The organism is Exiguobacterium aurantiacum (assembly GCF_001766415.1).
Classification (GTDB): domain Bacteria; phylum Bacillota; class Bacilli; order Exiguobacteriales; family Exiguobacteriaceae; genus Exiguobacterium; species Exiguobacterium aurantiacum_A.
Genome location: NZ_MKXO01000001.1, coordinates 745,845 through 803,209, shown reverse-complemented (window position 1 = coordinate 803,209; position 57,365 = coordinate 745,845). Strand labels below are relative to the sequence as shown.

Sequence of the window (57,365 nt, the reverse complement as noted above, 5' to 3'; positions counted from 1 at the left end):
TGTTTACATGATTATTCGATAGGAGGAAAAACCAGTGGCAGTATTTGAATTTAAATTACCAGACATCGGTGAAGGAATTCACGAAGGTGAGATCGTCAAGTGGTTCGTCAAAGCAGGGGATACAGTGAAAGAGGATGACATCCTCCTCGAAGTTCAAAACGACAAAGCCGTCGTTGAGATTCCTGCTCCGGTCGACGGAACAGTCAAGGAAGTTAAAGTCTCTGAAGGAACAGTTGCCATCGTCGGCGACGTCCTCATCACGTTCGATATCGAAGGTGACGCACCAGCCGGTGAAGAAGAGGCAGCTCCTGAACAGCCAAAAGCTGAAGAGAAGACAGAAGAGATTCAAGAAGACGTGAAAGAAGACGGTCCACGTGAAGTTCAACTTCACAAGTCTGAGCGTGTCATCGCCATGCCTTCGATTCGCAAGTACGCTCGTGAAAAAGGCGTCGACATCCGTGAAGTCAAAGGAACTGGCGACAACGGTCGCGTTCTTAAAGAAGACATCGACGCGTTCGCAAACGGTGAAGCACCGACAGCGGAAGCTACAACAGAGAAAACAGAATCTGTAGCGACGGCCTCGGCTGCGAAGACGGAAATCAAGCCTTACGAGTCAGCTACACCTGAACTCGAAACGCGCGAGAAAATCCGTGGTATCCGTAAAGCGATCTCGAAAGCGATGGTCAACTCGAAACATACGGCTCCGCACGTAACACTCATGGACGAAGTCGATGTCACGAAACTTGTCGCACTCCGTAAAGAGTTCAAACAAGTCGCGGCTGACCAAGGCGTGAAACTCACGTACTTGCCATTCGTCGTCAAAGCATTGACAGCGGCAGCGAAAGCTTACCCAACAATCAACGCGTCAATCGACGATGTAAACGAAGAAATCGTCTACAAAAACTACTACAACATCGGTATCGCAGCTGACACGGATAACGGCCTCGTCGTTCCTGTCGTCAAAGATGCGGACCGTAAATCAGTCTACGCACTTGCAAACAACATCAATGAGCTTGCTGGCAAAGCCCGTGAAGGCAAACTTGCTGGGGACGACATGAAAGGCGGATCGATCACAATCACGAACATCGGTTCAGCTGGTGGACAATGGTTCACACCTGTCATCAACCACCCGGAAGTTGCAATTCTCGGTATCGGCCGCATTGCTGAAAAAGCTGTCGTCAAAGACGGAGAGATTGTCGCAGCACCAGTGCTCGCACTTTCATTCAGCTTTGACCACCGTCTCATCGATGGTGCGACTGCTCAAAACGCGCTCAACATGGTCAAACGCTTGCTTCAAGATCCAGCACTTCTAATGATGGAGGGATAATAACATGGTAGTAGGAGAATTCGCACAAGAAACTGATTTACTTGTCATCGGCGCAGGTCCTGGTGGATACGTCGCAGCAATCCGCGGCGCACAACTCGGACTCAAAGTTACAATCGTTGAAAAAGGCAACTTTGGCGGTGTCTGCTTGAACGTCGGTTGTATCCCATCAAAAGCGTTGATCACGGCTGGGCACAACTTCCAGCACGCTAAAGGTCACTCGTCAATGGGAATCACATCTGACAACGTGTCAGTTGACTTCACGAAAGTCCAAGACTGGAAACAGTCGGTCGTCAACAAATTGACTGGCGGCGTCAAAGGTCTTTTGAAAGGCAACAAGATCGAGATCGTTCAAGGTGAAGCGTTCTTCGCAGCTGAAGACACAGTTCGTGTCATCACAGAAGATAGCTCAACTCCTTACAAGTTCAAGAAAGCGATCATCGCGACTGGTTCGACACCAATCGAGATCCCATCGTTCAAATGGTCAAAACGCGTTCTTTCTTCAACTGGCGCATTGGCTCTTCCAGAAGTTCCGAAAAAGCTCGTCGTCATCGGTGGCGGCTACATCGGAATGGAACTTGGGACAGCGTATGCGAACTTCGATACTGAAGTCGTAGTCGTTGAAGGCGCAAGCGACATCTTGTCTGGCTTCGAGCCACAAATGACGCAAATCGTCAAAAAGAAACTCAAACAAAAAGGCAACGTCACGATCCACACGAACGCTCTTGCAAAAGGCGTCGAGGAAACGGAAGACGGCGTTATCGTGAAGTTTGAAGTGAACGGCGAAGAACAGACTGTTGAAGCGGACTACGTCCTCGTCACAGTCGGACGCCGTCCGAACACTGGCGACATCGGCCTCGAGAATGCTGAAGTTAAAATCAGCGACCGCGGCATCATCGAGATCGACGACCAGTGCAAGACGTCGAACGAAAACATTTTTGCAATCGGCGACATCGTACCAGGACCACCGCTCGCACACAAAGCTTCTTACGAAGCAAAAGTTGCAGCGGAGGCAGCTGCAGGTAAGCCGGCTTACCTCGACTACTCAGCAATCCCAGCGGTCGTCTTCACTGACCCTGAACTTGCGACAGTTGGTTACACAGAACCGCTCGCTAAAGAAGAAGGACTCGATTTCACAGTATCGAAATTCCCATTCGCAGCGAACGGTCGTGCCCTCGCCCTCGACGAGCCAGACGGCTTCATGAAGCTCATCACGCGTAAAGAGGACGGTCTTTTGATCGGTGCTCAAATCGCGGGTACAGGCGCTTCTGATATGATTGCCGAGCTTGGTCTCGCCATCGAAGCAGGCATGACAGCTGAAGATATCGCGCTCACAATCCACGCTCACCCATCACTCGGTGAGATGGCAATGGAAGCGGCAGAAATCGCAATGGGTATGCCAATCCACGTCGTTAAGTAATACAAAAACTCTCTCGCTACTCGCGGGAGAGTTTTTTGATGTAGTGGACGGTTCGTTCGACTTCATCGAAACCGATTCGAGCATGAAAACGTTGGCTCCCCTCATTGTCAAGCTCCGTATCTGAAGCGAGTTCGTCACAGCCTTTCGACCGAGCGTATGATGCGGCAGCTTCGACGAGCCGGGTCGCCACATCCTGCCCGCGTACGGATTCGTCAACGTATATCCCTTCTAAGAACGCAGTTGGAGAAGAGACGGCGCCGGGAACATAGTCATGTCTGAAACTGAGCTGGCAAAACCCGACTGCCGTGTTGTCGGTCGCCAAAAAATAATGCATCTTGCCGGAACGCAATCCGAGACGAAGCTCGGCCGTCAACTCGATCAACGGGGCGTCGGGCCAGAGCGCTTGCATGAGCGTCAATAGTGCGGCTTCGTCGCGCGCGCTTGCTTTTCGAATGTTCATGAGTCATCCTCCCTAGGTTTCACAAGTTCAGTATAAAGGAAAATAACATATGAAGTCAGAAAGGAGGGAATGATCATGGCGTTTGATGAGGAGCTATTATATACCGTTTCCGAGACGAGCCGCGTTCGGTTTACCGGCATCGAAACCGAGACGTCTCGTTATGATTTCGGATTTGTCTATACGCACCAGTTCATGGGGAAAGTACTCGTCGTCTGCATGCAGACCGGACAGTCAGCCCTTCTCGATATGCATGCGCTCGAAGAACCGAGACAGCTTTATCCGATGCTCGGAATCAATCTGTATGACACCGATCATGTTGCTGAATTTTTGCGTCTTTGTCTCGAGGAAGGGACGAAAGATGAAAAAACTTCAGAATCACCTCTTGAAAAAATGTAAGCGTTTTCTTATAATGGGTAGTAGGGGAAGCAATTCGATCATCATAAGCATCTTTTCTTCTGATGACACAAAGCGAGCCGGTCAATTTGACCGGCTCGCTTTCGTTTAGCGGATTGCTTTCGTTTGTTGGATGACTTTAATCATTTGAAGCGACTCGTCTTCAAGACCTTGAACCGGTAAACCAGCTTCGATATTGGCCGTGATGTATTCGAGTGTCGATGCCGTGATCAATTCTCCAGGAATGATGATAGGAATCCCTGGTGGATACACCATGATGAACTCAGCCGAAATTCGTCCGACAGCGTTCTCGAGGGGAATCGTTTCCGTCTCTTCGTAGAACGCGTCTCGTGGGCTGAGCGCGAGTGGTGGGATCTCCGGGAGCATGATCGATAAAGAATCGTTCCCAGACTGCTTATACACCGATACGACATCGTGCATCGCATCGATAAGTGCTTGAATCGTCGACTCATCGTCGGCACTCGTCACGATGAAGAGGACGTTCAACAAATCGGACATCTCGACTTCGATGCGGTGATGTTCGCGCAAATATTTCTCGATTTCAAATCCGGTAATTCCAAGCTCACGAACCGATACGAGTACTTTCGTCTCATCTAAGGCGTACGTCGACTCAGAATGGAGCTCAGAGTGGCCGTAGACCGATAAATGCGGCATGTTGTTGATGGCGACGCGTGCCATTCGTGAGAGCGTGAGGGCGCGTTCGTTCATGGCCTCACCTTTTGTCGCCAATTGGCGCCGGGCTGCGTCGAGCGAGGCGAGAAGTAGGTAGGACGTCGACGTCGTCGTAATCATCGAGAGCATCGCGTGGATCCGCTCTGGAGAGACAAGACCGCGGCGTACGTTCAAAATCGAGCTACCTGTCATCGAGCCACCGAGCTTATGCACGCTCGTCGCAGCGACGTCTGCGCCCGCTTGCATCGCCGACAGAGGGAGCTCGTCGTGGAATGGCAAGTGGACACCGTGCGCTTCGTCAACGAGTACAGGGACGTCCTGAGCGTGAGCAACGGCGACGATGCGTTCGAGGTCACCAGCGACACCGAAGTACGTCGGGTTGATGACGAGGACGGCTTTCGTGTCAGGATGCAGCTCGAGCGCGCGCTCGACAGCGCTTGCCGTGATGCCGTGGGCGATCCCGTACGTCTCATCATATTCAGGATGAATGAATACAGGATGGGCTCCGGTCAAGACGAGCGCTGACATGACGGATTTATGCACGTTACGCGGGACGATAATTTTTTCGTTCGGCCCGACGACGCCCATGATCATTGCCATGATGGCGCTCGATGTACCTTGGACCGAGAAAAATGTCTCATCAGCACGGAACGCTTCAGCAGCGAGACGCTCGGCTTCAGCAATCGAAGCTTTCGGATGATGCAAGTCATCAAGTGGAGCGATGTTGATCAAATCGATTTTTAAAGCATTTTCGCCGATGAAGTCACGAAATTCGGGATCCATTCCTTTTCCGCCTTTATGACCGGGAATATGGAACGCAATCGGATTTGTATTGACGTGTTTGAGTAACGTCTCAAATAGCGGCGTGTCGAGCTGTGTAGACCCTTTAATTTTCAATAGTAAGCCCTCCTTGAAATCAGCGTTTGTATGGGATCGGTCGTTTACGTATACTAAGTTTCTTTACCCGGTGAATGATTGGTCTGCTATGCAGAAAAACGATGCAACAAAAAAACTATAGAGATTTCCAAGTCAACTTGCAATAGTTTTTTTTGTTGATACAATGGTTGTCGAGGTGAAGAATATGCAAATCAACTATCCAATCAATCCGGACTGGACGACGGAAGAACTGATCGAAGTCGTCGAGTTCTATAATCAAGTCGCACTCGCCAACGAAGGCGGCGTCGATCGGGAAGAATTTTTAGCAACGTATCGGTCGTTCAAACAAATCGTGACATCAAAATCAGAAGAAAAGCAACTGAGCGCTGTCCACGATGAGCAGACCGGATACTCTACCTATCGTACGGTCCAAGCGGCCTTGAAATCAAATACTAAGATTATCAGGTTGTAACAAATGAATTGCAGGAACCGACGAATCTGTCGGTTGCTGCTTTTTTTAGTTAATACCTTAAGAAATAGGGTACATATCACTAACGGTTATTTAAGGTTTAGGACCGGTTGAAGTGGGAATATATCCACTAAGATAAAAAATTCAAAATAGTCAGACAATTCTCTTTCTTTTTTGAATCTCATCTGATATACTCAATTCAACTTACTAAACCGTAACTTGTAGCCCAACAAAAGGAGTGTGGCATCTCATGAAACAAGTGATTGAGGCATTCAAAAGAAAAGACGCAGAAAAACGGATTCCGGTGCTGCGCCTAGAGATTGATTATGAATTGGCAACACTCTTCGATGCAATGGCGTCACAAGACGATGCCACTGTCCAGGCTAGCAAGCATCGGTTAGAGAAATACCGCCAAGAACTTTTGCGTCTCGAAGCCTGACCCACAACCGCTCATTCAACCAGTATTCCACGCGAATACTGGTTTTTGTTTGCTATAATACATAGAGAGGTGATAAATATGTTGGAATGGTTTGCGATTGATCTAATCAAACAAGCAGGGGAATATATCCGCCTTCAAATTGATGAAAGTTATCGGATCGAGCGGAAGACGGGCAAAGGGGACTTGGTCACTGAAATCGATCGAGCGGTCGAACAACTGATCGTCGACCGCATCCGAGCGGCGTATCCGGAGCATCAGATTGTCGGAGAAGAAGGCATCTCGACACAGCCTGACAAGTTGACAGGGACGGTTTGGTTTGTCGATCCGATCGACGGGACGCTCAATTTTATTCATCAAAAGCGGATGTTCGCCATCTCGATCGCGATTATGGTCGATGAGGTCGTCGAGTATGGATTTGTCTATGATGTGATGGCTGACGAGCTGTTCGTGGCACGACGTGGTTATGGGGCGACGCTCAACGGACGGAAGTTGCCGCAGCTTCATGAACATCACGTCCGTGACGCATTTTTGAGTATGAATGCGACGTGGGTGACCCCGAACCAACAGATTGCGCCGGAAGTGTTGGCACCGATCGTCCGCGACTCTGTCGGGACACGAGCGCACGGGGCCGCCTCACTCGAACTGGCTTGGGTTGCGGCCGGACGGGTCGACGGCTATATCACGATGCGCAATATGCCGTGGGATTACGCGGCCGGAAAACTTCTCGTCGAAGAAGTCGGGGGACGCGTCGTCTCCTTATACGGTGAACCCGTCAGCTATAAAGGGAAGACATCGGTCCTCGGCGGGAGCGAGACGTTCGTCAAGGACGTCATCAAGCATTACGTCATCGCCAAAAACGTGGCGCCTGAAGTGAGGCCAGACCTTGTGATTGAACCGAACAAAACGTACGATCGCGTGCGCGATTTGCTCGTCTTGGCGAATCCGAACGAGGCGATGGTGCAAGCGCAATATGAGACGGGATCGACGTTTGAGGCTTTACTCGGCGGTGAACTCGTCGGGGCGTATATGCTTGTCCGTCGCAGTGCGGAATCGGTCGAACTCGTCAACATCGCTGTCAAACCGGACCGTCAAAACCAGACGATCGGGCAACGGATGCTCCAAGACGCCATCCGTCGGGCGGCTAGCGGAAGTGCGAGCGAACTGCTCGTCTGCACGGGCAACTCAAGCATCGTCCAGTTGCGCTTCTATCAACAAGCCGGATTCCGTTTTGCTTCGGTCGAACGCGATTATTTTCCGAACCATGGCTACGAGGCGATCGAAGAAGATGGACTCGTGTTGCGAGACCGCATCTGCTTGACGCGAGAATTATAAAACAAGGCCCAAGGCGCTCGCCTTGGGCCTGTTCGTTATGGGCGTCGGTCTGCTAGGACACGGCGGCGCAAGTTGATGCCGAAGAATGTAGCGACCGCGCTCAACGCGAGACTGCCAACGATGATGGCGGTACTCGCTTCGGCGACACCGATGCCGATACCGACAAAACCGGCGACGACGGCGATTGCGATCAAGACGAACATGAGTTGCATCGAAATTCCCCCTTTTTTTCTTGGCTCTATCTCATTGTAAGCAAAATCAGCGCAATTGGAAACGGTAACAGACTATATAACGTGACAAAGGTGGTAGCACCTGTGCTATACTCTTTAAGTTGAATACAAAGTTGAAACTTTTCAAATAAGAGAGGAATAACTACATGAATTTAAGAACTAACCTCCGTAACGTAGCCATCATCGCCCACGTTGACCATGGTAAAACAACGTTAGTCGATGAACTATTGAAACAGTCTGGTACTTTCCGGACAAACGAAATGGTAGCAGAGCGCGCCATGGACTCGAACGATATCGAACGTGAGCGCGGGATCACAATCCTCGCTAAAAACACGGCAATCGATTATAAAGATACTCGCATCAACATCGTAGATACGCCAGGACACGCCGACTTCGGTGGTGAAGTTGAGCGGATCATGCGTATGGTTGACGGCGTTATTCTTGTTGTCGATGCACGTGAAGGCTGTATGCCACAAACACGCTTCGTATTGAAGAAAGCACTTGACCAAGGACTTCGCCCGATCGTTGTCGTCAACAAAATCGACAAAGCGATGGTCCGTCCGCTCGACGTCGTCGATGAAGTCGTAGACTTATTGATCGATCTCGGAGCAGATGAAGATCAACTTGAATTCCCTGTCGTCTATACGTCTGCAGTCAGCGGTTCAAGTTCGTTCGATCCTGATCCTGAGAAGCAAGAAGATACAATCACGCACGTACTCGATACGATTCTTGAGAACACACCGGCACCAATCGACAACTCGGATGAGCCGCTTCAGTTCCAAGTCACGATGCTCGACTATGATAACTACCTCGGTCGTATCGGAGTCGGTCGCGTCTTCCGTGGGAAAATCAAAGTCGGAGACCAAGTCTCACTTTGCAAAACGGACGGATCGATCAAACAACTTCGCGTCACGAAGCTATTCGGTTACTTCGGACTCAAACGTGTTGAAATCGAAGAAGCTAAAGCTGGTGACTTGATCGCCATCGCCGGGATGGAAGACATCAACGTCGGTGAAACGGTCACACCGGTCGGTAAAGAAGAGCCGCTTACGCTTCTTCGCATCGATGAGCCAACGCTTCAAATGCGTTTCATGACGAACAACTCTCCATTTGCAGGACGCGAAGGCGATTTCGTGACAGCACGTAAAATCGAAGAGCGTTTGATGAAACAACTTGAGACGGACGTTTCGCTCCGTGTCGAAAACACAGACTCGCCTGACCAATGGGTCGTATCAGGACGCGGTGAACTTCACCTCGGTATCTTGATCGAGAACATGCGTCGCGAAGGGTACGAGATCCAAGTTTCGAAACCACAAGTTATCATCCGTACAGCTGAAGACGGTACGAAAATTGAGCCTTTCGAGCGCGTCATCATCGACGTACCGGAAGAGTACACAGGTTCAGTCATGGAATCGATCGGTCTCCGTAAAGGTGAACTCGCGAACATGAACACGAACGATAACGGTCAAACTCGTATGGAATTTATCGTTCCTTCACGTGGTCTCATCGGATATCGTAACGAGTTCTTGTCGGCGACACGCGGATACGGAATCTTGAACCATACGTTCGAAGAGTATCGTCCGTTCATTCCTGCTGATATCGGCGGTCGCCGTAGCGGTGTCATGGTTTGTATCGAAGCTGGTAAGTCAACGGCTTACTCAATCGGTGCACTCGAAGACCGTGGGACGATCTTCATCGAACCAGGTACAGATGTATACGAAGGTATGATCATCGGTGAATGTAACCGTGACGTCGATCTCGCGATCAACGCCGTCAAAGGGAAACAGTTGACGAACATGCGTGCATCATCGAAAGACTCGACACAAGTCTTGAAACGTCCGCGCGTCTTCTCGCTTGAAGAGTCGCTTACGTTCTTGAACGATGACGAGTACTGCGAAATCACACCGCTCTCGATTCGACTCCGTAAAAAGGTCTTGAACAAGAACGAACGTGAAAAAGCTGACAAGCGTCGTAAACTTGGTAAAGAATAAGTAGAAAAGGGAGCGCCGAGGCGTTCCCTTTTATTTTGATTCGTGTAGAATAGACGTGTAGGAAACAAAGGGGGATTATTTGCCTTGAAAGCTTCTCAAACGATGGATATTACCCAAATCGACGTTCCGTGGATCGCCTCGCTATTAGGTGTCGGCAGTGACGCGAACGACTTTTCGGTCGGCTTTAACGCCTTGATCATCACGGTCATCTTATTGACGTTGCTCGTCTTTAAATTAGGTTTTGCCAAACAACTCGCGTGGTGGAAGGCGCTCATCGTCTACATCATTCTCGCGCTCGGAGCGGGGACGATGGCGCTCGTCTTCTTCACGTGGCCAATCCCGGAAGTATTGCTCGTCATGGCGGTCGTCCTAGCCATTTATCGGGGCCGGCTCTGGTGGAACCGCCGTCAAGACCAAGTCAATGAACCAACCTAAAAAATGGACGTCCCGTTAAAGGGACGTCCATTTTTGTTACCATCTTCGCTTTTGGCGAAACGATGGATATAGGTGGAATTGGCCTGTTGCCGCACGCTCAGCCGTTCGTTCCGTAATGCGTGCATGACATTCTTGGCACATGTACGTTTTAGCAGGTTTATTGCGAAGTCGTTTCGCTTCGAACGACCACGAATCAATCGTATCGACTTTATCACAAAGAGAGCACTTTACGCGCATGGTCTCACCTTCCTCTTCGTTGATTATAGCATGATTTCCAGATAGAAAAGCAGGGAAAGAAGTCATTAAGGGCGAATCCATTTCATATACCCGTTTAAGAAGGAGGGGAGTGCATGGCGAGTAAAGCAACGTTCGAACTTTCCCGGGCGCAACAAGAAACGTTAAACGAGATGCCGTTGACGTTTCTCGTCGCGTTTGATGAAGCGAAGCGGTGGCCGATCACCCACGCCATCAGTTGGGTGCAGGCGACCGATCAACAGACAGTCCGATTTGCCCTGACAAAAAACTCGCATCTCATCACGCTTTTGACAAGCGAAAAGACGGCGGGGCTCATCTTTTTAGAGGACGGTCTCGCTTACAGTGTGACGCTCTCGCACGTCCATGAATTTGAACCGGCTGTAAAACCGGGACTGCACCTGCGTTTTTTTAAAGGTTCGGTCGAAGAAGTCCGCAACATCTCCTTTTACGGGGCGACGTTCGGGCAACCGGACATCGTCAAGACGTACGATATCGAAGCAGCGGAAAAATTGGACCGAGAAGTGAAGGAAAGCTTGAACTCTTGATCACCAACAATTTTCGAGGGGCGGCAAAGCTTATGAAAAAAACGTATGTGCTCGATACGAACGTACTTCTACACGACCCACTCTCACTCTTTCAATTCGATGAGCATGACGTCGTCATCCCGGCCATCGTCCTAGAAGAACTCGATGGAAAAAAACGAAACATGGACGAGCTTGGCCGTAACGCCCGAGAAACGGCGCGTGTGCTTGACCAGCTCCGATCGACCGGCAAACTTCATGACGGGGTGCCGCTCGAGAATGGCGGCCATCTCTTCGTTGAGATCGGTCATGAACATACAGTCGACTTCCCGTTCGACGTCATGACGAATGACAACCGGATTTTGACGGTCGCACTCGGTTTGATGAAACAGTATGAGCATGATCACAACCGGAAAGTCGTGGTCGTCTCAAAAGATATACTGGTCCGTGTCAAAGCGGATGCGATCGGCATCGAAGCCGAAGATTATTTGACAGACCATATCGTCGACACGACGAATTTGTACGCCGGCTATCGCGAGATTGAGGTCGATCAGGCGATAATTGATGAATTCTATCAAGTTCGCCAGCTACCGACGTCGGCTTTTTCAAAAAACCAACTGTACCCGAACTCATTTGTCATCTTAAAGAGTAACGTTTCGAAAGCGAGCGCACTCGCGGTCGTCGATCCGTTACAACCGATCGTTCGACCGTTATCGCTCGACGCCGAGCACGTCTGGGGCATTCATCCGCGGAACGTCCAACAACGAATGGCGCTCGATTTACTGCTTCGCGACGATATTCCGTTCGTGACGCTCCTCGGGAAAGCCGGGACCGGGAAGACGCTCCTCGCTCTCGCGGCGGGACTTGCCCTCGTCGAGGACGAACGTCGCTTTAACAAGCTCGTCGTGGCGCGTCCGGTCGTGCCGATGGGCAACGACATCGGATACTTGCCGGGTGAGATGGAAGATAAGCTTCGTCCGTGGATGCAGCCGATCTATGACAATCTTGAATTCTTGTTTAATGCCAACTCGAAAGACGAGCTCGGAAATATCCTCGCCGGCATCAAATCGATTCAGCTCGAGGCGCTCACATATATTCGGGGTCGAAGTATGCCGGATCAGTTCATCATCATCGATGAAGCGCAGAACTTGACGAAGCACGAGATCAAGACGATTTTGACCCGGGTCGGGGAGAATTCGAAGATTGTTCTCGTCGGCGATCCGTATCAGATCGATCATCCGTATTTAGATGAATATTCGAACGGGCTCTCGTACGCCGTCGAGCGGTTCAAAGGGCAAAACGTATTCGGTCACGTCCAACTCATCAAAGGCGAACGCTCGTCGCTCGCCCGGTTGGCGGCCGATTTGCTATAGAAATAGACGCTGAGCGTACGCTCGACGTCTCAGCTTGTTGACCAACATGAACAATATTGCTCGTCTTCCGGCGCCCACGCTTACTGCAGGCAATCCCGGAGCTGCATCGCGACTTGCGTCGCTGCTGGGTCTCCGTCGGATTGCTGTCCTGCAAGAGTCGGGGCGCCATCGGACGAGCAACGCAAACGGTCGCCATCTGGCGACCATTTGTCTTTTTCTGAGGCCCCGACAGTCGAAAGAAAAAGCCCGATTTATATCGCGCAGTTCACTTCGAGGTCTTCGGACATAAAAAAGACGAACCAGATCGCTATTAGCGACCTGGTTCGTCAACAGCCTGAGACGCCGAGCGTAAGCTCGACGTCTATTTTGTGTTTGGGTGGAGCAAAACTTGCACGTTCGCTTTCTCAAGAAACGCGTTCGTCAACATGATCAAACCGGTCACGATGAAGAGCGCAGAGAATCCGAAGTGGGCGACGATTTGGGATCCGAACAACGGTCCGAGCAGGTTGCCCATGAACTGGGCCGACTGATTGTAAGAAAAAATGCGTCCGGTCGCGTGACTCGGTGTATGTTTCCTTAGCAGTGACTGCACAGACGGCATGAGTGCCGCGGTCGCGAAACCAAGGCCGAAGCGCAACATGACGAGCTGTGTCGTCGACGTCACGAACGCCTGAGGAATCAAGAACGCGGTATAAATGATGAGCGCCCAAAACAAAATCCGTTCCGGCCCGTGGCGGTCTGACAGCCGTCCGAGATGTTGTGCGGACAGGAGGGCGGCCACCCCCGGCGCTGAAGCGACGATTCCCGCGATGAACGCGAGGGAAGTCGTGTACGGATTCAGTTCACGGACGTACAGTGTCAACAGTGGCCCGATTGACTGCGTTGAAAACTGAATTAAAAACGTCGTCAAAAACAAGCTGAAGATGAGTTGGGGATGACGGAGCGAGGCGATGATCGACTTTGTCGAATCAAGTCGCTCGCGCGCCACCGGGACGAAATCTTCTTTCACGAACAGGAGTGTGATTAAAAACGTGACGAAGAGTGCGCTACCGGTAAAGAGAAAAACGGGTCGAAGCCCAATCCAGTCTGCGAGCAGTCCGCCGATCAATGGACCGAGGAGTCCGCCGGTGATACCACCGGTCGACAACGTGCCGAGCGCCCAGCCGCTTTTCTCTTTTGGTGTCTGTGAGATGACGAGAGTGATGCCGGCCGAGATGAATCCCGAGACGGCACCCATGATGAGTCGTAAACCGACGAGTTGATAAACGTCTTGCACGAAGCCGATCAAGAACATGACGACGGCCATTCCGAGGCTCGCCCGAATCAACATGAGCTTGCGCCCTTTCTGGTCAGCGAGTCGGCCCCAAAGCGGGGAGACAATGGCGGCCACGAGGAAAGTGGCGCCGAAAGCGACGGCGGACCAGGTGACGACGTGGTCAGGGTTGGTCACGCCGAGCTCTTCGATAAATAAGGGCAGGAACGGCAAGACGAGGCTCATCGAGGCGGCCGTCAAGAAGCTGCCGATCCAAACGATGATCAAGTTCTTTTTCCATAAAGGTATCGTAAGCGTCACGACCTTTCTGCATAGAGTATATTTCGATATCACACATGTTACACTTTGTGAAGTAAAAAGTCCAAAAAAAAGACGAACGAGATCGCTTATAGCGACCTCGTTCGTCAACAGCCTGAGACGGCGAGCGCCTTCCCATCAGCCATCCGTTCGGACGACGATATGGTCGACCTGACGGATGATTTGGTTGTTGTAGAGTGCATAGACCGGTCCGTCAGCCAACACTTTTCCATCTTGTGAAAACTGAAGATAAATCGAACCGACTTCGGCGAGCGGGATCGTCAATACCGTCTCCCCATAAAAGCTGACGTGCGTCGCCGTATTGAGCGGCTCGGCGTTTTGGAGAAATGGTGCGAACGGCATCGCGAACGAGTCACGAAGCGCAGCGTCTTTGTCGGCCCGTGACATCGGCTTATTGTGGTCGACGCGCGTCCCTAGTGTCAATCCGTCGTCCCATGCCTTCCCCATTTTGGCATAGTAGGCGTCTGAGTCATTCTCGACGGCTTGGTCGAGTTCGTCGACTTTGCGTTTACGTTCGTCAAAAATCCATACGGTCGGGTCAATCGTCAGCGCGTGACGGACCGCTCCATCTAACGGAAAAATCATTGATACTCCCCCTTAACTAGCGATACAATGTATATTATACAGCTCTTCCGTGCAAAAAGGAAAACTGCGAGAAACACGCTTTGAATCTAGACTGTTCATTGAATTATGATGAAATATAATGTACAGTTGAGTTATGACAAACAGTCTGTCATTGTACGGAGGAGGGGTCGTAGTGGCGACAAATTTGGCTGCAGTCCAACGGGAACAGGCGCTTCACTTGCTTGAAGCAGATGCTGAAAAAATCCGTTGCTTGATTGAGGTACAATTAGAAAACTTGAAAATGCCGAAGTGCCCGCTTTATGAAGAGGTACTTGATACACATATGTTCGGTCTGTCGCGCCAAATCGATTTTGCGGTCCGGCTTGGACTTATTTCAGATGTCGAAGGCAAGCAACTGATCGATTCATTGGAACAAAAGTTATCCGCGCTCGCGGAAGCTTCAGAATTATGAACCTTATACTCAAACTGTGCAGGCGGCGCTGTTTGAGTATTTTTTTATAACGGGTTGCGGATTGCTGTACATAAGGAAGTGAAAACATGAAAACTCGGTTTCGGTACTTTGATTTCTCACTGTTCATTGCGGTGCTCTTGCTCGTTGGGATCAGCTCGATCATGATTTACAGCGCCAGTGTTTGGAATCGTGGGGATTACGCGAACAGCGGCTTGTTTTATCGGCAACTGTTCTATGCAGGGTTCGGGATTGTCGTCTATTTGATCGCGACGATGTTCCGGTATGAAAACTTCCGCAAAAAGAACGTGTTGCGAAGCCTGTATGCGCTCTCGGTCATTCTACTGTTTGTCACTTGGGCGATGCCTCCGCTGAACGGTGCCCGGGCTTGGCTCATCATCGGCGGTCTCACGATCCAACCAATCGAGATCGCCAAGTTTGTGTTAATTTTATTGCTCGCTAACTACTACCATCAATTATGGAATCGTGAACTGACAGGATGGCCGGGCCGAATCGGCCGTGCGGCGATCGAACGGAAAAAGCTACGCGCCCAAATCGGGGCTTTCTTCATCATCCCGGGTTTGTTCTACTTTTTCCCGTATGCCTTCGTCATAAATGGACAGCCTGACCATGGCGGATTGTTCGTCTTAGGGGTAATTATGTTCATGATGTGGTTAGCTGCCGGGGCCCCGCTTCGCATCATCATCCCGGTGATTATTGCTGGAATTGGTTTTGTTTATACTATGTATACGTTTGTTTTCACAGATAACCAAGTTAGTCGGATTAACGTCGTCTTCAATCCATTCATGGACCCAGAAGGCTACGGGCACCAACTTCTCATGTCGATCATCTCGATCGTGCATGGGGGATTGACCGGCGTCGGACTTGGGAATAGTTATCAAAAGTATGGCTATTTGCCGGAGCCGGAGACGGACTATATCATGTCGATCATCGCCGAAGAACTTGGCTTTATCGGCGTCCTCGTCGTCTTGGTGTTGCTCTTTTTCATCGCGTTCCGGGCAGTAAATATCGCCAACCATACCGACAGCCATTTTGCGATGTTCGTCTCGTTCGGGATTGCCGCGCAAATCATGGTCCAAACCGGAATCAATATCGGGGCAATGTCGGGCTGGTTCCCGGGTACGGGTGTGACGCTTCCACTCGTCAGTTACGGCGGCACGTCGCTGATCATGACGATGGGAATTCTCGGTGTGCTCAGCAGTATCTCGATGCGTAACCGTCACCGAGAGGCGACACGCCGCGCGGAAATTCGCGAAAAATCAGAAGAAAACGTTCAAAATGCATCACTACATGTAGTAAGGTAAAGATGTATATGTAAACGATTTCCAAAATGGGGGGATTTAGGTTGAAATCAATTAGCAAATTGCTTGTAGCCAACCGTGGAGAGATTGCCATTCGTGTATTTAGGGCAGCCTCAGAATTAGGAATGCGTACTGTCGCCATCTATTCGCAAGAGGATAGTGGATCGTTACATCGTTTTAAAGCCGATGAAGCGTATTTGATCGGTCTCAACAAGAAACCGATCGACGCCTATCTCGACATCGAAGACGTCATTCGAATCGCGAAGCAATCGGGGAGTGACGCGATTCACCCGGGTTACGGTTTCTTATCGGAAAACATTGAACTAGCTCGTCGTTGCCGCGAAGAAGGTATCATCTTCGTCGGACCGGACGAATCGCACCTGCACGCGTTCGGAGATAAAGTTCGGGCTCGTCAAAACGCGATCGCAGCCGGGCTACCGGTCATTCCAGGCTCGAACGGTCCATTGACTTCGTACGAAGACGCGCTCGACTTTGCGAACGTGCATGGTTTCCCGCTCATGGTCAAAGCCTCAATGGGCGGCGGCGGACGAGGTATGCGCGTCATCCGGACCGAGGCCGAGATGAAAGATTTGATTGAACGTGCCAAGTCAGAGGCGAAGCAAGCGTTCGGCTCAGACGAAGTGTACATAGAAAAATTAGTTGAACGTCCGAAGCATATCGAGGTGCAAATTCTCGGGGATGATCACGGGAACATCATCCATTTGTTTGAGCGTGACTGCTCGGTTCAACGTCGTCACCAGAAAGTCGTCGAAGTCGCACCGTGTGTGACGTTGTCGGAGGCGTCTCGTCAAGCAATCTGTGACGCGGCGGTTCAAGTGATGCGTCACGTCGGCTATGTGAACGCAGGGACGGTCGAGTTCCTCGTCACTGAGGATGAGTCGTTCTACTTCATCGAGGTCAACCCACGGATCCAAGTCGAACATACGATCACTGAGATGGTTACCGGGTTCGATATCGTCCAAACACAGCTCATGATCGCCCAAGGCGAGTCGCTTCACGGTGACGTGATTCACATGCCGAAGCAAGAAGATATCAAACTGCTCGGCTATGCGATCCAATCCCGTGTCACGTCGGAAGACCCGGCTAACAACTTCATGCCGGACACAGGGAAAATCATGGCGTATCGTTCGCCAGGCGGTTTTGGGGTTCGTCTCGACGGCGGGAACGCCTATGTCGGGTCTGAAATCTCGCCGTACTACGACTCGCTCCTCGTCAAGCTGTCGACGCATGGGATGACGTTCGAACAAGCGGCAGCGAAGATGGTCCGTAACTTGAACGAGTTCCGGATTCGCGGCATCAAGACGAACATTCCGTTTTTGATCAACGTCATGAAGCACCAAAACTTTATTAGCGGGGACTATAGTACGTCGTTCATCGATGATACACCCGAACTGTTCGTCTTCCCGAAACGGAAAGACCGGGGGACGAAACTCCTCAACTATATCGGGGACGTCACCGTCAACGGATTCCCGGGTGTCGGCTTGAAAGATAAGCCGATCAGCCGCTCGGTCCGGATTCCGCAAAACCTTCCGGCCGAAGCGAAGCCGGGGACGAAACAAATCCTGACAGAACTCGGTCCAGACGGTTTGGCTGACTGGATCAAACGTCAACCAGAGCTGCTCTTGACGGATACGACGATGCGAGACGCCCACCAGTCGCTCCTCGCGACACGGATGCGGACGCAAGACATCTTGAATATCGCCGAGCCGACGAGTAAACTCATGCCAGAACTGTTCTCGGTCGAGGCGTGGGGCGGGGCAACGTTTGACGTCGCCTACCGTTTCCTCTCGGAAGACCCGTGGGTACGTCTCATGCGCCTTCGTGAGAAAATGCCGAACGTCTTGATTCAAATGCTCCTTCGCGGTGCCAACGCCGTCGGGTATAAAAACTATGCCGACAACGTCATCGAGAAGTTCGTCCACGAGGCGGCTTATGCCGGCGTCGACATCTTCCGTATCTTCGACAGCTTGAACAACATCGAATCGATTAAACTCGCGATCGACGCGACGCTGCCGACAGGGAAAGTCGCAGAAGCGGCAATCTGTTACACCGGTGACTTGTATGACGGAAACCGTCCGAAGTATCACTTGCCGTACTACGTCGATCTCGCCAAGCAGCTCGAAGCGAGCGGGGCTCATATTCTTGCGATCAAAGATATGGCTGGCCTCTTAAAACCTGAATCGGCGTATGCGCTCGTGTCGGCACTGAAAGACGCCGTCGACTTGCCGATTCATTTGCACACGCACGACGCTTCGGGGAATGGGATCTTCACTTACGCACGGGCGACTGATGCGGGCGTCGATATCGTCGACGTCGCAGCGAGCTCGATGTCGGGTATGACGTCGCAGCCTTCAGGTGGAAGTTTGATTTACGCACTCGACCATCACGAACGCCAGCCGAAGATCGATGCGAAGCACTACGAAGTCATCAGTGACTACTGGCAAGACGTGCGTCATAACTATGAACCGTTCGAAAGTGACATGCGTGCATCGAATCCATCGGTGTATGAGCATGAGATGCCGGGCGGACAGTATTCGAACTTGCAGCAACAAGCGAAAGCGGTCGGTCTCGGTGACCGCTGGAGTGAAGTGAAGTCGATGTACGCCCGCGTCAACATGTTGTTCGGCGATATCGTCAAAGTGACCCCGTCGTCTAAAGTCGTAGGGGACATGGCACTCTTCATGGTCCAACATAACTTGAGCGAACAGGACGTCATCGAACGAGGAAATCAACTTGATTTCCCAGACTCGGTCGTCGAGATGATGCGCGGTGAGCTCGGGTCACCTCCAGGAGGGTTCCCGAAAGACGTCCAACAAGCGATTCTCAAAGGTGAGACACCGCTCGAGGTCCGTCCGGGTAAACTGATCAAGCCGTACGACTTTGAAGCGGCTCAAACGAAGTTATTTGAGAAGCTCGAACGTCCGGTGACGGACTTTGAACTGCTCGCGAACGCGCTTTATCCGAAAGTGTTCGAGGACTACGTGACCCATACGAACACGTACGGTGACGTCTCGGTGCTTGACACGTTGACGTTCTTCTATGGATTGAACGTCGGCGAGACGATTCAAGTCGAAATCGAGACAGGGAAGACGCTCATCATTAAGCTCGTTCAAGTGAGCGCTGCGAACGAAGACGGGATCCGCCTCGTCTCGTATGAGATGAACGGCGTACCACGTGAAATCGAGATTAAAGACGTCAACGTGAAGTCGGCGACGACGAGCCGACCGAAAGTGGAACGCTCGAATTCGAAACAAGTCGGGGCCTCGATGCCAGGTTCGGTCTTGAAAGTACTCGTCGAACCAGGAAGCCGGGTCCATCGTGGGGAACAACTTCTCGTCACTGAGGCGATGAAGATGGAGACGACGATCCAAGCCGCACAAGACGGTGAGATTAAAGCGATCCATATTAAAGAAGGCGACACAATCCAAAGTGACGACTTGTTGATTGAATTTGTATAATCAAAAGAAGCATAGCCAAGCTATGCTTCTTTTTTAGATAGGGAGTGGGAAAGATGAGACGAGTATGTTGGTTCCGGTCAGATTTTCGATTAAGTGACAATCATATGTTACACCGGGTCTTGAAAGACGCCACCGATGACGATGACATCGAGTTCGTCTTTTGGCTCAATCCGAAATACTGCGAGCCGTTCGAGACGAGACACGATTATTTTTTCGCAACAATGAAGCAGTTCATGCAGGAGCTCGCTGATCAAGAGATCGGGCTGCGCACCATTGTTGCCGACTCAGCGGAAGCGTTTGTCGAGCAGCTCGGACGACTCGACGCGCTTTATTTTAACGCTGAGTATGTCGAGCCGTTCAAACAACGCGACGATGCGGTCATCGAAGCGCTGGGGGGAGACGTGTTAGTCATCCGTTTACTCGACCGTCATTTATTCGCCCCGAACGCGTTCACGAAAAAAGACGGTACTCCGTATAAAGTGTACACGCCATTCAAAAAAGCGGTGTACGCCGAGACGCCGCCACAACCGTACGACGTCGACGTCGCTCGATTGAAACAGCTCACGACGAAGCAACATGAACTACCTGATGAATTGAAACAGCAGTTTGACCGGTGTGAACGTTCGTGGAAAGCGCTCGGAGAGGAAGCGGCTATGAAACGGTTACGCGATTTTGTGGAACACCGGGTGACGAGTTACGCTGAAGACCGTGACATCCCGGCGATCGCCGGGACGAGCCGGCTGTCACCGTATTTACGGACCGGTGTGTTGTCGATTCGTACGGTCGCAGCAGCCGTCCTCGAGGCGCGGCAGTCAACAGGACGTGACACGTATTACGATGAGCTATTGTGGCGCGAGTTCTACTATATGATCATGGTCCAGTTCCCGGGACTGAAAGACCGGCCGTTCAACGACAAATATAAACATCTCGACTGGGAAGACAATGACGACCAGTTTGAGAAATGGTGCCGTGGCGAGACCGGGTATCCGATCGTCGACGCGGCGATGCGTCAATTGAACGAGACCGGCTGGATGCACAACCGGCTCCGGATGATCGTCGCTTCGTTTTTGACGAAACATCTGTTGATCGACTGGCGCAAAGGCGAGCGCTACTTCGAACGGAAGTTGATCGACTACGAGGCCGCCTCGAACATCGGCGGATGGCAATGGGCCGCTTCGGTCGGAACGGACGCCGTGCCGTATTTCCGGATCTTTAATCCGACGATCCAGTCGGAGAAGTTCGACGCGGACGGGACGTTTATCCGCAAATATGTAACCGAGTTGGCTGACGTTGACAGGAAAGCGATCCATTTCCCGGACCCGTCAGATCGGGACGGTTATATCGAACCGATCGTCGATCATAAGGCGGCGCGTGCAAGGGCGCTCGAGCGGTTCAAGGACGCACAGTGACAGATAGGCATACAAAAAGGAGCGGTCGCCCGCTCCTTTTTGTGATTCGTGATTTAGTTTGATTCGTCAGACCGTTTCTTTTCGAGCTGCGTCTACCGCTCGATTGGTGCTTCGATACGCATGGTACGCCAAGTACGAGATGATCCCGAAGTAGCACGTGATCAAGAAAGCGTGCAAGAGCGGTACATATGTGGCGTGGCCGCCAAGGACGATCCATGCACCCGTGCCGACTTGAAGCATGATGAAGAATAGTGAGGCCCACATGCCCCGTTCGACGAGACGGTTCGTTTCGCGTCGGGCCAAATAGAGGACGTAGAGCGTGTAGAAGACGAGGAGTGCCGCCATGATGCGATGCCCCATTTGAACGTATGATTCGAACGTCCACACGTTTTGCTCACAGATCGGCCAACCGACACAGGCGTACGTCGCACCGAGGTGTCTGACGTAAGCTCCTGTGTAGACGACGACCATCGTGTAAATCGTCAACCCGTACAAGTGAATCTTTAGTTTGTCGGATACCGCTTTGTGTACCCGTTCACCTTCGAATAAAAGAATCGTCAGGATGAGCAGGGACGCGAACGAGACGAGCGAGATCCCGAAATGGAGCGCGAGAATCGCGTCCGACTGTTGCCAGATGACGGCTCCGGCGCCGATGATCGATTGGATCAACATGAAAATGAACGCTAGGAACGCGAACACTTTGACATCGAATCGATTTTTGACGACCGTGAACGTCCAAATCGTCAAGGCGATGATGAGGAGTCCCTCAATCCCTGACACGACGCGGTGACTGTATTCGATCATCGTCTCGACGCTCGGGTTCGTCGGGATCAGTTTCCCGTGACAGAGCGGCCAGTCCGTCCCGCAACCGTCACCTGAGTCGGTTTTCGTAACAGTACCGCCCATGATCAAGACGAGCATCATACCGAGGGTGACGAGGCTTGAGAATAGTGCGAGTTTTTTATGCATTCGTTTCCACCTGCTTTTTGAGAAAAATCACTAGAATTGTGCCTTGTATGTTTTTATTTTTTTCGCCATACTTATTATACGGCTTTAGTCCGGAAAAACGAAACGGAAAAGCTTGCAATCGCTATCAAAATCGTTATCCTAGTATTAGCACAGGAATTTTACTGTGACAATTATCACACGTTCGCCATAAAAAACTCGCTATTTTACAAGCATAAACGACGTATTCTTTTTGGAAATATGGTATCTTTGTAATGAGTTAGGTGTACTTTGTTCATATTGTGTTTTTTCTGTGAAAAGAATACGAGTATTTCGTGATTATGTGGGGGGGTCAGCATGACAAAAGTCAACCCGGGAACAGTGGCAGAAGTAGACTATACAGAATCCGCCGCCTCGTTCCGTGACTATGTTGCTTTGGCAAAAATGGGAATCGTACGCGCTAACCTTTTGTTAGTGTTCGCCGGTTTCTTTGTGGCAACAACATACCAGAGTGACACGCCAGTGCTTTATTTGTTTGAAGTTTGGCCACAGCTCTTATTAACGATGTTAGGAAGCGCACTCGTCATTTCCGGGAGTTGTTACCTAAACAACTTCGTGGACCGTGATATCGACTACTTGATGGGACGTACAGACAATCGACCGAGTGTCACCGGTAAAATTTCAGGGGAGCGCATTTTACTTCTCGGACTTACGCAACTTGCGGTCGGGACATTACTTTTATTGATCGTGTCGTACGTAGCAGCAGTCTTCGGTTTAATCGGGGCATTTTTTTATGTCGTTATTTATACGATGTGGCTAAAACGGACACATACGTTGAACACGGTCGTCGGCAGTATCTCCGGAGCGGTTCCACCGCTGATCGGATGGGCCGCGATTGACCCGGCGCTTCATATCGACGCCTGGCTCATGTTCCTCGTCATGTTCTTGTGGCAACCGCCACATTTCCTCGCGCTCGCGATGCGACGCGTCGAGGAATACCGGGCGGCAGGCATTCCGATGCTGCCCGTTGTAAACGGCTTCGCGATCACCAAGCGGCAAATCATTTGGTGGATTGCGACGCTCATTCCAGCATCGCTCTTGTTTATGCATTACGGTACGGTCTACGTGATCATTGCGGCCGGTCTTGGGGGCTACTGGTTATATCTCGGTTTGAAAGGGTTTAAAGCCGAAGATGAGATCAAGTGGGCTAACAAAATGTTCTTTTATTCATTAATTTATTTAGTCGTGTGGATTGTCGCACTCATGCTGACGGCACTGCCTTCGTCATGACGGCACTTTGGTAATCGCACTCACTATATAGAAACCATTGCACATCATTTTGGGAGAAAGTGGGGATTGTTGTGAAATCATTTAAGAAGCTTCTGTTTGGCATCGTCCCGATGATGATGTTCGCGCTGCTATTGTCAGGGTGCGGCGTAGAGGGATTGTCTGCATTGAAGCCGATGGGAGAAGGCGCTGAAATTCAGCTCCGGATCATTCTCATCAGTTTGGCAATCATGCTCTTTGTACTTGTCATCGTAACGGTCATTTACGTGTACGTGCTCATGAAATTCCGTCGGAAAGATGAATCGATTCCGAAGCAAGTGGAAGGTAGCAGCACGCTCGAGATGATTTGGACAGTCGTTCCGATCATCTTGCTCATCATTCTCGCTGTTCCGACAATCACAACGACTGTCGAACTCGCGAAAGCGAAAGAAGCGAAAAAAGAAGAAGAGATTAACGTTACAGCCAACCTGTACTGGTGGGAGTTCGAATATCCGAACGCTGGTGTTGTCACAGGACAAGAACTTGTCATCCCGGTCGGTAAACGGGTCGGTATCAACTTGACATCAAAAGACGTCATTCACTCGTTCTGGGTACCGGCTTTGTCTGGTAAGACGGATACGAACCCAGGGTTAGATAACGAGATGTGGTTGCATGCGAACGAAGCAGGTACGTTCTACGGTAAATGTGCCGAGCTTTGCGGACCATCGCACGCGCTCATGGACTTCAAAGTCATCGCCCTCGAGCAAGCTGATTACGATCAGTGGCTCGAAGACATGAAAGCGAAGCAAGACGAGAACACAGAAAACCTTGTCGCCGACAATCAAAACTTGACGACAGGTGAGCAAGTGTACGTCGAAAGCTGCTTGAGCTGCCACGGTGGCGGTAAAGTCGCGCCGAGCTTGACGAACTTCGGTGACCGCGAGTGGTTGGCGGGTTACCTCGAAAACAACGAAGAAAAGTTGAAAGAATGGATTCGTGATCCACAAGCATTAAAACAAGGCGCGCTCATGCCTGGCTTCAGTGAAGGCCAAATCAGTGATGAAGAGTTAGATGCACTCGTTGACTTCTTGTACGATCAGAAGATTGACTAACGGGAAAAGGGGGATTTCACGTGGCACAGACCACTGCTATGCAGCAACCGCGTAAATACAATGGCATCATGGATTGGGTTACGACGGTTGACCACAAAAAAATCGGTATTTTGTATTTGTTCTCAGGAATCTTCTTCCTCCTTCTCGGTGGAATTGAAGCGTTACTTATTCGTTGGCAACTCGTTCGTCCGATGAACGATTTCGTCAGCGGCGAAGTGTTCAACCAGTTGATCACGATGCACGGGACGACGATGATCTTCCTTGCGGCGATGCCGATGCTATTCGGTTTCATGAACGCCGTCGTGCCGCTTCAAATCGGGGCGCGCGACGTCGCGTTCCCGTTCATTAACTCGCTCGGTTTTTGGTTGTTCTTCTTCGGTGGACTCATGTTGAACCTTAGCTGGTTCTTCGGCGCTGCACCGAACGCGGGTTGGACGGCTTACGCGCCGCTCTCGACGCAACCGGAAGCGACAGGGGTCGACTTCTACGCCCTCGGTCTTCAAATCTCAGGGTTCGGTTCACTCATGGCCGGGATTAACTTCCTCGTCACGATTTTGAACATGCGGGCACCAGGCATGAAACTCATGCGGATGCCGCTCTTCACGTGGACGACGTTCGTCGCTTCGGCGTTGATCGTCTTCGCGTTCCCGCCGCTTACAGTCGGCTTGTTCATGTTGATGTTCGAGCGTCTGTTCGGAGCCGTTTACTTCAATCCGGCAATGGGCGGTAACGTCGTCATTTGGGAACACCTCTTCTGGATCTTCGGTCACCCAGAAGTTTACATCTTGATCTTACCGGCATTCGGTATTTTCTCGGAAATCATTCCGACGTTTGCGCGTAAACGCTTGTTCGGTTACACGACGATGGTATTCGCTACGATGCTCATCGGGTTCCTTGGCTTCATGGTTTGGGTTCACCACATGTTCACCGTCGGTCTCGGACCGGTCGCGAACTCGATCTTCGCCGTCGCGACGATGGCCATCGCCGTTCCGACAGGGGTCAAAATCTTCAACTGGCTGTTCACACTTTGGGGTGGGCAGATCAAGTTCAACGTTCCGATGCTTTACTCGGTGGCGTTCATCCCATCGTTCCTCGTCGGAGGGATGACAGGGGTTATGCTCTCGGTCGCACCGGCTGACTATCAGTACCACGATAGTTACTTCGTTGTCGCCCACTTCCACTACGTTATCGTCGGTGGGGTCGTCTTCGGTCTTTTCGCAGGACTGTTCTACTGGTTCCCGCTCATGTTCGGCAAAGCGCTCTCTGAGAAGCTTGGCTACTGGCAGTTCTGGTTGTTCTTCATCGGGTTCCACTTGACGTTCTTCCCGCAACATTTCCTCGGATTGTTCGGGATGCCACGCCGCGTCTTCACTTACTTGCCGAATCAAGGGTTTGAGACGATGAACTTGCTGTCGACGATCGGTGCCTTCTTCATGGGTGTGTCGACGATCATCTTGCTCATCGCCGTCGTCAAGGCGTTCTTGTCGAAAGACGTCGTCAAACCGGACCATTGGGAAGACGGACGTACGCTCGAGTGGACACTTCCTGTGCCGACTCCAGAGTACAACTTCGCACAAACACCGCTCGTCAAAGGGTTGGACACGTTCTGGCTCGAGAAGATGGCGGGTAACAAACGGGTTTCTGTCGCTGAACCAGTGTCAGACATCCACATGCCGAATAACTCATTGATCCCGTTCTTCATGTCACTCGGGTTATTCATCGCTGGACTTGGCGCGATTTTCCAAATGGACAACCCGGTTGTCGGTTGGTCACTTATCGTCATCGGTTTACTCATCACGTTCGTGTCGATGTTCCTCCGTTCATGGATCGACGACCACGGATTCTACATTCCAAAATCACAAATCGAAGCGGATTTGAAAGCGATTCGTGAGAAAGGAGAACAATAAATGGCACATGCAGTTGAAAAACACCCAGTGACCGGTATTCCGGCCAATCCAGAGAAAGCCACGCTGGAAGGGAAAAATAAATATGTGGCCTTCTGGTTCTTCCTTGGAGGAGAGACGGTTCTCTTCGCCTCGTTGTTTGGAACGTACGTCGGGCTTCTAAATTCTGGTGCGCCAGAGGAACTTCGCTCGTACAACATCTTTGAGATGGGGCTCGTCTTCATGATGACGATGCTCCTCCTCACGAGCTCGCTCACGAGCGTGCTCGCGATGATGAACATGAAAGCGAACAATCCAGGTCGAATGAAGTTTTGGTTGATCGTGACGCTTCTTCTCGGGGCAGGGTTCTTAGGAGCTGAGATTTACGAGTTCATCCACTACTACAGTATCGGTCACACGTTCACGTCGAGTGCGTTCGGATCTGCGTTCTATACGCTCGTCGGATTCCACGGCGCTCACGTCACGTTCGGTCTCCTTTGGATCACGACGCTGTTGATCCGCAACTGGAACCGTCCGATCGATGTCTACAACGCACCGAAGTTCTACGTGTCGAGTTTGTATTGGCACTTCATCGACGTTGTTTGGGTCTTCATTTTCTCGATCGTCTATCTCTTAGGGATGGTGAGCTGACATGGAAAAAAATCCAATGAACGAAACACACAAACAGTTAGAGCTTGAAGTGAAGGCAGAGTCGAGACGCGAGTATCAACTTCAGTTGATCAGTTTCGCGATGATGATTTTGCTCACGTTTGTCGCGTTCGGCGCGGTCTACGCGGAGCTCATGCCGGTATGGGCGGCGGGTGGCTTCTTGATCATCCTCGCCATCATCCAAGTGTTCTTGCAGCTGTACATCTTCATGCATATGAACAACCGTGGCAACACGTGGATCGTCGGAATGATGTGGCTTGGTATTTTCGTAGCCATCATCACTGTCGCGGCACTTCGTTTGCTCATTTGGTAAAAATGTGACAAAGGATTGAACATCTGTGGAAACATAGATGATTCAGTCCTTTTTGCTTTACTTCAAAAATAAAGGAATAGTAATCTTGAAGTGAACGGTTTCATTGGTTTGGGAGAGAAAGAAAAGGGGTGAAGGGATGCTCTGGAATACATCAGAGCTACTCAAACAGTTCGAATGGACAACGCTTTGGAGTCCGTTGTTCGGATTGTTGATGGTAGGGTTGTACGTCCTCTATGCGTTCGTCACAGAGAGAATGGCGAAACGAGGGTACGAGTCGACCACGTTGCTACAAAAGTTCAGCATGTTGTTTGCGATCGTGCTCTATTACATCGGATTTGGTAGTCCAGTCGACGTACTCGCGCACATCATCTTCTCGGTGCATATGTTGCAGATGGTGCTCGTCTACGTGTTAGCGCCGGCGCTCGTCATTTACGGATTGCCGTATTGGGTATTTGAAAAATTATTTAGTTATAAAGTAATCGGGCCGACGCTTAAGTTTATGACGAAACCGCTGATCGCGCTCGTGTTGTTCAACGCGTTATTTACGTTTTACCACATGCCATTCATCTTTGATTACGTGTTAACGAACTACGGGGTGCATCGCATCTTTCACGGGGCTCTCGTCGTCTTCAGTTTGACGATGTGGTATCCGGTAATCGCCCCGTTCCTCTCGGATGAAGAAGAGGGGATGTCCGATTTGAAACGGATGGTGTACATCATCGCAAACGGTGTGCTATTGACGCCTGCTTGTGCGTTCATCATCTTCAGTCAAGGAATTCTCTATGACGCCTATACGGACGTTGAGACGTTCGCGACGGTGCTCGGATACTGTATGCCGAACGGAGACGTATCCGGTCTCGACTTAAACGCCTTGATGGGTGCGACGAACAGCGCCCTCGAAGACCAGCGCTTCGGCGGGGTATTGATGAAGCTTGGACAGGAAGTCGTGTACGGTTTCTTCTTCGGCTGGACGTTCTTCGGTTGGGTACGCCGGACGAAATCGCTCGCGCTTGACGAAGGCATGTCATTCACACCGAACGAACCGAAAGAGAAAAAATGAACTAAGTCAAAGGGGAAACATCGATGAACTATCTTGCCTTAATTAGTGTGACATTCATTGTAATCAGTGCGATTTTGGTCGCCATCGGCTGGACGATTATCGCGCGCGACCGCCGCAATATTGAAAAGCATAAGAAAGTCATGACAGCAGCTGCCGTCGCGGCGACGACGTTCTTTATCCTTTACGTCTCGCGGACGATCTTTGTTGGGAATACCGCATTTGGAGGTCCGGACTCGGTGAAGCCGTACTATCTCGCTTTCATGATTTTCCACATCATCCTGGCGACGACAGGTGGTATCCTCGGATTGATCACACTCTATCTTGGCTATAAAAACAAGATCGAGAAACATCGTAAAATCGGACCGAAAGCATCAGTCGTCTGGTTTTTCACAGCCATTACAGGTGTGATGGTCTATGTTCTTCTCTATGTGGCGTTTGAACCGGGTGAGACGACGAACGTCTTCCGGGCCATCATCGGAGGATGACCGAAGAGAGGGGGATGAGCATGAAACGGAATAGTTACTTGACGGTCGGGTTGACGGTCGTCATTTTGATCGCTATCGGAGCGGCCTCGTATTTCCTCTTCTTCAAAGAAGATGATTTGCCGGTCATCCAAGAGCCGACCCCGTTCACGTTGACGAACGCGCTCGATGGCCAACCGTACGACTCAGATAACGGCAAAGTCAAAATCGTCACGTTCTTTTATACGAACTGTCCCGACATTTGTCCGCTCACGCTACGCGACTTCATGAAACTCGAGCAAAACTTGAAGGCGAACGACTTGTACGGCACTGACGTCGAACTCGTCGCCATCACGGTCGACCCGGAAGTCGATACGATCCCGGTACTTGAGAACTACGGAGCGGCGTTCCAAGCTGAGCCAACTGGATGGAAGATGTTGACCGGTGACAAAGCCGACATCGACCGGATCACCCGTCAGCTTCAGTTCTATTATTCGAAAGCGAATAGTGGACTTGTCACCCACGCGACGACGATGTATATCATCGACCGTCACCATGATGTTCGTGCAGTCGCGCAAATGGCGACGACAGGAGAAAAACCAGTCGACATCGAAACCATTATGGAGGACGTGTTGGTGCTCGTTGCAGAAAAGGAGTGAAGAAGATGAACGATACGATGGCTGTCATCGGAAACGATTATTCATACGGAGATGTGACGATTGCAGAGCGGGCGATCGAGGATTTGATTGCGTGCAGCGCGATCGAATTCGGATTGCGTGAAGTGAAAGTCGTGTCGCTCTCGAAAGAGCGGTACGATTATCTACTGATCGCACCCGTCTCGCTTAGCGAGGCAGAGCGGTTGTACCGTTACGTCCGCGACCAGTTCGATCTATTGCTCGGACAAGTCGACGTGACGCTAAACGTCATTGCAAGTCGTTAAGCGTATGTAAAAATGGAGAACCCACAGCGGGTTCTCCATTTTTTGTTGAGTGGCCATAAGAAAAACCCTTCGTTTAGAGGGGTTTGACTTCCAGTGTTTCCGCAAGAGCCGCGAGACGACGCTCACAGTCGCGAACGATTTCTTCTGGGAACTCTTCGTCGTACTCGACGCCGTGCGGGTAGTAATGTTTCCCGAGAATCGGTGTCACCATTTTAACGACCGCATGACGGTCCTCGATTTGGCCTTCAATCGCATAAACCGGCAAGCGCAGGTAAAACGTCTCGCCCGTCGATTGCTTCTCGTACTTCATATCATACGTCGCACGCTCATAGTCCCAAGCGCCTTCACGGATGAAATGATGATGATCCATGATCGTCTCGAGCAAACCGAAGCGGATCTCTTTTCCCTCGATGTGGAACTGCTCAAATTTCATCATAATCCCCCTTTTCCCTAATAAACCTCATATGTCATCATATCATATTCGAAAACGTTCTTGGAATAACGTGTGTTCAAATTGTGAAAAAAAGATGAACGGTCAAGACATTGTTTCGAGATACGCCGCAATCTTGTCGATAAGTCTCACGCCGAGCGGCATCAATCCTTCTGAACCGAAGAAGACGTTGAATTCCAAGATGTAAAAATTATCCCCTGAGACGATGACGTCGAACGCGGCGTGATTGATGTGAAGCGTCTTCGCGATCGAGAGCACTTCTTCCACGACGTGACCTGGGATATCGTCATACGAGAAGTGGGCACCTTGGGCGACGTTGTTTAAAAAGGCCTCACTGACGCGCCAATAAGAACCGACGACTTCTTCGCCGATGACGATGATGCGCAGGTCACGGTCGTTCGGGATGAACTGTTGGACGTAAAACGTCTCGTGTTTGTCGACGTATTCGAGCCATTCTTGTTCATTTTTAATGAGCCAGACGCCTTGACCCATCGAGGACTTGGCGGTCTTGGCGACGAACGGGTATTCGAACTCTTCAAGGACGCGTTCGATCGTGTACGGGTTCTTCCCGTAAATTAACGTCTTCGGGATGCGATGCGGGAACGTCGCTGTGAAAGCGCGTGTCATCTCGATTTTATCGTGCCCGAGGTGGTACGTCGCCGGAGACGGGAAGATCGGTTTGTTCAATCCGTAAATGATCGAGTTGACCATCCAGTACTCCGGGAAGAGGATGAGATCGGCCGCCCGGACTTTATCGAGCTGATCATAATAATATTCTGGTTTCGCATAGTCGGTTTTCATACCGGCCGAACGAATCATGTTAAACGAGACTTTTTTCATCGTACACCGCACGAAGCGGTGGTTCACTTCCTTTCTGCATTTACGTCACGTTCAATTATAAGGCCGATTGCTCACAGAGGGAATCAATTGTGGTAAAATCATGTCAGAAAGGGTGAAAGCCATGATTATTACTGAACAGACGATTGATTTGCTCGATCAAACAGAAGCATTGACTGCCTTGATCGAGACGAGCGAATCGTTCCAAACATATATCGCGACAAAACAAGCTCGCGCTCGCTCGAAAGAAGCCCAGGAAGTCGAACGGGAATTTTTACGAATGAAAGAAGATTATGAGTACGTGCAACGGTTCGGGAAACATCACCCGGATCACGATCGTATTAAAAAAGAGATGCATCTCGTGAAGCGTCGTCTCGACGTGCAACCGGAAGTGGCCGCCTTCAAAAAGGCGGAACGTAACTTGGATAAGTTACTCGGAGAAGTGAGTGAGCTGTTGGCGTTCTCGGTATCTCCAAAAATCAAAGTGCCTACCGGCAACCCGTTCTTCGATGAGGGTGGCTGTTCCGGTGGCGGAAGCTGTGGCGGAGGAGGCGGAAGTTGTGGATGTGCTGGCTGAATCATTCGAGTTAAAAGGTCGAATCGGACTCGTCGTTTACGTGCAGTCGCTCAAACAAGTGAAAGCGCTGCGTCGCTACGCAAACTTATATTACGTCTCGAAGCGTGAGAAGTACGCCTTTTTATATACGGACTTAGAAGACCATGAGACGATCATCGAGAAAATCAGTGCCTTGCCATTCGTCGACGCGGTCGTTCGGAGCGAACGGCCTTTCATTGCCGAGACGTACGAGCCAAAGCAGAAATAAACGGGCGAGATGAAGGTGGTGACGCCTTCATCTTTTCTAATGGAGGATCAACGATGCGAGTCATTTCAGGAGAACGAAAAGGGACGCGCCTAAAGGCGGTCCCAGGGTCGACGACACGACCGACGGCAGATAAAGTAAAAGAATCATTGTTTAATATCATCGGCCCTTACTTCGCCGGGGGGGATGCCCTCGACCTTTACGCGGGGAGTGGCGGTCTCGGGATCGAGGCGTTATCACGGGGGTGCGACCGTGCCGTCTTCGTCGATCGTCATGGGAAGGCGATTCAAACGATACAGGACAATCTACGGGCGACGCGTTACGAGGCACAAGCGACGATTCAAAGACAAGACGCGCGGGCCGTCCTCGACCAACTCGCCGAGACGGGGCGGTCGTTTAAACTCATTTTCATGGACCCGCCGTACCATGAGGAAGAACATGAATCGTTTTTACAACTCATTGAATCGAACCGACTGTTGACAGACAACGGCGTCGTCGTCTGCGAACATGGCAGCGAGACGACGTTGCCGGATCGGGTCGGTCTGCTCGAAAAAATTAAGGTTCAACGCTACTCGTCTGTCATTACGATCAGCCTTTACGAGTACGCAACGACCGAGGAGTGAACATATGAAACGGATCGCGATTTGCCCGGGGAGCTTTGACCCGATTACGAACGGACATTTAGATATTATTGAGCGGGCGGCAGCCATCTTTGATGAAGTGATCGTCGCGGTGCTCGAAAACTCGAGCAAGGCACCGTTATTCAACGTCGAAGAGCGGCTCACGCTCATTCGGGAAGTGACATCGCATTTACCGAACGTGTCAGCGGACGCGTTTGGCGGGCTGCTCGTCGAGTATGCCGCTAAACGAGAAGCAGCGACGATCGTCCGCGGTCTTCGGGCCGTCTCTGACTTCGAATACGAACTTCAGATCGCTTCGATCAACAAGAAGTTAAACGAGGACGTCGAGACGCTGTTTATGATGACGAACAGCAAATACTCGTTCCTCAGCTCGTCGATCGTGAAAGAAGTCGCCAAATACGGCGCCTCGGTCGCTGAACTCGTTCCCGAACAAGTCGAACAGGCACTTCGGAAAAAATATGAAGTGAGTCAACAGCAATGAAGTCGCTGAAGATCGGCTTCGGTATCCTCGTCGCCGTGCTCATCTTTTTGTTTGCCCCGTTACCTTATTACATCACGTATCCGGGCGAAGCGACGACCATCGAAAGCTTTATGACGGTTGAAGACGGGACGAAAGATGCGGGTGAACTGATGATGGTCACGATCTCGCAACGACGGGCGACACCGCTTTGGCTCGTCGGGAGCTGGTTCACGCCGTTCACGGAAGCGAGTCCGTCTAGTCGCTATTTGTATGACGGCGAAGGGGAAGACGATTACGAGCGAAGACAGCAGCTGCTCATGTCATCGTCGCAGCAAGCGGCCATTCAATACGCGTACGGTCTAGCCGAAGAGGACGTGACCGTCACGTTTGACGGCATGTACGTCTCGGCTCCAATCACCGGGTCGCTCGCGGCGAACGTCCTTAAACCAGGTGACGTCATTACAGCGCTTGACGGCCAATCGTTCGCGTCACGTCTTGATTTCATCAACCGCGTCTCGGCGTTCGAGACGGGGGATGAAGTGACGATCACGCTCGAACGGGATGGACGGGAACGTGTCGTGAAGACACTCGTTCAACCGCTCGACCGGAGCGGGGACCGTGTCGGTCTCGGAATTTATGAGCCGCTGCCGGTGCAAGATGTGCGCACAGAACCGGACGTCACGTTTGAACTGACGAACGTTGGGGGCCCCTCGGCCGGTCTCATGTTCACGCTAGAGATTTATGATCAGTTGACGCCGGGTGACTTGGCGGGCGGTGAGACGATTGCCGGTACTGGCACGGTCGATGAAGAAGGAAACGTCGGTCCGATCGGTGGGGCGTGGCAAAAAATCGTCGCGGCTGACCGAGCCGGTGCCTCGGTGTTCTTCGTGCCGGCCGGTTCGAATTATGATGAAGCGCTGGAATCACTCGACCGGCTCGAGAGCGATATTGCAGTCGTTCCGGTTGAAACGGTCGAGGACGCCATCGATTATTTGGAGTCGATGAATTGAGGGGTTTGCATATGCTCGAGCAGTGACCGGTTGCCGAGAGGTAACCGGTACGCCTCGGTCACACGAGCTTCGAACGCTAAATCAGACTGGTACTTGCTGACGAGCGGTACCATTTTTTTTATGTCTTTTAAGACGCTACGGCCAATCGCATTGAATGCGAGCGGACGGACGTATGGGACTTCGTCAAATCGTTCCGGAAGTTCGTCACGTTTCCAATGGATGAGGACCGAGACGAGAGCGCGCTGGATGGCCGTACGTGTATAGCGTCGCGTCAACAGACCGCTCATAGCTTGTTCGAACGTCGGTGCGAGACCTGCTTCGATCAAGCGAGGGGACAACGAAGCGTCAATGCCGACGAGTTGTTCGAGTTCTGACTTCGGGATCGTCCGTAACTTGAATTGCAAGACAGGCCAATAGAGCGACCAGTGGGCCATCGACGTCTGCTGGAATAACGCCCGTGTCGCTTCTGGGACAGCCCGGACACTCCCGGTCTCGAGATAGTGGGCCCGGACGCCCGTTGCCGACATGACGTCCGAGACGCCTGTATCGTGGTAGCCGGCCCCAAGACGCTTTACGGTATGGAGTGAGATGGTGCGAGCGGCTTTCGCATAATGATAGGCGAGAATGTTGTTTGGAAGCGTCAAGTCAAAAGTTGGATAAAGTGCCGCAAACGCCTCGCTCGATGCTTTGGCGGATGACTTGCCTGCTTTTAAGGCGTGTTGGAGCGCGTCATGATAGGCGGGTGTCGCTTCGATGCCAGCGTGTGCCGCGCGCAGGATCGCATCGGCATCGCCGCTCTCACTGCCGAAAGAGAGCGTCTGGCATCCGATTTGTTCCGCAATGGCGACAGCCGAGCTCGCGAACCGGTCGGCGCGTTGGACGCCGTAACAAGTCGGCAGTTCGATCACAAGGTCGATCGCCCCTGTTTTGACTGCCGCCGCAGCCCGGCTCCACTTGTCAAAAGCAGCCGGTTCACCGCGCTGTGTGAACTGGGCACTCATGATGGCGATCATGGCGTCGGCGTCCGTTTCGATTCGAGCTGTTTTTGCCTGATAGAGATGTCCGTTATGGAACGGATTGTACTCCGCGATGATGGCCGTCTTTTTCATAAATTTACTCCTTTGCATTGTCGATTGGATTGGTGTAAGATAGGTAAGTACGCTTTGGCAAAGCGCCGTCGCCAACTGATTTTAGTGTAAAGAAAAAACATTGACAAAACAAGTTGGCCTATCTATAATTCATATTGTTGCAATTGAGGTGATTCGGATGAAGTGGTCTATTGCACAGCTACTTAAGCTACGAAACCAGGATGACAGTTTTTCCATCGATGAGATGGTTGAACTCGAAGAGCTTACTCAGCTCCATCCGGATATCCGTTCGATTCGCCCGGTGCATGTGCACGGGGATGCGTCGTTCACATCTAATCAAGTTACATTCAATTTGAAGGTTCAAGGGGACCTGACGTTGCCAGATGCGCGTACGTTAGAGGATGTCGTCTTTGAATTTGATATTGAATCGCTCGAGCCTTTCTTTTTGGAGAATGGGCGTTATACGGAGCAATTCGATGATGTCAATTTGCCAGAAGGAAATACGATTGATCTGCGACCGATCGTAAAAGAGCTCATCATGTTAGAAGTCCCGATTCAAATTTTCGGGAACGAAACAGACAAAACTCAGGTTGAAGGGGAAGGCTGGTCTCTCATTGACGAACAGCCGGACGACCAACCAAAAATCGACCCGCGCCTCGCGGGCCTTGCTGACTTGTTCTCTAAAAAAGAGGACGAGAACGGCTAACTTTTCAAGGAGGTGGACAACGATGGCAGTACCATTCCGTAGAACGTCGAAAACTCGCAAACGTCTTCGTCGTACTCACTTCAAACTTAACGTACCTGGTATGAACGAGTGCCCGAACTGTGGCGACATGAAACTTTCACACCGTGTTTGCAAATCTTGCGGACATTACAACGGTAAAGAAGTAACAAGCAAATAATGCGAAAAGAAGCGGTCTCCTTGGAGATCGCTTCTTTTTTTAATTGTGTGGTCCTGGAAACAGATTGTGGTAAAATTCTTTGTGCACACTGATTGTGGAGGGATAGCGAATGAAGCCGATCAAACGAATTGGGATTATCGGGAACGGGGCTGTCGGGATGTTGATGGCGTCGTTACTCGCGAAAGACTATAGCGTCACCTTATACGGTCGAGGCGAAGAAACGAGAGACGTCATGATCGAACGAGCCGGTATGACGCAGGGGACCGTCGCTGTCCCGCTCAAACCGGTACATACACTCAACGAGACGGAAGCGGACGTTTTTTTCGTGACGACGAAAGCGCACCAAGTGCGCGCGGCGACAGAACGGCTTACCGGGGACGTCCCTGTGTTCATCTGCTCGAACGGAATTGCCCATCTCGAGTACGCTCGGGAACGAGGATTCCACTTAGGCGTCATCGAGCACGGGGTGACGCGAGACGAAAATCGAATTAACCATAGCGGTCTCGGCCGAGTTCGGATCGGGAGCTTGCATGCTCTACAGCCGCTCACGTTCATCGCCTCGCCGCTCCAAGTCGTGTGGGAAGCGGATATCGAACAAGTCGTCGTTGAAAAGTTGTTTGCGAACGCGATCATCAATCCGATCACCGCACTTTGTCGCGTCCCGAACGGAGCCGTCGCCGAACCGCCTTGCCGCGAAGTCGCGCAAGCGATCTATGAGGAGCTGACACCGCTGTTCGATCAGTTCGTGCCTTATACATATATTGAGACGATCATCGAGAAGACAGCTCAAAACCGCTCTTCGATGCTTCGAGACATCGAGGCCGGACGTATGACCGAGGTCGATGCCATCTTGACCCCGCTCTTGAAACGGGCCGAGGACAGAGGCCGAAAACTGACGGTCATCCCACTCATGCAAAAATTGATAATAGGAGCGAGCGCATCGTGTTAGTGTATATCGTTTCATTTCCGCTTGTCATATGGTTTATGGTGTATATGATATTTAGAAAAATTATGCCGAAATCGGTCAATACGTTTAAACTTGTCTGCGATGCCGGAGTGTTCCTCTGGTTTTATGCGTGTGCGGTCCTATTAGAGACACTCGTCGGGGACGACGTCTTTTGGTTGCTCTTAGCCATCTGCTGCGCTATTTTTCCGGCAAATGCGATTTGGCAGCGAGTCCGACACGAAGAAGTCTTATATACAAAAATGTTCGTACACGGCTGGCGATTGTTATTTTTACTACTCGTCCCGTTACACGCCGTGTTGTTCACGCTCGGTGTCGCAAAAGAAATGATTCATTGACCGTTTGAAAGGAAGTCGTTATACGTGAGGATAGAGTCGCTAGACGCCATGTACAGTCCATCTTCCCCGATGATCCAAATCGAAGCGGGATATACGAAGTGGCTGGACTATAAAGGAATGGACGAGCTCGAAGCTCGAGCGAGCGAGCTTGAAGGACGCTCATACCCGCATCTGGAATCGTTAGCAGGGATTCTTCGGGCGCAACAGACGGTTCACGGTCCGCTCTCGGACGTGCTTGACTCAAAACTCGACGCGCTCGCGAAAGGCGAGGCGTTCACGATTGTGACCGGACAGCAAGTCGGCGTCTTCGGGGGCCCGTTGTTTGCGGTGTATAAGCTGTTAACCGTGCTCAAACGAGCGAAACAGGCGGAGGCCGTGCTCGGTAAGCCGGTCATCCCGATTTTTTGGATGGCGACCGAGGATCATGACTTCGCCGAGATCAACCATGTGTACGCCCCCCAGCCGTTGTCACGGCAACTGCGGAAAGAAGCGTTGTCGACCGTTCCGCTCGCAGGGAAAGCATCGGTCGGAGAACTCGAATTTGACCGTCTCAAAATCGAACTCGTCCAAATGTTGCAACGTCTGTTCGTGTCGGAGACAGAGACTGTCCATACGGCGACGCTTTATCATGAGCTTGTCGTCTTACTCCAAGCGAGTCACTCGTTCGCACAATTTTTTGGGAAGATGATGCGGCGTTTCGTCGGGAACGATTTTCTCCTGTTCGACCCGCATCAGCCTGACGTACGCCGGCTCGAACGTGAGGCGTTCAAACAGTTGATCGTGCAACACGACCGCTTGCACGAAGTGTTCCGCGACTCATTCGAGGACGGCATGCCGACCGTAGAACTGAACCGCGATGCGGCCCACGTGTTTTATCATGACGGGACGCGTGAATTGTTGACGAAAGAACGAGATGTCTTCACGACGAAACGCGGTCACCGCTTCACGGAGGCGGAACTGTTACAAGAAATTGATGAGCATCCCGAACGGTTCTCGAATAACGTCGTCTCCCGGCCGCTCATGCAAGATTACTTGTTCCCGACGCTCGCATACGTCGCCGGTCCGGGTGAAATCGCCTATTGGCTCCAACTTCGTCCGTTGTTTCATGTATTCGGTTGGAAGATGCCGTTGTTGATCCCGAGACTTGGCGCTGTCGTCATGTCGACGAACGACGAGAAAAAACTCGCTCAAGAAGGCACCACGCTCGTCGATTACTTGACGAATCCGCTCCCGGACCATTCGTTCGATGATGAGTCGTTTGACCAAAGTCTGTATGCCTACCGCACGCTGTCTGAAGCAATCGGGCATGAGGCAGGAAAGCGCGGGCATCGCTTTGAGACGAACGCGCGGCATATCCTTGACCGTCTCGCTGACGAGATGCGGGCCGAGGCGAAGCGCGAGCAGTATCGTTTGAATCGACGCCGGATCCATCTGTCGACACGCTTGCTGCCGATGGACGCACCGCAAGAGCGGATCTGGTCGATGGTCCCACTGATGAATCGTCACGGAGACGATTTATTCGTTCGGTTACGCGCCGCCTATGAACAGGCGGAATGGGAGCGTTGTTTAGTCAAAATCTGATTGTGAAATCGTAAATGATCGAGGTTCTCCACTTGTTTGGAGAACCATTTTTTGTTTGTTACCTTTTTGTTTCCTATTTTCGCTAAAAACCAATGCGTAGCTTGACATTTTTATGATAAAGTAAATGTAATAAACTAGTTGAAAAATGTAGGTTGAGAGGGTTTTTGTATGTTTGAGCATGAAACGGTTTTAAAAATGGAGTCTGTTGATGGACTGAACATCAAACCGGACGGAATTTACGTCGATTGTACGTTAGGGGGAGCCGGTCATAGCGAAGAGATTGTGAAACGCCTGACGACGGGCCATCTTTACGCCTTCGACCAGGACGACGTCGCACTCACGCACGCCGCTGAGCGTTTGGCTCCATATGAGGACCGGGTTACGTTTATAAAGAGCAACTTCGTCCATCTGAAAGACGAGTTAGCGGCACGAGGTGTGACACAAGTCGATGGAGTATTATTTGACCTCGGTGTCTCTTCACCACAGTTAGATGAGGCAGAACGCGGCTTTAGCTATAATTTTGACGCTCCGCTCGATATGCGAATGGACCGGTCACGAGATTTTTCGGCGTATCACGTCGTCAACGAATGGCCGTTCGGGGACCTCGCCCGCATTTTCTTTACATACGGGGAAGAGAAGTTCTCGAAACAGATTGCGCGTAAAATCGAACAAGCCCGTGCCGTCAAGCCGATTGAGACGACGTTCGAACTCGTCGAATTGATTAAAGACGCAATTCCGGCACCGGCGCGACGCAAAGGCGGCCATCCGGCGAAACGGACGTTCCAAGCGATCCGCATCGCTGTGAACGACGAATTGAACGTGTTCGATCGTGCCGTCCAAGACGCGATTGACATGCTCGCCATCGGTGGACGGATTTGTGTGATCACGTTCCATTCACTTGAAGACCGCATCTGTAAGCAGGTTTTCAAAGAGAAGAGCCAGTATCCACAGTTGCCAAAAGGATTGCCGATTATCCCAGAGGAGTTCGAACCGGAATTGAAGCTGATCACACGCAAGCCGATCACTGCCGGAGATAACGAACTTGAAGACAACCGCCGGGCCCGGTCGGCCAAACTTCGGATCGCTGAAAAACAAAAATAGATTGTACGTAGGAGGGATACCTGATGCCAGAAGCTGCCCGCAAGGCTCTGCAGCCTCAAATTTCACCGAATCGAAATCCGATTCCGCAAGAACGACCAATACCAGCTCCGAAACGACGTACGTTGACCTTGTTCGAATCCATCCTGTACCCGACGATGATTTTCTCGGTCGTCTTGTTCGGTGGCATCACGGTGTCGAAACATAACGAAGCGTACAATATTATGCGAGATACGGCTGTCATCAACCAAGAGATGAACACGATCTCGAAAGAAAATGAAGAACTGAAGTATGAGATTGCCCAACTAAGCTCACCTGAGAGAATTTATGCGATTGCTGACAAGCTCGGCATGCAGTTCAATGAAAAGAACGTTTTGGTGATCGACTGATGAATTCTCTACAACAGAGTAAAAAAAGAGTGGCGTGGGTGGCGATCGTTTGCTTCACACCGCTCTTTTTATTTTTTGTCGGCTGGTTCCTCTACTTGTCCGTCTTTCAGACGTACAAAGGGGAGAACATGCTCGCTTTCGCTGAAGAAGAGCGTTGGAAGGCTGTCAGTACACTTAAGGCGGAGCGTGGAGAGATTTTTGATCGGTTCGGGCAACCGATTGCCATCAATATCCCGTCCTACCGGATTGTCGCGGTCTTGAAGCTAGGGGGAGAGCGGGTCGAAAACAAGACGCTCTTGCCTGACGAGTTTAAGGGCGCGTCTAAAGAGCTTGCGACGGTCATCCCGATGACTGAAGCCGATATTTTGAAACGGCTCGAACAAAATGTCGATCGCGGTCAAATCGAGTTCGGGGTACCGGGCCGGGATTTGACGGTCGAACAAAAAGAAGCGATCGAAGCGTTTGAGATTCCGGGCATCACGTTCGTCGAAGAACCGAAACGCTATTACCCGAATAAAGTCTTTGCTTCATCCGTCGTCGGCTACGCCCAAAAGATTGATCAAAACGGGCGCATCGAACTCGTCGGAGAACTTGGAATCGAAAAATCGCTCAATGACGTGCTGAGTGAATCATACGGTTTATATCGTTTCGAGAAAGATTTAGCAGGCCGACAGCTCGTGTCGAGCGATGAACAACTAAAAATCGACCCGGAAGACGGGGCGGACGTCCAGTTGACGCTCGATCATCGCATCCAACAACTGCTTGATACGAAAATGGATGAACTGTATAAAGAATATAAACCGAAAAATGCGACGGCGATCATCATGGATCCAAAGACCGGTGAGATCATCGCCTTGTCCGATCGTCCGTCTTTTGATCCGAATACCCGTGAGATCACGTCTTACAGCAACTTCTCTGTCTCATCTCGCTTTGAGCCGGGTTCGACGATGAAAATCTTCACACTCGCCGCAGCGATCAATGAAGGTGTTTACAACCCGAACGAGCTGTATAAATCCGGGTCTTACAAGTATGGCAAGACGGTGTTCAATGATTATAACGTCACCGGATGGGGTACGATTCCTATGGTGGAAGGCGTCTGGCACTCTTCGAACGTCGCCTTCTCGATTTTAGCGAATGAACGACTCGGACTCGGCCGGTACGAAGATTACTTCAAGGCGTTCAAGTTCGACCAACGAACGGGCGTCGATTTGCCGGGAGAAGTGAACAGTCAATACGACTTCGATAGCCCGATGAACGTGTTGATCACAGCATGGGGACAATCGACGGCGATGACACCGATGCAAATCCTACAAGCGACTTCAGCGATCGCGACCGACGGGACGATGAAACAACCGTACGTGATTAAAAAAGTCGTCAACCGTGAAACGGGAGAGACGATTCGGACGACCAATCCGAAAACTGTCGGTCAACCGGTCACGGAAGAAACGGCCAAGCTGACACGCGAAGCACTCGACGGTGTCGTCAATAGTGATCTCGGAACCGGTCAACTGTATGCGCTCGATAATTATCGCGTCATCGGAAAAACCGGGACGGCTCAAATTGCCGAAAATGGGAAGTACTTGAGCGGTCAGTACATCCACTCGTTCGTCGGAATGGCACCGAAAGATGATCCGGAACTCGTCATGTATATTGCGGTCGACCGACCAAACGGCGACTCGTCGACGACGGGTCCGCGCATCATGGCGCCGCTGTTCAAGGATGTCATGGACGTGGCGTTGCGCTATCGAAGCGTCGAACCGGAAAAACAAACGAAAACAATCGATGCGTCGACGAAGACGACGGAAACATACGTCGAGCTTGGTCGTGATGAGGCCGTCAAGCAGGCGAAAGCCGCTTCGTTCGAACCGATCTTACTCGGTAGCGGGGACGATGTCGTCGCTCAAAGCCCGGTCGAAGGGCAGTCGTACGTCGTCGGGGAGCGTCTCCTGTTGAAGACGGAGGACTCATTCACGATGCCGAACCTATCAGGCTGGTCGCTTCGTGATGCGAAACGATTGGCGACGCTCTATCAATTGAATTTAGAAATAGACGGAACGGGCTTTGTCACTTCCCAGTCAATCGGGAAAGGCAAGCCGGTCAAGAATGGGGCGACACTCAAAGTGAGGCTCCAATCACCGTCGAACTAACGCATAGGGATGAAGAGGGCCTCGGCTCTCTTTTCCTTTGTCACAGGAGGAAATAAGGATGGAACAGTTAACGATACAAACACTTGCTTCTTGGTTTGGGATGGAGACGGACGACACACGTGAGGTCCGTCATGTCGCGACCGACTCGAGGGACGGTAATGAGGACGGATTGTTCGTGCCGATCATCGGGGCTCGCGTCGATGGCCACGACTTCATCGATGCGGCCGTCCAAAAAGGCGCAATCGTGACGTTTTGGGAGCAGGGGCGTCCGCTGCCGGAAGGGATTGTGGCGATTCCTGTCGAGTCACCGCTAAAGGCGCTGCAAGAAGCGGCGGCACGATACTTGGCTGAAATCGATCCGTTCGTGGTCGCGATCACCGGTTCAAATGGCAAGACGTCGACGAAAGACATGGTTGCCGTCGTTCTCGGGGAAAAGTTCAAAACGCACAAGACGGCTGGAAACTTCAACTCGGACGTCGGTCTGCCGCTGACCGTACTGCGAATGCCACGTGACACGGAAGTCGCGGTGCTCGAGATGGGGATGAACGGATTCGGGCAAATCGAGTTGTTATCGAAGCTTGCCAAGCCTGACGTCGCGTTCGTGACGAACATCGGCGAGTCGCACGGCGAACAAGTCGGCGGTCGCTCAGGGATCGCTAAAGCGAAACTTGAGATTAAAGCCGGGCTCAAACCGGACGGGGTGCTCATCGTCGATGCCGACGAGCCGCTTTTGGCCAACGAAGGTTACCGAGTCGGTTACGACGCGACGGCGGATGGGAAACTTGAAGTCGTCGAAGCGACGTTTGACGCCTCGATTTTCCGCTATAATAACGAGTTTTATGAGTTAAAAGTGCTCGGAGCCCACCAAATCCGGAATGCGGCATATGCGATCGCGTGCGGACTCAAATTAGGTCTTGATCACGAGACGATCCAACGCGGTCTGAATCGAGTTCAATTGACATCGATGCGGATGGAGAAGCAAATGTTCGGTGACGCGCATTTGATCAATGACGCCTACAATGCGAGCCCGACATCGATGATTGCCGCCATCGAGACGGTGAAAACGTTAGAAGGCTTTAGCCGTCGTGTCCTCGTCCTCGGGGATATGTACGAACTAGGAACAGATGAACAGGCCCAGCACGAGAGTGTCGGCCACGTCATCACGGCGCCTGTGACCGATTGCGTGCTGATCGGGGACAAAGCGAAATGGATCGCACAAGGGATCAGTGACCCGCGCGTGAATGTGACGATGGTCCCAACGGTAGAGGAAGCGAAAGCACTCCTCAGCAGTTATCAACGGCCACAGACTGTGATATTGTTAAAAGCATCGCGAGGACTTGCGCTTGAGCGCTTAGTCCAATAAATAGAGTAGTGAGGTACGAATATGTTAATCAGTTTAATCGTCTTAATCAGCTCATTATTGACCGTATTGGTCGTCATGCCGCGGGCCATCCCGGCACTTCGTAACTTAAAGTTTGGTCAGGAGATCCGGGACGAGGGTCCGGATTGGCATCAAAAGAAATCAGGGACACCGACGATGGGCGGGATCGTCATCCTGCTCGCACTTCTTGTCGGTTTTCTCGTTTCGATCGTGTTTGGAGAAGCGGTCGCCGGATTCGGGACGCTCTTGTTCGTCACGCTCGCGTTCGGGATCATCGGATTCCTCGACGACTACATTAAAGTCGTCAACAAACGCAACCTTGGATTGACATCGCTCCAAAAGTTGATTGGCCAAATCATCGTCTCGGTGTTGTTCGTTTGGTTCTTATCACTTGGCGGCGGGCTCGACACAACAATCAGCATTCCGTTCACATCGATCGCGTTTGATACGGGCTGGTTCTACATCGCCATCGTCATCTTCTGGCTCGTCGGCTTCTCGAACGCCGTCAACTTGACGGACGGTTTGGACGGTCTCGTTTCGTTCTCGGCCATCCCGACGTTTGCGTTCTTTGGAATTTATGCGTTAGGACAAGACGAAGTCGGCATCGCTTGGTTTGCGTTTAGTACGGTCGGAGCACTCCTTGGGTTCCTCGTCTTTAACAAATACCCGGCGAAAATTTTCATGGGTGACACGGGTTCGCTCGCTTTAGGCGGAGCGGTCGCTGGTCTCGCCCTCATGTTGAAACTTGAATTATTACTCGTCTTCGTCGGTATTATTTTTGTCATCGAGACGCTCAGTGTCATCTTGCAGGTCATCTCGTTTAAAACGACGGGGAAACGAATCTTTAAGATGAGTCCGATCCACCACCATTTCGAGATGGTCGGCTGGTCAGAATGGCGCATCGTATTGACGTTCAGTGGAATTAGCTTGATCACGGCAGTATTGTCGTTACTTCTCATGTAATGGATGGTGGAAGACATGAATCAACAGTGGAATGGTAAGCGAGTCCTCGTACTCGGGGCGGCTCGGAGCGGTATCGCAGCTGCCGCCTATTTAAAGGCGGTCGGCGCAGACGTAGTGATCAATACGGGCAGTGAGCCAACAGAAGCAGAGCGGGCAAAGATTGAAGCGCTAAACGTAAAAACTGTCTTCGGCTCGCATCCGCTTGAACTGTTAGACGAAGCTGAACTGATCGTCAAGAATCCGGGTATCCCTTATCAGATCCCGTTACTAGAAGAAGCGATTGCGCGTCACATCCCGATTTATACGGAAGTCGAGCTCGCTTATTTGGCAACAGAGGCAGATTTTGTCGCCATCACCGGGTCGAACGGTAAAACGACGACGACGACGCTCGTCCATGAGCTGTTAAAAGGTGGCAAACGTCCCGTCCACGTGGCGGGGAACATCGGGTTTCCGGCCATCGAAGTCGCGACGCAAGCCGCGCCGGACGACCTGATCGTGATCGAACTATCGAGCTTTCAGCTGATGGGAGTGGAAGCGTTCCATCCCCGCTCGGCAGCACTGCTCAACTTGTCAGAAGCCCATCTTGACTATCACGGGGACTTTGAATCATACGCTGACGCGAAAGCGAATCTGTTCCAAAACATGACACCTTCAGACCGGGTCGTCGTCAAAGGTGAGGATCGAGAAGTCATGAAGCGAGTGCCGACTGGACTTTCAGCTCAAACGTTTGGCTATGAAGCCGGTGACGCGCATGTCGATTCAGGATGGATCACTTTGCATGGCGCACGGATCATGCCGGTGTCAGAACTTGCGCTTGGAGGCGCCCATAACGTCGAGAACGTATTGGCCGCGCTCTTATTGATCGAGCCGTTTGACATCCCGACTGATCATATCGAGCACGTCTTGCGCACGTTCGGCGGCGTCGCCCATCGGACGGAGAGCCTCGGCCGTGTGCTTGGCCGTCGCGTCTACAACGATTCAAAAGCGACGAACAACGTCGCTGCCGAAGCGGCGCTCACTGGTTTCGAAGCACCAATCGTTTGGTTATGCGGCGGGCTCGAACGTGGAGCCGACCTGACATCACTCGTTCCGGCGATGAAACGGGTGAAAGCTGTCATCGCTTACGGCGAGACGGCTGAACGGTTCAAAACGTTAAGTGAATCAGAAAATATTCCGGCGCAAGCCGTCGCCACGCTCGACGAGGCGGTGCCGCTCGCGTTTGAACAGTCCGTTGCAGGCGACGTGATCTTGCTGTCGCCGGCCTGTGCGAGCTGGGATCAATATAAGACGTTTGAAGAACGAGGCGAACATTTCGTCAAGCTCGTGAACGCATATGAGGAGGCAAACCGATGAGAGTCATCATTTCTGGTGGAGGGACGGGTGGTCACATCTATCCGGCGCTCGCCCTGCTCGATACGTTGAAAGAGCGGCATACCGATTTAGAGGTGCTCTATATCGGGACCGAGAACGGGCTTGAAGCCGATCTCGTACCGCGAGCGGGTATCCCGTTCAAATCGATTCGAATCAGTGGCTTGAAACGGTCGCTTTCGATTGAGAACGTCAAGACGGGGTATCGGTTCGTCCAATCGGTTCTCGCATTGCGAAAAGACATGAAAACGTTCCGACCTGACGTCGTCATCGGAACGGGCGGTTTCGTGTCCGGGCCTGTCGTCTTCACCGCACAACTGCTCGGTATTCCGACGATTTTGCATGAACAAAACAGCATCCCGGGACTGACGAATAAGTTTTTGTCTAAAAAAGCGGATCGTGTGGCGCTGTCGTTCGCCGGTTCTGAACACCATTTCCCAGGGGCGAACGTGCAAGTCATCGGGAATCCACGGGGTAGTGAGGTCTTGAAGACAACGGCAGACGAGATGAAACTGCGCACCGAGTACGGGATTGACGAACGACCGATTGTTCTCATCTATGGCGGCAGCCGTGGGGCGGAAGCGATCAATCGAGCAGTCATCGAGGCGATCCCGGAACTCGCGACTGAACCTGTGAACGTCTTATATGTGACCGGAAAAGTGCATTTTGACGATGTCGTCGCCAAAGCGCCGAGCTCAGATAACGTCCAAATCTTGCCTTACGTCTACGATATGCCAGAACTCCTCGCCTGTGCGAGTCTCGTCGTCTCACGGGCCGGTGCTTCGACAATCTCGGAATTGACTGCGCTCGGTTTGCCGAGCATTTTAATCCCGAGCCCTTACGTGACAGCGGATCATCAGACGAAAAATGCGTCGGCGCTCGTCGAGAGCGGTGCCGCTGAACTGATTAAAGAGCAAGCGTTGACAGGCGCCACGCTCGTCGCGTCGATCCGTCACGTCTTGAATCACCATGACGAGATGGCCGCAGCATCGAAACGATTAGGATTCCCGCACGCCGCGGAATCACTCGCCGATCTTGTTGAAGAAGTAAGCCGATAAAGGAGAGAAGTTAATGGAGACGCGTCAGAATACCGTTCGCAGTTTGGAAGATCGCATTCCGTATATGAAGGACCAACGGCGCAAAAAAGCGAATCGACGCTTGGCGACGATTCTACTCTTGTTTGCCGTGCTCATCGCACTCGTCGTCTATATGCAGACGTCGGTTTCTGACGTGAAGGCAGTGAATGTGTCCGGACTCGACTGGTTGACTGAAGCTTACGTCCTTGAGGGAACGGATCTCGACACGTCTTCAAAGATTGTTCGCATCTCTCCGAACGACATCGAGCAGACGATTCGCGCACTCCCGGGAGTGCGGGACGTCAAAGTCGATCGGTCTTGGTATAACATCGTCACCGTGGACGTCGAGGAAGAGAAGATGATCGCCTACTCGCGAAACGACTCAGAAGAAGTCGTCGTGCTCGCAGACGGATCACTTCACCCGACCGGACAAATCGATGATCCGGAGAAGTTGCAGGATGGTCCGCTCTTGCGTGAGTTCACGGACGTCGCCGAGCTCGAGAAAGTGGCAAGTGAACTCGAGCAAGTCGATGACGCGATGCGGGCCCGGATGTCTGAAATCGTCTTTTCGAAAAAAAAGGATGAACCAGTCCGGTATGAGATTTATATGAACGATGGAAACACGTTGCTCACACCGACGTTCAAACTGAGCCAAACCGTCTCAAAATACGGGGATATCTTTGAAAACATCCCAAAAGGTCAACGCGGAACCGTCGTCATGGACGGAGGCTTTTATTTCGTCCCTTACGAAAAAACGAAAGAATAATCTGATTTTTTACAGTCCTTAGACACGTAAGGACTGTTTTTTTATGGTTTGTAATCGAATTGACACCCCAAAACCGCTTAATTTGTAGGATTCTACCTTTTCTCACTATGTTATTTGTTGTAAACTTAGACGTGAGATATCTTGCCGGACCTATCAATATTTTTGGATATCTGTAACAATGTAACGGAAATTCAGAAACAGAAATTTAAGCGCGGAGGTGTTTCCCTTTTGGAAGCGAACGGTTATGTTGCCGCATTGGATATAGGAACGTCAGAAATTAAGCTCGTCGTGGGCGAATTGCTCGGAGGAACGCTTAACATTTTGGCGGAGGGGTGCGCCCCGTCTGCAGGAGTAAAACGTGGCGCCGTCGTCGACATCGATAAAACGGTTCAAGCCATTAAGCAAGCCGTCGAACATGCCGAAGCGGCGCTCGGTGATCAAGTTCGTTCGGTATATGTTGCCATCGAAGGGGAACATATCCAAATTGCCCCGTGTCATGGGATCGCATCGGTGAAACGAGAAGACCAAGAAATCACGGACGTCGACGTCATCGAAGTCATCAATTCGGCGCAAGTGATGCGTTTGCCGGATGAGATGAGCGTCATCGATGTCATCCCGACGTCGTTCACAGTCGACCAACAGACAGGGGTCGTCGATCCCCGTGGTATGCTCGGCTACCGGTTAGAGATGCACGGAAAAATGGTAACGGGTTCAAAAACGGTCCTACATAGCATCCGTCGTTCGATTGAACGGGCAGGCCTTACGCTAGAAGGATTTGTACTCGGTAACTTGGCGCTCGGAATGAGTGCTGCTTCCGTCGATGAAATCGACCTTGGGATCGGCCTCGTCGACATCGGACACGAAAAGACGACCGTCTCTGTATTTTATCGCGGTGATCTCGTCTACTCGTATATCCTCCCAGTCGGCGGGGACCACATGACGCGAGACTTGGTATATAAACTCAACTGTAAGTACCAAGACGCAAAAGTGGCGAAAGAAGAATACGGACTCGCGCTCGAAGAAATGGCGGACGCTTCTGAAGGATTCTCATTTACGAATATTAATGGGGAAGTGGCATTCGAGCCACAAACAGAAATTAGTTACGTTTTAGAGGCGCGAATAGAGGAAATGTTCACACTCGTGTTGAATAGAGTGCAAAAGGTAGGTGTTCCACCGCTCAGCGGAGGTTATCTCCTCTGTGGCGGAGCGGCTGCCTTGCCTGGTATCCAGGAATTGGCGACGCGCGTCATGGGTCAAAAGACAAGACTCTACCAACCTTCGTCGATTGGTGTCAGACATCCGAAATACGCGACGGCTGTCGGTGTTCTCAAGTATGTGCTCATGAGCGACCATCATGTCTCGAAGTCGCAACTTGAGAAGCCAGATGAGCGCGTGACTGTTCCGACACCAACTGGCGGGACAGAACGCGACATCGATCGTGATGACGAGCCTGAAACAACAGAGCGCGAATCTAAAAATGGATTCGGGCGTTTAATGGAAAAATTATTTGGCGTGTAAGCTGATGATGTGTTAACAATTGGAAATTACGTAGGGGGATACCTGAAATGATGTACTTTGATGAGGCGATTGACGCCGTAGCAAAAATTAAAGTAATTGGAGTCGGTGGTGGTGGTTCAAACGCCGTCAACCGAATGATCGAGCACGGAGTGCAAGGTGTCGAGTTCATCGCGGTCAATACAGACGCACAAGCACTCAATATGTCGAAAGCGGACGTCAAGCTTCAGCTTGGCGCTAAATTGACACGCGGCCTTGGTGCCGGTGCGAACCCGGACATCGGTAAGAAAGCGGCTGAAGAAAGCCGTGAGCAATTGATCGAAGCACTTGACGGTGCCGATATGGTCTTCGTCACTGCCGGTATGGGTGGGGGAACAGGTACGGGCGCTGCACCAGTCATCGCTGAGATTTCAAAAGAAATCGGAGCGCTCACAGTCGGTGTCGTCACGAAACCGTTCATGTTCGAAGGACGCAAACGGATGCAGCATGCGCAACACGGAATCCAAGCGTTCAAAGAAAAAGTCGATACACTCATCGTCATCCCGAACGACAAGTTGCTTGAAATCGTCGAGCGGAACACGCCGATGATCGAAGCGTTCCGCGAAGCGGATAACGTGCTTCGCCAAGGTGTCCAAGGGATCACAGACTTGATCGCCATCCCTGGTTTGATCAACCTTGACTTCGCCGACGTGAAAACGATCATGACGGAAAAAGGATCGGCGCTCATGGGTGTCGGTGTGGCGACTGGTGAAAACCGTGCCATCGAAGCAGCGAAAAAGGCGATCTCATCTCCACTGCTCGAGTCTTCGATCGAAGGCGCGAAAGGTGTCTTGATGAACATTACAGGTGGACTCAGCCTCAGCTTGTATGAAGTAACAGAGGCTGCTCAAATCGTTCAAAGTGCCGCTGATGAAGAAGTGAACTTGATCTTTGGTTCGGTCATCAACGAAAACTTGAACGAGGAGATCATCGTCACTGTCATCGCGACTGAGTTTGCGGAAGAGTCACAAGGCACGAACCCGTTCCTTCAGCAACCGAAGAAACAAGCGGAGCCTGAGGCGAACAAAGAAGTTCAACCGAAACCGACTGAACCTGCTCAACAAGAAGAAGGGAACTTCCATAGACCAGTCTATGGTGGGGACGTCCCAGACGAGACGATCAACATCCCAGCGTTCGTAAGACAACGCCGTAACTAAACAACAGGGGGTGCCGTTCTCGGCACCCCCTTTTTCTAAAAAAAGGAGACTGGTATGCAACTCATACATACATGGGAAACCGAGGCGTATCGCTATCTGGCTTATGTGACGACGCGGACGGATGGACACAATGAAGGCAATGTCGGTTTGCACGTCGGCGATGATGCGGAACAAGTCATTGCCAACCGGGAACGTTTCTTCACCGAAGCAAACTTGTCGCTCATCGATTCGGTTTGGGCCGATCAAGTGCACGGGACGCGTGTCGCGACCGTCGACGAAGCGGACAAGGGCAAAGGCGCCTATCGATACGATGAGGCGATTCAAGCGACTGACGGACTCGTCACGACCGCCACCGATTTGCCACTCGCTCTCGTGTTCGCCGATTGCGTCCCGTTGTTCTTTTGTGCGAAAGATCACGGAATCATCGGCATGGCTCATGCCGGATGGAAAGGGACGGTCGGAAACATCGTGTCTTCGATGGCGGACGCATTCGCTCGGCTCGGGGTTCCGGAACACGACATCGAGATGTACGTCGGACCGGCCATCACGGCCGAGCATTATGAAGTCGACCGCCGTGTCCTCGATGCCGTCAATGCCGTCTCGCCCGAAGCATATGCGGCCTCGGTGTATAACGAATCAGAACGTCATGCGAATCTGTCATTGCAACGAGTCAATGAGACACTCGCTGTCGAAAGAAACATGGACGTCACGCAGTCGAACTTGTCGACCGCTTCCGATCGAGACTTTTTCTCGTATCGGAACGGAGACGCCAAGCGTCGATTTGCCGCCGTCCTCGTCAAGGAGAAGAAATTGTGAGCATAGCTGATAACGTCAAACAAGTGAGACAGAATATTGAGAACCTTCAATCGGAAACAGCGGTGACGCTCATCGCGGTCACGAAGTCGGTCGGTGTCGACGTCGCGAACGCGCTTTACGCAGAAGGTGTCCGAGATTTCGGTGAGAACCGTCCGGAAGGCTTGCTCGAGAAAGTCAATGCGATGCCGTCGGACGCCAAGTTCCATTTTATCGGCAGTCTACAGACGCGCAAAGTGAGACAAGTCATCGATCATGTTGCCGCAATCCATTCGCTCGACCGATTATCGCTCGCCGAAGAGATTGACAAACGGTCCGACCGTGTCATCGATTGTTTCGTCCAAGTGAACGTATCGGGCGAGACGTCAAAACATGGGCTTGAAAAAGAGGAAGTCATCCCGTTCATCGAGAACTGTAGACAGTATCGCCATATTCGGGTCATCGGACTGATGACGATGGCTCCGTTCACAGAAGATGAAGGTGTGATCCGTGAAACATTCCGTGCTTTACGCGAATTGCGCGACCGCGTCGCGGCAAATCGCTTCGAACATGCACCATGCAACGAATTGTCGATGGGTATGTCTAACGACTACGAGTTGGCAATCGAAGAAGGCGCATCGTTTGTTCGTATTGGGACCGTACTTGTGCAATAATATATTCTAAGGAGGAATCCGTTATGTCAATCAAAAACAAAATGAAAGACTTCTTTGGACTTGAGGAAGATCCGAATCACGCGTATGAAGGGGAAGAGTATGCTGTCGCAGAGACGAATACTCAACCGACGACTGATGCGCTCGTCAAAACCGAGGAGCGTCCGAAACCATCGAACAACCTCGTCGCGCTAAACACGAAGAAGAAAGAACGTTCGAAAGTCGTTCTTGCTGAACCGCGCGTCTTTGCCGAGGCACAAGATATTGGCGACCAGTTGAAAGAAAATCGTGCCGTCATCGTCAACCTTCAGCGCATGTCGAAAGAGCAGTCTCGTCAAGTTGTAAACTTCTTGTCGGGTGTCGTTTACGCCCTAGAAGGAACGATGACGTCGATTGGACATAACACGATTCTATGTGCTCCGAACAATATCGAATTGACTGGATCGATTTCGAATTTGATTTCGGAGGACGAACTAAACAGTAAAGGGTGGTAAATGAATGGAAAATGCGATCCCTGCATTAGGCAATACGATTGTTACGCTTCTTGGATATTATAGTTGGGTCTTGATTGCCTATATTTTATTATCGTGGTTCCCGAATGCGAGAGAATCAAAATTCGGACAGATTTTGACATACTTGTGTGAGCCGTTTCTTAACCCGTTCCGTCGGATCATCCCGCCAATCGGCGGTATGCTCGACATTTCTCCAATCGTCGCCCTGTTCGTGCTTCGTATGGCGCAAGCAGGAGTGCGAGCGATTTTCGGTCTGTAAATGAGCGTCTTCGATCATTATCGACCGAATGAACGCCCGTTTGTCGAGCAAGTGCTCGACTGGGTGCGACAAGTCGAGGACAACTACTTGTTTAAATTGACGGATTTTTTAGACCCACGTGAGCAACAAATCGTCAGGCAACTCGTTGGCAAACGGCTCGCCATCTACGAGGACGGCGGTTTCCCTGGAGCTGAGCGGAAACGGCTTTTATTGACGCCCGACTACTATGAGCTCGACGTGAACGACTTTGAAGTCAAGATTCTTCAAATCGATTATCCGACGAAGTTTGTCGACTTGACCCACCGCCAAGTGACAGGCACGCTTCTTAACGCGGGCCTGAAGCGGCAAAAGTTTGGCGACGTTGTCCTCGCTGACGGGATCGCTCAGTTCGCGACGACGGCTGATGCGGCTGGATTCATCGAAATGAACGTGGATCGCGTCGGTAAAGCCCGGGTGCGGCTGTCTGATGTGCCGGCCGCATCGATTTTGACCGTCCCAGAAGTCAAATGGAGCGACGAGTTTGGCATCGTCTCCTCACTCCGCTTTGATGCGGTCGTGAGCGAGGTGCTCGGTCTGTCGCGCCAGAAAGCACAGGCGCTCGTCAAACATGGTGACTGCAAAGTCAATCATAAAGCGATCACGGACGCGAGCTTTTTACTCGAACCAGACGATTTGGTTTCAATCCGGGGTTACGGTCGTGTCAAATTGACGGCAATCCTCGGCTCGACAAAGCGTGAGAAAATAAAAATCCAGTATGGCATCATACGTTGAATTTAGGAGGAAAGTCGAATGGCGTTGACACCGATTGATATTCATAACAAAGAGTTCTCGACTCGTTTTCGCGGGTACGATATCGATGAGGTCAATGAATTTTTAGATCAAATCATTAAAGAGTTTGAGCTATTGATTCGTGAAAATAGAAGGTACGAAGAACTCGTCAACGATATGCAAGCCCGTATTGACTACTTCTCCTCGATGGAAGACACGTTGAATAAATCGATTATCGTCGCACAAGAGGCGGCAGAAGAAGTCAAGACCAATGCGGCCAAAGAAGCCAGCCTCATCTTGAAGCAGGCTGAACGCGAAGCGCTCGCCCGAGAAGAGGAAGCGTCGCGTAAAGAGCAGATGGCAGAGCGTGAAGTCATTCAAATGTTGAAAAAAGTCGAACTGTACCGGACCCGGTTCCGTGTTCTCGTCGACGCACAGATGGAACTTCTAAATAGTACCGAATGGGACACGATTGTCGGAGAGCCGCCTGTCCAGACGGTTCTTGACGATACGAGTGAACTTGCGTATAATGACGACGAAGTCACACCAAACAAACATCACGGATAATAAACAATACGTTGATTAGGACACGTCAATAAAGTCACACCTACGAAGCGACTTAGGGAAGGTGCAAGCCTAAGAGAAAGACTTTATTTGGTATCCCCTATGAGTGTCATGCTGAATTGAGTAAGCGTGACCGCTTGACCTCGTTATCGGTTACCGAGAGCGGTCTCAAGGTCTACTTGAGATTAGTAGGGTGGTACCGCGAGTCGATGAACTCGTCCCTATTTAGGGGCGGGTTTTTTTTGTTTTTCAAAAAAGATGCAGGAGGAGTTTCAATGAACTACAAAGACACATTATTGATGCCTGATACAGAATTCGCGATGCGTGGAAATTTGCCGAAGCGCGAGCCAGCAATGCACGAGGCTTGGGAGCAGATGGACTTGTACAACCGCGTCCAAGAGAAGAATGCAGGAAAGCCGCAATACATTCTACATGACGGACCTCCGTACGCCAACGGTGACATCCATATGGGCCATGCACTCAACAAAGTGTTAAAAGACATCATCGTCCGTTTCAAGTCGTTGAACGGCTATCAATCACCGATGATCCCAGGTTGGGACACACACGGTCTTCCGATCGAGAACGCGCTTCAAAAAGCAGGCGTCAACCGTAAAGAGATGACTGTCGCCGAGTTCCGCGAAAAATGTGCCGCTTACGCGATGGAGCAAGTGAACTCACAACGTGAACAGTTCAAGCGTCTCGGACTGCTCGCTGACTTCGACAATCCATACATCACGCTCCAGCCTGAATATGAAGCGGCGCAAATCCGCCTGTTCGGCACGATGGCTGAAAAAGGATACATCTATAAAGGGAAAAAACCGGTCTATTGGTCACCGTCTTCTGAATCGGCACTCGCTGAGGCGGAAATCGAGTACTACGACAAAAAATCACCAGCCATCTATGTGGCGTTCCAAGTCGTCGATGGCAAAGGCGTCCTCGGGACGACCGACCATTTCGTCATCTGGACGACGACACCGTGGACGATTCCGGCCAACCTCGGGATCGCTGTCAGCGATGAGCTGACATACACACGGATCGAGCACGATGGCAAAGGGTATATCGTTGCCGAGACGCTCGTCGAAGAAGTGACGACAGCACTCGGCTGGGATGAATACTCAGTGAGCGGGTCTTGGAACGGACGCGAGTTCGAACACATGACGGTACAGCACCCGCTTTACGACCGGACGTCACTCCTCATCCTTGGCGACCACGTCACGGCTGAAGCGACAGGCTGCGTCCATATCGCACCTGGCCACGGGGAAGACGACTACCGTGTCGGCCAAGCGTACGGACTTGACGTGTTGTGCCCGGTCGACGACCGTGGGTATATGACGGACGAAGCACCAGGCTTTGAAGGACTGTTCTATGAAGATGCGAACAAAGAGATCGGCATGAAGCTCGAAGCAAATGGCAACTTGTTGAAGCTCAAATTCATCAAGCACTCGTACCCGCACGACTGGCGTACGAAAAAGCCGGTCATCTTCCGGGCGACACCGCAATGGTTCGCTTCGATCAAAGACTTCCGCAGCGACATGTTGCGTGAGATCGAAGAAGTGAACTGGGTACCGGAATGGGGCATGACGCGCCTGTTCAACATGGTCCGTGACCGTGGCGACTGGGTCATCAGCCGTCAGCGGGCATGGGGTGTGCCGATCCCGATCTTCTACGCAGAAGACGGAACGGAAATCATCACGAACGAAACGATCGACCATATCGCCAACTTGTTCCATGAGCACGGATCAAACGTCTGGTACGAGCGCGAGGCGAAAGACTTGTTGCCATCCGGCTTCACACATCCGAACAGTCCAAACGGCGAGTTCCGTAAAGAAGTCGACATCATGGACGTCTGGTTCGATTCAGGTTCGTCACACGCAGGCGTGCTCGAACAGCGCGACAACTTGCGCCGTCCGGCCGACCTGTACCTAGAAGGTTCGGACCAATACCGTGGTTGGTTCAACTCGTCACTGTCGACTGCAGTCGCGACGACCGGCAAAGCACCGTATCGCAACGTCCTCAGTCACGGCTTCGTCCTTGACGGCGACGGCCGGAAGATGTCGAAATCGCTCGGCAACACGATTGCACCGAACGACCTCGTGAAACAGTACGGTGCTGAAATCGTACGTCTTTGGGTCGCGTCTGTGGACTATCAGTCAGACGTCCGCGCCTCGCATGACAACTTTAAACAAGTGTCAGAAGTATACCGGAAGATCCGTAACACGTTACGCTTCTTGCTCGGTAACTTGAACGGGTTCGATCCGTCGATGCGCGTCGCGTTCGAAGATATGCCGGAAGCCGACCGCTTCATGGCGACGAAGCTGAAACAACTTCAGACGAAAGTCGTCAAAGCGTACGATACGTTCGACTTTATGGCTGTTTACCACATGAGCCACAACTTCTGTGTCAACGAATTGTCGTCGTTCTATCTCGACTTCACGAAAGACATCCTCTACATCGAACGTGAAAACGATGCGCGTCGCCGTGCCGTTCAGACGGTCATGTATGATGCGGTCATCACGTTGACGAAGCTGCTTGCCCCGATCCTCCCGCATACGGCGGACGAAGTCTGGCAAGAAATCCCGGCCAAGACGGCGGATAGCGTCTTCTTGTCGGACCTTGAAGAAGTGGCGCCGCTCACGGAAGCAGAGATGGAATTACTCGCGAAATGGTCGAAATTCCTCACGTTCCGCGACGACGTCTTGAAAGCGATCGAGATCGCCCGCGGCGAGAAGTTGATCGGGAAACCGCTCGAAGCAAAACTTCAAGTCGCACCGAAGGGTGAGACGAAAGCGCTGCTCGATACGATCGATAACGTTCGTCAACTCCTGCAAGTGTCACAACTCGACTACGTCGATACGGCCGACGTCGACTACGCGACGGCGAAGATCAGCGTCGCGAAAGCAGACGGTGCCGCTTGTGCCCGCTGTTGGACGTATTCGACCGAACTTGGTCAGAACGCAGATCATCCAGAACTTTGCCCGCGCTGTACAGAAGTCATCGCATGAGCCGGACCGGAGTGGCGCACAGTCCACTCCGGTTTCTTATGACTTGAAAGGAGAATTTGATGAAACGTTATTACGGATTAGCAGTCGTTCTCATTTTGCTCGACCAAGTGA

Annotated in this window: 61 protein-coding genes and 1 other annotated feature (1 of these 62 only partly in view); of the genes, 51 read left to right on the top strand and 10 right to left on the bottom strand. The window is 51.5% G+C overall.

From position 1 onward, the window contains the following. The first annotated feature begins 34 nt into the window (after nt 1-34). Nucleotides 35-1,327, top strand: coding sequence for a dihydrolipoamide acetyltransferase family protein (locus BJU60_RS04115; protein WP_070327595.1), 1,293 nt, complete (start codon nt 35-37; stop codon nt 1,325-1,327). Between the two features lie 4 nt (nt 1,328-1,331). Then, complete coding sequence (lpdA, locus tag BJU60_RS04110) at nt 1,332-2,744, top strand: dihydrolipoyl dehydrogenase (RefSeq protein ID WP_070327594.1); 1,413 nt, start codon at nt 1,332-1,334, stop codon at nt 2,742-2,744. A 16-nt stretch (nt 2,745-2,760) separates the two neighbouring features. Here lpdA and aac(6') read toward each other — a convergent pair whose 3' ends face one another. Then, entirely contained in the window at nt 2,761-3,204 is a 444-nt protein-coding gene (gene aac(6') / locus BJU60_RS04105) for an aminoglycoside 6'-N-acetyltransferase (protein ID WP_070327593.1), read from the bottom strand. Between the two features lie 75 nt (nt 3,205-3,279). Here aac(6') and BJU60_RS04100 point away from each other — a divergent pair, with 75 nt between their 5' ends. Next, nucleotides 3,280-3,600, top strand: coding sequence for a DUF3055 domain-containing protein (locus tag BJU60_RS04100; protein WP_070327592.1), 321 nt, complete (start codon nt 3,280-3,282; stop codon nt 3,598-3,600). A 105-nt stretch (nt 3,601-3,705) separates the two neighbouring features. Here BJU60_RS04100 and BJU60_RS04095 read toward each other — a convergent pair whose 3' ends face one another. Next, entirely contained in the window at nt 3,706-5,187 is a 1,482-nt protein-coding gene (locus BJU60_RS04095) for an aminotransferase class I/II-fold pyridoxal phosphate-dependent enzyme (protein WP_070327591.1), read from the bottom strand. 184 nt (nt 5,188-5,371) lie between these two features. Here BJU60_RS04095 and BJU60_RS04090 point away from each other — a divergent pair, with 184 nt between their 5' ends. The 3 genes from BJU60_RS04090 (at nt 5,372) to BJU60_RS04080 (ending at nt 7,406) form a co-directional block, all read left to right on the top strand. Next, nucleotides 5,372-5,638 carry a UPF0223 family protein gene (locus BJU60_RS04090; RefSeq protein WP_070327590.1) on the top strand — a complete coding sequence of 89 codons (267 nt, stop codon included), beginning with the start codon at nt 5,372-5,374 and terminating at the stop codon, nt 5,636-5,638. A gap of 247 nt (nt 5,639-5,885) precedes the next feature. After that, the gene (locus tag BJU60_RS04085; RefSeq protein WP_015881266.1) at nt 5,886-6,074 is read left to right on the top strand and encodes a hypothetical protein; all 189 of its coding nucleotides are present in this window, start codon (nt 5,886-5,888) and stop codon (nt 6,072-6,074) included. A gap of 78 nt (nt 6,075-6,152) precedes the next feature. Then, nucleotides 6,153-7,406, top strand: a complete 1,254-nt coding sequence (locus BJU60_RS04080; RefSeq protein WP_070327589.1) for an inositol monophosphatase family protein — start codon at nt 6,153-6,155, stop codon at nt 7,404-7,406. Nucleotides 7,407-7,441: 35 nt separating this feature from the next. On the opposite strand, the gene BJU60_RS15205 is transcribed toward BJU60_RS04080, so the two are convergent. Further along, nucleotides 7,442-7,618, bottom strand: coding sequence for a DUF5325 family protein (locus BJU60_RS15205; RefSeq protein WP_167615659.1), 177 nt, complete (start codon nt 7,616-7,618; stop codon nt 7,442-7,444). A gap of 164 nt (nt 7,619-7,782) precedes the next feature. Here BJU60_RS15205 and typA point away from each other — a divergent pair, with 164 nt between their 5' ends. Together typA and BJU60_RS04070 are read left to right on the top strand one after the other, a co-directional pair. Continuing rightward, nucleotides 7,783-9,627 carry a translational GTPase TypA gene (gene typA, locus BJU60_RS04075; protein ID WP_070327588.1) on the top strand — a complete coding sequence of 615 codons (1,845 nt, stop codon included), beginning with the start codon at nt 7,783-7,785 and terminating at the stop codon, nt 9,625-9,627. A gap of 84 nt (nt 9,628-9,711) precedes the next feature. Continuing rightward, a complete protein-coding gene (locus BJU60_RS04070; protein WP_236633741.1) occupies nt 9,712-10,062 on the top strand; it encodes a YlaH-like family protein in 351 nt (116 codons plus the stop codon). A 36-nt stretch (nt 10,063-10,098) separates the two neighbouring features. Here BJU60_RS04070 and BJU60_RS14955 read toward each other — a convergent pair whose 3' ends face one another. Then, nucleotides 10,099-10,299, bottom strand: a complete 201-nt coding sequence (locus tag BJU60_RS14955; protein ID WP_083273976.1) for a YlaI family protein — start codon at nt 10,297-10,299, stop codon at nt 10,099-10,101. Between the two features lie 113 nt (nt 10,300-10,412). On the opposite strand from BJU60_RS14955, the gene BJU60_RS04065 reads away from it, so the two are divergent. Together BJU60_RS04065 and BJU60_RS04060 are read left to right on the top strand one after the other, a co-directional pair. Further along, on the top strand, nt 10,413-10,862 hold the full coding sequence (locus tag BJU60_RS04065; RefSeq protein ID WP_070327586.1) for a hypothetical protein: 450 nt from the start codon (nt 10,413-10,415) through the stop codon (nt 10,860-10,862). 32 nt (nt 10,863-10,894) lie between these two features. Beyond that, nucleotides 10,895-12,211, top strand: coding sequence for a PhoH family protein (locus tag BJU60_RS04060; RefSeq protein WP_016509526.1), 1,317 nt, complete (start codon nt 10,895-10,897; stop codon nt 12,209-12,211). A gap of 361 nt (nt 12,212-12,572) precedes the next feature. On the opposite strand, the gene BJU60_RS04055 is transcribed toward BJU60_RS04060, so the two are convergent. Both BJU60_RS04055 and BJU60_RS04050 read right to left on the bottom strand, forming a co-directional pair. Next, on the bottom strand, nt 12,573-13,772 hold the full coding sequence (locus BJU60_RS04055) for a multidrug efflux MFS transporter (RefSeq protein WP_070327957.1): 1,200 nt from the start codon (nt 13,770-13,772) through the stop codon (nt 12,573-12,575). A 147-nt stretch (nt 13,773-13,919) separates the two neighbouring features. Further along, nucleotides 13,920-14,387: a hypothetical protein gene (locus BJU60_RS04050; RefSeq protein ID WP_070327585.1), complete on the bottom strand. Its 468-nt coding sequence runs from the start codon at nt 14,385-14,387 to the stop codon at nt 13,920-13,922. Between the two features lie 172 nt (nt 14,388-14,559). On the opposite strand from BJU60_RS04050, the gene BJU60_RS04045 reads away from it, so the two are divergent. The 4 genes from BJU60_RS04045 (at nt 14,560) to BJU60_RS04030 (ending at nt 21,045) form a co-directional block, all read left to right on the top strand. Then, the gene (locus tag BJU60_RS04045) at nt 14,560-14,838 is read left to right on the top strand and encodes a YlaN family protein (RefSeq protein WP_070327584.1); all 279 of its coding nucleotides are present in this window, start codon (nt 14,560-14,562) and stop codon (nt 14,836-14,838) included. An 86-nt stretch (nt 14,839-14,924) separates the two neighbouring features. Next, a complete protein-coding gene (locus BJU60_RS04040) occupies nt 14,925-16,160 on the top strand; it encodes an FtsW/RodA/SpoVE family cell cycle protein (RefSeq protein ID WP_070327583.1) in 1,236 nt (411 codons plus the stop codon). Nucleotides 16,161-16,186: 26 nt separating this feature from the next. Beyond that, nucleotides 16,187-19,636: a pyruvate carboxylase gene (locus BJU60_RS04035; RefSeq protein ID WP_070327582.1), complete on the top strand. Its 3,450-nt coding sequence runs from the start codon at nt 16,187-16,189 to the stop codon at nt 19,634-19,636. A gap of 53 nt (nt 19,637-19,689) precedes the next feature. Further along, nucleotides 19,690-21,045: a cryptochrome/photolyase family protein gene (locus tag BJU60_RS04030; RefSeq protein WP_070327581.1), complete on the top strand. Its 1,356-nt coding sequence runs from the start codon at nt 19,690-19,692 to the stop codon at nt 21,043-21,045. Between the two features lie 66 nt (nt 21,046-21,111). Here the strand turns inward: BJU60_RS04030 and BJU60_RS04025 are convergent, their stop codons facing one another. After that, nucleotides 21,112-22,014, bottom strand: coding sequence for a COX15/CtaA family protein (locus BJU60_RS04025; protein WP_070327580.1), 903 nt, complete (start codon nt 22,012-22,014; stop codon nt 21,112-21,114). A 333-nt stretch (nt 22,015-22,347) separates the two neighbouring features. On the opposite strand from BJU60_RS04025, the gene cyoE reads away from it, so the two are divergent. The 9 genes from cyoE to BJU60_RS03980 all read left to right on the top strand — a co-directional run bounded on the left by cyoE (nt 22,348) and on the right by BJU60_RS03980 (nt 29,694). Then, a complete protein-coding gene (cyoE, locus tag BJU60_RS04020; protein ID WP_070327579.1) occupies nt 22,348-23,280 on the top strand; it encodes a heme o synthase in 933 nt (310 codons plus the stop codon). Between the two features lie 110 nt (nt 23,281-23,390). After that, entirely contained in the window at nt 23,391-24,368 is a 978-nt protein-coding gene (coxB, locus tag BJU60_RS04015) for a cytochrome c oxidase subunit II (RefSeq protein ID WP_070327956.1), read from the top strand. A 38-nt stretch (nt 24,369-24,406) separates the two neighbouring features. After that, nucleotides 24,407-26,275 (top strand): cytochrome c oxidase subunit I, encoded by a 1,869-nt coding sequence (ctaD, locus tag BJU60_RS04010; protein ID WP_070327578.1) that lies wholly within the window; start codon nt 24,407-24,409, stop codon nt 26,273-26,275. Further along, the gene (locus tag BJU60_RS04005; protein WP_070327577.1) at nt 26,276-26,902 is read left to right on the top strand and encodes a cytochrome (ubi)quinol oxidase subunit III; all 627 of its coding nucleotides are present in this window, start codon (nt 26,276-26,278) and stop codon (nt 26,900-26,902) included. It begins immediately after the preceding gene. A 16-nt stretch (nt 26,903-26,918) separates the two neighbouring features. Continuing rightward, nucleotides 26,919-27,233, top strand: coding sequence for a cytochrome C oxidase subunit IV family protein (locus BJU60_RS04000; RefSeq protein ID WP_070327955.1), 315 nt, complete (start codon nt 26,919-26,921; stop codon nt 27,231-27,233). 136 nt (nt 27,234-27,369) lie between these two features. Further along, nucleotides 27,370-28,293 carry a cytochrome c oxidase assembly protein gene (locus BJU60_RS03995; RefSeq protein WP_070327576.1) on the top strand — a complete coding sequence of 308 codons (924 nt, stop codon included), beginning with the start codon at nt 27,370-27,372 and terminating at the stop codon, nt 28,291-28,293. A 23-nt stretch (nt 28,294-28,316) separates the two neighbouring features. Continuing rightward, nucleotides 28,317-28,778, top strand: a complete 462-nt coding sequence (locus BJU60_RS03990; RefSeq protein ID WP_016509532.1) for a DUF420 domain-containing protein — start codon at nt 28,317-28,319, stop codon at nt 28,776-28,778. 20 nt (nt 28,779-28,798) lie between these two features. Further along, nucleotides 28,799-29,413 (top strand): SCO family protein, encoded by a 615-nt coding sequence (locus BJU60_RS03985; protein ID WP_070327575.1) that lies wholly within the window; start codon nt 28,799-28,801, stop codon nt 29,411-29,413. Nucleotides 29,414-29,418: 5 nt separating this feature from the next. Next, the gene (locus BJU60_RS03980) at nt 29,419-29,694 is read left to right on the top strand and encodes a hypothetical protein (RefSeq protein WP_070327574.1); all 276 of its coding nucleotides are present in this window, start codon (nt 29,419-29,421) and stop codon (nt 29,692-29,694) included. 73 nt (nt 29,695-29,767) lie between these two features. Here BJU60_RS03980 and BJU60_RS03975 read toward each other — a convergent pair whose 3' ends face one another. Then, nucleotides 29,768-30,127: a YugN family protein gene (locus tag BJU60_RS03975; RefSeq protein ID WP_070327573.1), complete on the bottom strand. Its 360-nt coding sequence runs from the start codon at nt 30,125-30,127 to the stop codon at nt 29,768-29,770. Between the two features lie 102 nt (nt 30,128-30,229). After that, nucleotides 30,230-30,985, bottom strand: a complete 756-nt coding sequence (locus BJU60_RS03970) for an ATP-grasp domain-containing protein (protein ID WP_174545505.1) — start codon at nt 30,983-30,985, stop codon at nt 30,230-30,232. Between the two features lie 121 nt (nt 30,986-31,106). On the opposite strand from BJU60_RS03970, the gene BJU60_RS03965 reads away from it, so the two are divergent. The 5 genes from BJU60_RS03965 to BJU60_RS03945 are packed head-to-tail and all read left to right on the top strand — an operon-like array spanning nt 31,107 to nt 33,914. Further along, nucleotides 31,107-31,559: a YlbF family regulator gene (locus tag BJU60_RS03965; RefSeq protein ID WP_070327571.1), complete on the top strand. Its 453-nt coding sequence runs from the start codon at nt 31,107-31,109 to the stop codon at nt 31,557-31,559. Then, nucleotides 31,543-31,806, top strand: a complete 264-nt coding sequence (locus tag BJU60_RS03960; RefSeq protein ID WP_016508973.1) for a YlbG family protein — start codon at nt 31,543-31,545, stop codon at nt 31,804-31,806. Before BJU60_RS03965 ends, BJU60_RS03960 begins: the two co-directional genes overlap by 17 nt. A 53-nt stretch (nt 31,807-31,859) precedes the next feature. Further along, nucleotides 31,860-32,426, top strand: coding sequence for a 16S rRNA (guanine(966)-N(2))-methyltransferase RsmD (rsmD, locus tag BJU60_RS03955; RefSeq protein WP_070327570.1), 567 nt, complete (start codon nt 31,860-31,862; stop codon nt 32,424-32,426). 4 nt (nt 32,427-32,430) lie between these two features. Then, complete coding sequence (coaD, locus tag BJU60_RS03950) at nt 32,431-32,925, top strand: pantetheine-phosphate adenylyltransferase (protein WP_016509015.1); 495 nt, start codon at nt 32,431-32,433, stop codon at nt 32,923-32,925. After that, the gene (locus BJU60_RS03945; protein WP_070327569.1) at nt 32,922-33,914 is read left to right on the top strand and encodes a SepM family pheromone-processing serine protease; all 993 of its coding nucleotides are present in this window, start codon (nt 32,922-32,924) and stop codon (nt 33,912-33,914) included. Before coaD ends, BJU60_RS03945 begins: the two co-directional genes overlap by 4 nt. Here the strand turns inward: BJU60_RS03945 and BJU60_RS03940 are convergent. Next, entirely contained in the window at nt 33,893-35,023 is a 1,131-nt protein-coding gene (locus BJU60_RS03940) for a tRNA(Met) cytidine acetate ligase (protein ID WP_070327568.1), read from the bottom strand. The genes BJU60_RS03945 and BJU60_RS03940 overlap by 22 nt on opposite strands. Before the next feature lie 157 nt (nt 35,024-35,180). On the opposite strand from BJU60_RS03940, the gene BJU60_RS03935 reads away from it, so the two are divergent. The 23 genes from BJU60_RS03935 to lspA all read left to right on the top strand — a co-directional run. Further along, nucleotides 35,181-35,708 carry a YceD family protein gene (locus BJU60_RS03935; RefSeq protein ID WP_070327567.1) on the top strand — a complete coding sequence of 176 codons (528 nt, stop codon included), beginning with the start codon at nt 35,181-35,183 and terminating at the stop codon, nt 35,706-35,708. Nucleotides 35,709-35,730: 22 nt separating this feature from the next. After that, nucleotides 35,731-35,904 carry a 50S ribosomal protein L32 gene (gene rpmF / locus BJU60_RS14950; protein WP_081338944.1) on the top strand — a complete coding sequence of 58 codons (174 nt, stop codon included), beginning with the start codon at nt 35,731-35,733 and terminating at the stop codon, nt 35,902-35,904. A 109-nt stretch (nt 35,905-36,013) separates the two neighbouring features. After that, entirely contained in the window at nt 36,014-36,853 is an 840-nt protein-coding gene (locus BJU60_RS03930) for a ketopantoate reductase family protein (protein ID WP_070327566.1), read from the top strand. Further along, nucleotides 36,847-37,206: a DUF3397 domain-containing protein gene (locus BJU60_RS03925; RefSeq protein ID WP_083273973.1), complete on the top strand. Its 360-nt coding sequence runs from the start codon at nt 36,847-36,849 to the stop codon at nt 37,204-37,206. Before BJU60_RS03930 ends, BJU60_RS03925 begins: the two co-directional genes overlap by 7 nt. Before the next feature lie 48 nt (nt 37,207-37,254). Further along, nucleotides 37,255-38,787 (top strand): bacillithiol biosynthesis cysteine-adding enzyme BshC, encoded by a 1,533-nt coding sequence (bshC, locus tag BJU60_RS03920; protein WP_254281632.1) that lies wholly within the window; start codon nt 37,255-37,257, stop codon nt 38,785-38,787. A 168-nt stretch (nt 38,788-38,955) separates the two neighbouring features. Then, entirely contained in the window at nt 38,956-39,888 is a 933-nt protein-coding gene (gene rsmH / locus BJU60_RS03915) for a 16S rRNA (cytosine(1402)-N(4))-methyltransferase RsmH (protein ID WP_070327564.1), read from the top strand. A gap of 23 nt (nt 39,889-39,911) precedes the next feature. Continuing rightward, nucleotides 39,912-40,274 (top strand): cell division protein FtsL, encoded by a 363-nt coding sequence (gene ftsL, locus BJU60_RS03910; RefSeq protein WP_083273972.1) that lies wholly within the window; start codon nt 39,912-39,914, stop codon nt 40,272-40,274. Between the two features lie 38 nt (nt 40,275-40,312). Further along, nucleotides 40,313-42,421, top strand: a complete 2,109-nt coding sequence (locus BJU60_RS03905) for a penicillin-binding transpeptidase domain-containing protein (protein WP_254281631.1) — start codon at nt 40,313-40,315, stop codon at nt 42,419-42,421. Between the two features lie 58 nt (nt 42,422-42,479). Further along, on the top strand, nt 42,480-43,784 hold the full coding sequence (locus tag BJU60_RS03900; RefSeq protein WP_070327562.1) for a UDP-N-acetylmuramoyl-tripeptide--D-alanyl-D-alanine ligase: 1,305 nt from the start codon (nt 42,480-42,482) through the stop codon (nt 43,782-43,784). Nucleotides 43,785-43,805: 21 nt separating this feature from the next. Continuing rightward, the gene (gene mraY / locus BJU60_RS03895) at nt 43,806-44,765 is read left to right on the top strand and encodes a phospho-N-acetylmuramoyl-pentapeptide-transferase (protein ID WP_070327561.1); all 960 of its coding nucleotides are present in this window, start codon (nt 43,806-43,808) and stop codon (nt 44,763-44,765) included. A 15-nt stretch (nt 44,766-44,780) separates the two neighbouring features. After that, nucleotides 44,781-46,118: a UDP-N-acetylmuramoyl-L-alanine--D-glutamate ligase gene (gene murD / locus BJU60_RS03890; protein ID WP_070327560.1), complete on the top strand. Its 1,338-nt coding sequence runs from the start codon at nt 44,781-44,783 to the stop codon at nt 46,116-46,118. Next, nucleotides 46,115-47,191 carry an undecaprenyldiphospho-muramoylpentapeptide beta-N-acetylglucosaminyltransferase gene (murG, locus tag BJU60_RS03885; protein WP_070327559.1) on the top strand — a complete coding sequence of 359 codons (1,077 nt, stop codon included), beginning with the start codon at nt 46,115-46,117 and terminating at the stop codon, nt 47,189-47,191. Before murD ends, murG begins: the two co-directional genes overlap by 4 nt. A gap of 13 nt (nt 47,192-47,204) precedes the next feature. Further along, nucleotides 47,205-47,975 carry a cell division protein FtsQ/DivIB gene (locus tag BJU60_RS03880; RefSeq protein ID WP_070327558.1) on the top strand — a complete coding sequence of 257 codons (771 nt, stop codon included), beginning with the start codon at nt 47,205-47,207 and terminating at the stop codon, nt 47,973-47,975. A gap of 255 nt (nt 47,976-48,230) precedes the next feature. After that, on the top strand, nt 48,231-49,493 hold the full coding sequence (gene ftsA, locus BJU60_RS03875) for a cell division protein FtsA (protein ID WP_236633399.1): 1,263 nt from the start codon (nt 48,231-48,233) through the stop codon (nt 49,491-49,493). Between the two features lie 47 nt (nt 49,494-49,540). Further along, entirely contained in the window at nt 49,541-50,686 is a 1,146-nt protein-coding gene (gene ftsZ, locus BJU60_RS03870) for a cell division protein FtsZ (RefSeq protein ID WP_070327556.1), read from the top strand. A 54-nt stretch (nt 50,687-50,740) separates the two neighbouring features. Further along, nucleotides 50,741-51,502: a peptidoglycan editing factor PgeF gene (gene pgeF, locus BJU60_RS03865; RefSeq protein WP_070327555.1), complete on the top strand. Its 762-nt coding sequence runs from the start codon at nt 50,741-50,743 to the stop codon at nt 51,500-51,502. Then, a complete protein-coding gene (locus BJU60_RS03860) occupies nt 51,499-52,152 on the top strand; it encodes a YggS family pyridoxal phosphate-dependent enzyme (protein ID WP_070327554.1) in 654 nt (217 codons plus the stop codon). Before pgeF ends, BJU60_RS03860 begins: the two co-directional genes overlap by 4 nt. Nucleotides 52,153-52,175: 23 nt before the next feature. Beyond that, nucleotides 52,176-52,643, top strand: a complete 468-nt coding sequence (locus BJU60_RS03855) for a cell division protein SepF (RefSeq protein ID WP_070327553.1) — start codon at nt 52,176-52,178, stop codon at nt 52,641-52,643. Nucleotides 52,644-52,647: 4 nt separating this feature from the next. After that, nucleotides 52,648-52,920 carry a YggT family protein gene (locus BJU60_RS03850; RefSeq protein WP_070327552.1) on the top strand — a complete coding sequence of 91 codons (273 nt, stop codon included), beginning with the start codon at nt 52,648-52,650 and terminating at the stop codon, nt 52,918-52,920. After that, nucleotides 52,921-53,691 carry an RNA-binding protein gene (locus tag BJU60_RS03845; protein ID WP_070327551.1) on the top strand — a complete coding sequence of 257 codons (771 nt, stop codon included), beginning with the start codon at nt 52,921-52,923 and terminating at the stop codon, nt 53,689-53,691. 18 nt (nt 53,692-53,709) lie between these two features. Further along, on the top strand, nt 53,710-54,255 hold the full coding sequence (locus BJU60_RS03840; protein ID WP_016509011.1) for a DivIVA domain-containing protein: 546 nt from the start codon (nt 53,710-53,712) through the stop codon (nt 54,253-54,255). Between the two features lie 2 nt (nt 54,256-54,257). Beyond that, nucleotides 54,258-54,478 (top strand) — a binding site (T-box leader). Between the two features lie 49 nt (nt 54,479-54,527). Next, a complete protein-coding gene (ileS, locus tag BJU60_RS03835) occupies nt 54,528-57,254 on the top strand; it encodes an isoleucine--tRNA ligase (RefSeq protein WP_070327550.1) in 2,727 nt (908 codons plus the stop codon). A 59-nt stretch (nt 57,255-57,313) separates the two neighbouring features. Further along, nucleotides 57,314-57,365 carry the beginning of a signal peptidase II gene (lspA, locus tag BJU60_RS03830; RefSeq protein WP_070327549.1) on the top strand. Its footprint extends 422 nt past the window's final position, so the window shows 52 of its 474 coding nt (coding positions 1-52); the start codon lies at nt 57,314-57,316; the stop codon falls past the right edge of the window.

Bases quoted from the DNA above. Each gene is read 5' to 3' on its own strand.
- BJU60_RS04030 (WP_070327581.1), top strand. From the start codon at position 19,690: ATGAGACGAGTATGTTGGTTCCGGTCAGATTTTCGATTAAGTGACAAT.
- BJU60_RS03985 (WP_070327575.1), top strand. From the start codon at position 28,799: ATGAAACGGAATAGTTACTTGACGGTCGGGTTGACGGTCGTCATTTTG.
- ftsZ (WP_070327556.1), top strand. From the start codon at position 49,541: ATGATGTACTTTGATGAGGCGATTGACGCCGTAGCAAAAATTAAAGTA.
- BJU60_RS03940 (WP_070327568.1), bottom strand. From the start codon at position 35,023: ATGAAAAAGACGGCCATCATCGCGGAGTACAATCCGTTCCATAACGGA.
- BJU60_RS03995 (WP_070327576.1), top strand. From the start codon at position 27,370: ATGCTCTGGAATACATCAGAGCTACTCAAACAGTTCGAATGGACAACG.
- BJU60_RS03945 (WP_070327569.1), top strand. From the start codon at position 32,922: ATGAAGTCGCTGAAGATCGGCTTCGGTATCCTCGTCGCCGTGCTCATC.
- BJU60_RS04025 (WP_070327580.1), bottom strand. From the start codon at position 22,014: ATGCATAAAAAACTCGCACTATTCTCAAGCCTCGTCACCCTCGGTATG.
- BJU60_RS04040 (WP_070327583.1), top strand. From the start codon at position 14,925: ATGAAAACTCGGTTTCGGTACTTTGATTTCTCACTGTTCATTGCGGTG.
- typA (WP_070327588.1), top strand. From the start codon at position 7,783: ATGAATTTAAGAACTAACCTCCGTAACGTAGCCATCATCGCCCACGTT.
- murG (WP_070327559.1), top strand. From the start codon at position 46,115: ATGAGAGTCATCATTTCTGGTGGAGGGACGGGTGGTCACATCTATCCG.
- BJU60_RS04065 (WP_070327586.1), top strand. From the start codon at position 10,413: ATGGCGAGTAAAGCAACGTTCGAACTTTCCCGGGCGCAACAAGAAACG.
- BJU60_RS03845 (WP_070327551.1), top strand. From the start codon at position 52,921: ATGAGCGTCTTCGATCATTATCGACCGAATGAACGCCCGTTTGTCGAG.
- ileS (WP_070327550.1), top strand. From the start codon at position 54,528: ATGAACTACAAAGACACATTATTGATGCCTGATACAGAATTCGCGATG.
- BJU60_RS03840 (WP_016509011.1), top strand. From the start codon at position 53,710: ATGGCGTTGACACCGATTGATATTCATAACAAAGAGTTCTCGACTCGT.
- BJU60_RS04050 (WP_070327585.1), bottom strand. From the start codon at position 14,387: ATGATTTTTCCGTTAGATGGAGCGGTCCGTCACGCGCTGACGATTGAC.
- BJU60_RS04060 (WP_016509526.1), top strand. From the start codon at position 10,895: ATGAAAAAAACGTATGTGCTCGATACGAACGTACTTCTACACGACCCA.
- BJU60_RS03850 (WP_070327552.1), top strand. From the start codon at position 52,648: ATGGAAAATGCGATCCCTGCATTAGGCAATACGATTGTTACGCTTCTT.
- bshC (WP_254281632.1), top strand. From the start codon at position 37,255: ATGTACAGTCCATCTTCCCCGATGATCCAAATCGAAGCGGGATATACG.
- BJU60_RS03930 (WP_070327566.1), top strand. From the start codon at position 36,014: ATGAAGCCGATCAAACGAATTGGGATTATCGGGAACGGGGCTGTCGGG.
- BJU60_RS03990 (WP_016509532.1), top strand. From the start codon at position 28,317: ATGAACTATCTTGCCTTAATTAGTGTGACATTCATTGTAATCAGTGCG.
- BJU60_RS04000 (WP_070327955.1), top strand. From the start codon at position 26,919: ATGAACGAAACACACAAACAGTTAGAGCTTGAAGTGAAGGCAGAGTCG.
- ftsL (WP_083273972.1), top strand. From the start codon at position 39,912: ATGCCAGAAGCTGCCCGCAAGGCTCTGCAGCCTCAAATTTCACCGAAT.
- BJU60_RS03935 (WP_070327567.1), top strand. From the start codon at position 35,181: ATGAAGTGGTCTATTGCACAGCTACTTAAGCTACGAAACCAGGATGAC.
- BJU60_RS15205 (WP_167615659.1), bottom strand. From the start codon at position 7,618: ATGCAACTCATGTTCGTCTTGATCGCAATCGCCGTCGTCGCCGGTTTT.
- BJU60_RS03980 (WP_070327574.1), top strand. From the start codon at position 29,419: ATGAACGATACGATGGCTGTCATCGGAAACGATTATTCATACGGAGAT.
- murD (WP_070327560.1), top strand. From the start codon at position 44,781: ATGAATCAACAGTGGAATGGTAAGCGAGTCCTCGTACTCGGGGCGGCT.
- BJU60_RS03975 (WP_070327573.1), bottom strand. From the start codon at position 30,127: ATGAAATTTGAGCAGTTCCACATCGAGGGAAAAGAGATCCGCTTCGGT.
- BJU60_RS03880 (WP_070327558.1), top strand. From the start codon at position 47,205: ATGGAGACGCGTCAGAATACCGTTCGCAGTTTGGAAGATCGCATTCCG.
- BJU60_RS04085 (WP_015881266.1), top strand. From the start codon at position 5,886: ATGAAACAAGTGATTGAGGCATTCAAAAGAAAAGACGCAGAAAAACGG.
- coaD (WP_016509015.1), top strand. From the start codon at position 32,431: ATGAAACGGATCGCGATTTGCCCGGGGAGCTTTGACCCGATTACGAAC.
- BJU60_RS03965 (WP_070327571.1), top strand. From the start codon at position 31,107: ATGATTATTACTGAACAGACGATTGATTTGCTCGATCAAACAGAAGCA.
- BJU60_RS04090 (WP_070327590.1), top strand. From the start codon at position 5,372: ATGCAAATCAACTATCCAATCAATCCGGACTGGACGACGGAAGAACTG.
- rpmF (WP_081338944.1), top strand. From the start codon at position 35,731: ATGGCAGTACCATTCCGTAGAACGTCGAAAACTCGCAAACGTCTTCGT.
- BJU60_RS03970 (WP_174545505.1), bottom strand. From the start codon at position 30,985: ATGAAAAAAGTCTCGTTTAACATGATTCGTTCGGCCGGTATGAAAACC.
- ctaD (WP_070327578.1), top strand. From the start codon at position 24,407: ATGCAGCAACCGCGTAAATACAATGGCATCATGGATTGGGTTACGACG.
- BJU60_RS14955 (WP_083273976.1), bottom strand. From the start codon at position 10,299: ATGCGCGTAAAGTGCTCTCTTTGTGATAAAGTCGATACGATTGATTCG.
- BJU60_RS03900 (WP_070327562.1), top strand. From the start codon at position 42,480: ATGGAACAGTTAACGATACAAACACTTGCTTCTTGGTTTGGGATGGAG.
- mraY (WP_070327561.1), top strand. From the start codon at position 43,806: ATGTTAATCAGTTTAATCGTCTTAATCAGCTCATTATTGACCGTATTG.
- rsmD (WP_070327570.1), top strand. From the start codon at position 31,860: ATGCGAGTCATTTCAGGAGAACGAAAAGGGACGCGCCTAAAGGCGGTC.
- cyoE (WP_070327579.1), top strand. From the start codon at position 22,348: ATGACAAAAGTCAACCCGGGAACAGTGGCAGAAGTAGACTATACAGAA.
- BJU60_RS04080 (WP_070327589.1), top strand. From the start codon at position 6,153: ATGTTGGAATGGTTTGCGATTGATCTAATCAAACAAGCAGGGGAATAT.
- pgeF (WP_070327555.1), top strand. From the start codon at position 50,741: ATGCAACTCATACATACATGGGAAACCGAGGCGTATCGCTATCTGGCT.
- BJU60_RS04035 (WP_070327582.1), top strand. From the start codon at position 16,187: ATGGGGGGATTTAGGTTGAAATCAATTAGCAAATTGCTTGTAGCCAAC.
- lpdA (WP_070327594.1), top strand. From the start codon at position 1,332: ATGGTAGTAGGAGAATTCGCACAAGAAACTGATTTACTTGTCATCGGC.
- BJU60_RS04005 (WP_070327577.1), top strand. From the start codon at position 26,276: ATGGCACATGCAGTTGAAAAACACCCAGTGACCGGTATTCCGGCCAAT.
- BJU60_RS04100 (WP_070327592.1), top strand. From the start codon at position 3,280: ATGGCGTTTGATGAGGAGCTATTATATACCGTTTCCGAGACGAGCCGC.
- rsmH (WP_070327564.1), top strand. From the start codon at position 38,956: ATGTTTGAGCATGAAACGGTTTTAAAAATGGAGTCTGTTGATGGACTG.
- BJU60_RS03855 (WP_070327553.1), top strand. From the start codon at position 52,176: ATGTCAATCAAAAACAAAATGAAAGACTTCTTTGGACTTGAGGAAGAT.
- coxB (WP_070327956.1), top strand. From the start codon at position 23,391: ATGATGATGTTCGCGCTGCTATTGTCAGGGTGCGGCGTAGAGGGATTG.